Origin of the sequence: uncultured Bacteroides sp. (genome assembly GCF_937912035.1) — a bacterium.
In the GTDB taxonomy this organism is placed as follows: Bacteria; Bacteroidota; Bacteroidia; order Bacteroidales; family Bacteroidaceae; genus Phocaeicola.
In genome coordinates this window covers 57,672-115,342 of the sequence record NZ_CALDPF010000002.1, presented here as the reverse complement: position 1 = coordinate 115,342, position 57,671 = coordinate 57,672, and the positions used below count along the sequence as shown (strand labels likewise).

The following is a 57,671-nucleotide window of genomic DNA, read 5'->3' as shown; positions in this document are numbered from 1 at the left end:
ATATACAATATTCATCTCCTTCTGAAATTGTGCTTGAAGGTTATCTTTCGGAATATAGTAATGGTATCGGTAAGATATTCTTTGATACACCTAATGTCCCTGCTGGTCTTTTGAATGGCCAGACTTCGGTTACTGGTGTTTGGGTTCCTTCTGAAATCACTTCTGTTGGTGACAATGCTTTTTCTGGAACAACAAGTCTTGAAACAATAGAGTTTGGAAATGTAGAATTAACTTATGATTCTGATAATGCGGAGAAAGTGACAGCTGTTACATCTGATTCCAAGTTGGAAACATTAGGTAAAGATGTTTTCAGTGGAAGTAAAATATCAACGATTGTTTTACCTGAAACCATTAATGATATCGCAGGCTCATTTAATGGTATATCAGTAGGATATACAGTATATTGTTTGGCGACAGTTCCTCCAACAGCAGATACTCAGAGCTTTTCTGATAAATTGGAATATATTTTTGTACCGGAGAGTAGTGTGACTGATTATAGAAAGGCTTTGTCAGAATGGGGTCAGTATATATTTGCTATAGGAGGTGACACGTCAGATGAACCTAATGTTGGAACAGATTATTATATTATGTACAAGAAAGAGAATGCACTGGCTAATATACCTGAAGGATATATACATAAATTTGAGAATGGTACAGGATATATTTATTTTGATGAACCTGTTATACCTGAAAACTTTATGAGAGGTGCTCAGATTTCTGTTGATGAAATGAGTTTTGTTGGTATTGAAAGAATTGGAACACAAGCTTTTGGTAGTAATGGAAATTCAAAAAATACTATAAAGAAACTGGTTTTCGATGATAATCTGAAATATATTGAAAAGCAGGCATTTAATCAGGTCTCAGGATTGACAGGAGAACTTAGATTGCCAAATTCACTTGTAGAAATTTATGAACAGGCATTTAGAAATACAAATTATGAAAAAGTTGTATTTGGTGATACTTATATGAATGCTGATGGTACTATTACCGATAAGAATACTAACTTGAAGAAAATATGGTCTTCTTTTGAAGGTTGTAACTTTATTAAAGAACCAGTTGTAATACCTTCGTCTGTTACACAAATGTATAAGCCTTTCCCTGCTGCATTGGGAAATGTAGGTAATAAATTGGTTATGTATTGTTTACCGACAACACCTCCAGAAGGACTTTCTAAGAATGATTTTAATGCAGCTCTTAAAACACTTGAAATATATGTACCTTCAAATGCAGTTGATGATTATAAAGCAACCGAATGGAATAAGTGGGCGGATAAGATAAGTGCTATTACAGTATCAATAATATAATAAATGATTTGGGGGACTTTGATTTATGAAGTCCCCTTTGAATTAACTTTATAATAAAAATCAAGTTATTCAAACTTTTTATAGGATTAATTGTCTGTTGTGAAAAAGAGACGATTTAATAATTGAAATCCAAATGTTATGATTTAAAGTTAATTCCATAATCATGATTATTATAAGAGTATTAATACTGGGAATATACATTCATGATTATATTAAACTAAACACTTGAAGCATATAAAGTAGATTTAATATAACATGGAAATTTTTTGATGATAAATTAAATTTTCTTTGATGACTTGTGACAATTGTTAAATTATAATGAGACTTTTATGAGAAAGATTTTATTATTTTTCATGTTGCTTTTCTATATTTCTGTAAATGCTCAGGGATTCGGAACGCGTGAGTCAATAAATACAGACTGGTATTTTAATCTCGGAGACGGCAAATATTGGGGTGCAGAATATTTTGACCATTCCAAATGGCGCAAGCTTGATATCCCTCATGACTGGAGTGTAGAAATGCAAGCCAGTCCAAGTTTGGCAAGTTGTACAGGATATCTGCCTGGAGGAATAGGGTGGTACAGACGTGAACTTCATATACCGGCAGAAGCAAAAGATAAAAAGGTATATGTATATTTCGAAGGAGTATATAACAATAGCGAAGTATTCATAAACGGGAAATGGATAGGAAAACGTCCTAATGGATATGTTTCTTTTATGTATGACCTTACTCCTTATATAAACTTTGGAGGAAGGAATGTAATAGCAGTGAGAGTGGACCACTCACAGGATGCAGATTCCAGATGGTACACAGGTTCTGGCATATATAGGGATGTATATCTGGTTTATGCCAATCCTGTACATATCAATCTTTGGGGAGTAAGTTATGAAGCAAAGATAAAAAGAGATAATGCACTGCTTACTGTGAAAACAGAAATCGATAATAACGTAGATAAGAATTTTGATCTAGAGGTTGTCAATAAGGTATTTGATAAAGACGGTAAGATTGTAAAACAGGGTAACCAGACTTTTAGGGTTATGGCTGATGAGGTATCGGACTGCGTGATGCAGCTCGATATCAAATCGCCGAAACTTTGGAGTATAGATAGTCCATATTTATATACCATAGTGACAGAGGTAAAGCATAAGGGTAAGATTGTTGATAAATCAGAGATAAAAGCTGGTATAAGAAAACTGACGTTCGATTCTGACAAAGGTTTTGCTTTGAACGATGTGCCGATGAAGATAAAAGGTGTATGCATACATCATGATGCCGGTTGTCTTGGAGCGGCTGTGCCGAAATCTGTGTGGAAACGTCGGTTGGAGAGTTTGAAAGGTATTGGTTGTAATGCTATAAGAATGAGTCATAATCCACAGGCAACTTGTGTCTATGAATTGTGCGATGAGATGGGTTTTCTCGTAATGGATGAGGCATTCGATGAATGGGAGTATCCTAAAAAGAAGTGGATAAGCGGATGGAATAAAGGTAAACCCGGATTTCAAGGTTCTGCCCTGTATTTCAGAGAGTGGAGTAAACGTGATCTTGCGGATATGATCAGACGTGACCGTAATCATCCTTCCATAATAATGTGGAGCATAGGTAATGAGGTAGACTATCCTAATGATCCGTATTCACATCCTGTTCTTGATAAAGAGGGAATAAGCCAGCACCATGTGAAAGGTTATCAGCCTAACCAGCCTCGTGCCGAACGTCTGGGTGAGATTGCTAAAGAATTGGTTACAGAAGCCAAAAAATATGATACTTCACGTCCTGTTACGGCAGCACTTGCAGGAGCTGTAATGTCGAATGAGACAGAATATCCGGGAGCACTTGATATAGTAGGATATAACTATACTGAATATAGGTATAAAAAAGACCATGAGAAGTATCCTGACAGAGTGCTTTATGGTAGTGAGACAAGACACGACCTTAATGCATGGAAGGCTGTAAGGGATAATGACTTCATAATGGGACAGTTTATATGGACAGGTTTTGATTATCTTGGCGAAGCCGGACCATGGCCGTCAAGAGGATTCACTACAGGTATGATAGACCTTGCCGGATATATCAAGCCAAACGGATATTTCCGCCGTTCGTTATGGATGGAGACACCTAATATTTATATAGGGACCTATTCAATAGGTAAGAATAATAAGATTAGGACTAATGCCCCTGCAGTGTGGAACTATGAAGATGGAGAGATGATAAGAGTGGTTGCATATACCAATTGCAGTGAAGCGGAGTTGTTTCTTGATGGAGAACGGATTGGCAGCAGAAAACCGTATGATGATTCCAATGGAGTTATTTACTGGGATGTTCCTTACACTTATGGTAAGCTGACGGTCAAGGGATACAATGACGGAAAAGAAGTTACTGAATATTCAATACAAAGCAGTGGCAGACCGTTTGCAATAAAAGCTAAGGTAGATAAGGTCAAGAATCTGAAACCTGGTGATGTAGTACATGTAGAAATATCGATAGTTGATGAAAATGATATTCCTGTAGTATTGGCGGACAATCTTGTGAAGTTGGATATAACCGGACCTGCAAAACTGCTCGGTCTGGAAAGCGGAGAAGGAAATGCTGCTGACAACTTTAGAGATAACAGGCAGAGATGTGTTAACGGACGCCTTCTCGGATATTTGAAGTTGACTGAAGCAGGTGAGGTTAATCTCGTTATTGAATCAGCTTTGCTTAAGAAGTATAAAATGAAAATAACTGTTGAATAATCATGATTTTAAGGCGGGTATGAATAGTTTATACCCATTATATGAATAATTCATAACCCGCTTTTGAATATGTATATCCCTAAATTTGCATTGTTGAAAGTAATTAAAAGTTTAACTTTAATTTTTAATAATAATGAAATCCCATAGAATGAAATTTATAAACAAACTCTTTTTATTTTCCGGAGCTGCTATGGCTCTTCCTTTCGTTTCTGCAAATAAATCAGTTGCTGCAGAAAAACAATCAAGGCCGAATGTGATTTTTATTTTGGCAGACGATTTGGGTATAGGCGATTTGGGATGTTATGGTCAGGACAGAATTAAAACTCCTGCTATAGACAATCTTGCTAAGAACGGAATGAAATTTACCCAGCATTATTCAGGTTCTACGGTTAGTGCCCCGTCAAGATGTGTACTTCTTACAGGAAAACACACCGGTCATTCATATATAAGGGGAAACAAAGGATATGTGGCTGATGACGGTAGGCACTATGACCTGAATCTTAAAGATTCTGAAGTAACTCTTGGAGAGATCTTCAAGACAAAGGATTATGTTACTGCCTGTGTCGGTAAATGGGGACTTGGAGGTCCGTCAGGTGAAGGCCATCCAAACAATCAGGGATTTGATTATTTCTTTGGATATTTAGGACAAGGAAATGCACACAGCTATTATCCAAAACAATTGTTTGAGAATAATAATCCTGTAATGCTTAATCATAAAGTCTATACCCATGATTTGATAATGGAAAAGGCTATGGATTTTATCAAAGAAAACTCCGGCAAACCGTTCTTTATGTATCTTACACCGACAATACCTCATGCTGAGCTGATTGTGCCGAACAATGAGTTGTATGAATATGATGGAAAATTCCCTGAAACACCTTATAAGAAAAAAGGAAGTTATTGTTCGCAGGATAAACCGAGAGCCACATTTGCTGCTATGGTTACTCGTCTTGACAGAGATATTCAGAGAATAGTTGATTTGCTCAAAGAAAAAGGAATTTCAGAAAATACAATAATAGTCTTTTCTTCCGATAACGGGACACATAAGGAAGGTGGTCATGATCCAAGATTTTTTGACAGCAACGGACCTTTCAGAGGGACTAAGAGAGATCTTTATGAAGGTGGTATCAGAACACCGTATATAGTAAACTGGCCGGCAGTTATTAAACCGGGAAGCGTTTCATATCATGTTTCTGCATTTTGGGATTTTATGCCGACAATGTGTGAACTTATAGGTGCAGATATTCCAAATGGTACAGATGGTATATCATTTTTGCCCACATTGACAGGTAAGGGTGAGCAGAAACAGCATGATTATCTGTATTTTGAATTTCATGAGCAGGGAGGAAAACAGGCTGTGATAAAAGACAGATGGAAACTTGTACATCTTCAGGTAAATAATCCTAAGAAAGAAAAGTATGAATTATATAATCTGGATTCGGATCCTTCGGAAATAGCAGATGTGGCAAGATTATATCCTGCTAAGGTAAAAGAGTTGAAGAGTATTATGCTGAAAGCAAGAACTGCAAATGAAAATTGGAAATTTAGTTTTGAGAAATAATAAACCTTTTATTAATTTTTAGAATTTAGTAATTTATGAACAAAGAGAAATTTAGGTACTTGATTCTTATTTTTCTTTGTGCACTTGTATCCAGTTCTGGATATGCACAAAAGATAACATTGAAAGGGCAAGTGTGGGATGAAGTTTTGAATGAGCCTATAATGGGAGCGAACGTATCTGTAAAAGGAACTACAAATGGTGTTATAACAGACTTTGACGGTAACTTTACAATTAATGCTAATAAAGGAGACGTGATTGTTGTATCTTTTATCGGTTATAAGGATGTAACAATGGTTGTAAAACCTAATATGAAAATTTCAAGAATCTTGATGTCTGAGGATACTCAAATGATTGAAGAAGTAGTGGTAGTAGGTTATGGTATTCAGAAAAAAGCATCAAGTGTAGGAGCTATTTCAGTTACTAAAGGTGATGAATTGTTGTCTGTAGGTAGTGTTAACACAGTTTCCGAAGCTCTTCAAGGACAATTGCCTGGTGTTACTGCTATAAATTCATCTTCCAAACCTGGTGATGATGCAGCTGATCTTTTTATTCGTGGTAAGGAATCGTGGACTTCTGCTGCTCCTCTTGTATTGGTAGATGGTATTGAGAGAAATTTCAATGATGTAGATGTAAACGAGATTGAATCTATATCAGTTCTGAAAGACGCTTCTGCCACTGCTGTTTATGGTGTAAAAGGAGCAAATGGTGTTATATTACTTACAACCAAACGCGGTAAGAATGAAAAACCTGTAGTAAACTTTTCTGCTAATTTTGGTTTTAAACAACCTACTGTCAATCTGGAATTTGCTGATTATGTAACTTCTATGAAGATGTATAATGAAGCTGTAGCAAATGATTTGGCATGGGATAAAACTATTGCTGAATCAACTATATCTGCATGGGAAAATGCATATAGAACAGGAAATTACGGACCGTATAATGATTATTTCCCGGATATAAACTGGTGGAATGAAATGTTGAGAGACTTCGGATTCCAGCAGAACTATAATGTAAATATATCCGGTGGTACAGAAAGAATGACATACTTCGCTTCTTTGGGATATTTGAATGATGGAGATATTTATAATACTCAAAAGAATTCAGAATTTGATCCAAGATTCTATTACAAAAGATATAACTGGCGTACAAATTTCGATTTCAACATAACAAAATCAACTAAGTTATCTGTTAATATCGCCGGAAAGATGGGATACGAAAATCAGCCGGGTTATCGTGGTGCCGATACAAATGACAGTTATATTTTTGACCCGTTCTTTAAATATGAGACTAATTTGTTTCCGATAAAATATTCAGATGGAGAATGGGGTTCAAATGCAGCGGGTGAAGGTAATGTGATGATGCAGATGAATGAACAGGGACAAGTTACTTATAAAACATTTCAAGGTTTTTATGATGTATATTTGAAGCAGGATCTGGACTTTATAACTAAAGGATTGTCTGTAAAAGCATCATTGTCATATACTACTTATCAGAATAGAAAATCTAGTATATTTAAGGGACAAGTGTATGGTGAAATGGATTCTGAAGCTGTAAAACAAAGTCCGATAAGATATCTTAGAACATACGACTATTCCAATCCTATCGTGAATGAAGATGGTTCGATATCATATCCATTGTTGACACAACAGCGTTTCCCGGATGATAATACTGTAGAAGACTTACCTTTGGGTGCAAACAATGATAGCTGGACTGGTTACGGAAGAAAGTTGTATTATGAGTTTGCTGTCAATTATGCAAGAAAATTCGGAGATCATGATGTTACAGCATTGGCTCTTGTTAACAGAAAAATAAATGAGACCGGTGCAGATTTCCCTTCTTATTCAGAAGACTGGGTAGGACGTGTCACATATAACTGGAAAGAACGTTACTTAGGTGAAATCAATGCTGCTTATACAGGTTCTGAGAAATTCGCTCCGGGCAAACGCTTCGGTTTCTTCCCTTCTTTCTCTTTGGGTTGGCGTGTCACAGAGGAGCCGTTTATGCAGGAAATAAAGAAAAAGTGGTTGACAAACTTTAAAATCAGATATTCTTGGGGTAAAGTTGGTAGTGATGCGGGTGCAAATGCTACAAACTATATACAGATATTCAATTCAGGAGGTAATGTGAATTTCGGTTATGACCAGAATGTGGCATTCGGACCTACTTATTCAGAGGGTGCTTTGGCATACGAGGATGCGACATGGGAAACAGCCATTAAGCAGAATCTCGGTTTTGAGGTTGGTATTATAAATAAACTGAATCTTACTGTAGATTTGTTTAAATCCAACAGAACAGGAATATTGATGACCAGGCAGACCATTGCACCATGGATGGGAGTTGGACTTCCTTCTGTAAACCTGGGAGAAACCAAGAATCATGGTATGGAGATTGATTTGAAATGGAATGATAAAATAGGTAAGGATTTTAACTATTTTGTAAAATTCAATTATTCTGTAAGTGAAAACCGTATTGTATTCAAAGACGATCCGAGAAATCTTGATGAGTATTTGAAAAATGCTGGTAAACCTATTGGATGGACTAAGAAATATATCGCTACTGGAAATCTTTCTTCAATAGATGATATATTCAACTATTCAACAAGCCTTATAAACAATGGAACACAGAATAAATTGGTTCCAGGTGATTTGGCATATATTGATTATAACTGTGATGGTGTGATTGACGACAAAGACCAGGTTCCTATGGATGAATTGAATTATCCACTTACTACATTTGGTTTGACATTAGGTTTTACTTATAAGAATTTTGGAGTTAATGCTAATTTTTATGCAGCACAGGATGTCTATAAAGAGCAAATAGGTAGTTTGCTATGGGATTTCCCTAATTCTGTAGTTAAAGCACAACCTAATACACTTGACAGATGGACGGTAGAAGACATGTATTCTACTGAAATTGTTAGACCGTCAGTACATCTTACTAACAACTATAATAGTCAGGGTAGTACATATACGTATACAAATCATTCGTATCTTAGACTTAAGAACCTTGAAATTAATTATAGTTTGCCAAAATCTTTAATTAAGAAATTTGGTTTGACTAAATGTCAGATATATGTCAATGGTAATAATTTGTTTACTATTTCAGGTGTTGATTACAGAAGAGACCCTGAGACAAGTGGACAATCTGTTTACCCAATAGTGAAACGATATAATGTTGGTGCACGTTTATCATTTTAAATAATGAAATATGAAAAAGAATTTATTATATATATGCGGTTTGGCAATTTTATTGGGAAATAGTTCTTGTGAAGATTTTTTGGATAAGTCCCCCAATTTGGGTTTGACAACATCTGATGTATATAAGGATTATTATTCAATTAGAGGATATCTGGATAATTCTTATCAGTATCTGGAAAATTTTTATAAATATAACGGTTGTAATAATGAAAGAACACATATCGGTGCTATTTCAGATGAGTTTGCTTCTATCTATAATAGTTCGCAGGCTATAACAGTTAACAATGGTAACTGGCTTAGTAAATCTATTACGAGCTTTGAAATAGGTAATAGCAGTAGTGGAGGTGGAACTTCAATATGGAAATCATATAAAGGAATAAGAATTGTTAACCGTATAATCCGTGATATCGATTTAGTAAAAGACTTGTCGGATACACAGAAAAATGAGATATTGGGTCAGGCATATTTTTATAGAGCCTGGTGGTATTTCCAGCTTATTAAAAGATATGGTGGTATGCCTAAATTTGACAAATTATTCTCCGGAGATGGAACTGAAGATATTCCTAGAATGACTTATCATGAATCTCATGAATGGATGATGAGTGACATTGAGAATGCAATTGCAATGTTGCCGGATGCTTGGGATACAGATAATACTGGCCGCCCTAATAAGATAGCAGCTATGGCATTCAAGGCTATGGCACAACTTTATGATGCAAGTCCTTTGATGCAGAATGACTTGAAAACCATTAAGGTAATGGAATATGATAAGGAAAGGGCAAAGCTTGCTGCTCAGTCGGCTTGGGCAGTAATTAAATATGCAGAACAAGATCATTCCGAACTGGGATATAGATTAATGACTGGTGATGAATATAAGAATATTTTCTATTGGACAGCTCCTCCTTATATGCAGCCTGAATATCTGTGGTACAACAGAAGTCAGGAAGGTCAGGATTCATACAACTATTCTCGATATATTCGCTCTTTCTGGATTCCTGCTGAGTTTGCTTCCGGAACAGGAAATGATGCCGTTGTTTATAATGCCCCAACGCAAAATATGGTAGAGATGTTTGAAAAGAAAGGTGATGACGGTGTTTATTATCCAATTACTGACCCACGTTCCGGTTATAACTTACAGGAATATCAGAAAGATCGTGACCCGAGATTTTATAACAATATTCTTTGTCCAGGTGATGAATGGGGGGTAAACAAGGAAGGCGTCAAACAATATATCACTACTTATGTTGATGGTGCAACCTATAATAACACGATAAAAAGCCAACATTCAAACAAAAGACAACAGACCGGATATATCTGTAAAAAGTTTTTGTGGCCTGAATGTAATCAGTGGACACTTGGATATAATCTTTATAGAACGATAACGGTTTTTATCAGATACACACAGATGTATTTGGATTTGGCAGAAGCTTCATTTGAAGCGACAGGAGATGCAAATGCCATTGTTGAAGGTTGTGGATTATCGGCAAAACAGGCTCTTGATATCGTTAGAGCACGTGTTGGAGTTACTCCGATTCCTGAAGATATAGCTAATGACCCTACCAAATTTAGAGATGCATATAGACGTGAGCGCGCCGTTGAGTTGATGTTCGAGAATAATAGATGGTGGGATATACGCCGATGGATGATAGCTCATGAATTATTTAAAGAACAGTATCCTATTAAAGGTTTAAAAGCTACAAAGAAAAATGACGGTACTTTTTCTTATGAAGTAATCGATGTCGTTCCTGAACAGAGGGTATTTGAAATGCGTAATTATTGGTATCCGTTTGCAATGGATGATGTAGCAGCATTGTACAATCTTACACAGAATCCAGGATGGTGAAAATTAAAATAATTTAGATTATGAAAAAACATTCTATATATATTGTAAGTTTTTTATTGTTGTTAGGTTTGGGTGGAAGTATGCCTGCCAATGCACAAAAAAAGAAATCCAAAAAGCCAAAAACAACAAAAGTGAATAAAGCATCATTACTTATTGATGTGAATTTTAAAGTAGTAGATGAAGATGGTAATGCTGTTAAGAATGCAGAGGTTATAGCAGCTGAAGGTGCTATTTCAACTTATACTGATGCTAACGGTAAGGCCAATTTAAAGGCCAAGGCAAATAGTAAAGTTCTAATTGAAACTATAGGTTATGAGGATTATGTTGTTGATTTAGCTAAAGGTAACGTACCCAAAATTATAAAACTTAAAAAGACACAACCTTTTTCTGCTCCTAAATACCATTATCAGAGATATGATGGAGGTTCAACGTCACAAAGTGATATTGTGGGTGCAGTGTATTCCATATCAGGTAATGAAATAAATACACAGCCGGATTTTAATCTGTCAAATATTCTTCAGGGAAGATTGGCGGGAGTTACGGTTTGTAGCAATAATAATGGATTGGGAAATGCCACTTCTTCAATTTATGTAAGAGGACAGCATAGTAATTCTGATAATACAGCTATTGTAATAGTAGATGGAATTGAAAGAGACTGGAATGATATTATTCCGGAAGAAGTGGAAAAGATAGAAGTAATGAAAGATGCGACAGCCAAGATTTTGTACGGACCAAGAGCGGCTAATGGAGTTCTGGTTATAACAACAAGACGTGGTGAGGCAAATAAAAGGGTAATCAGAACTTCTTTTGAAGCCGGAATAATGAATACTACAAGGATTCCTCAATATCTTGACTCGTATCAATATGCTACATTATATAACGAAGCAAGATTAAATGACGGCTTTCCTGCTTATTATTCTCAGCAACAGCTTGATGGATATAAAAATTCTACAGGTCCGAACGATTTGCTTTATCCTAATGTTGATTTTTATGATTACTTTATGGGAAACAATGTAAATTACCGTAAAGCGTTATTTGACATGAATGGAGGTACTGATAAAATCAAGTATGCCTTAATAGCAAATTATGTGGGTGGTGACGGACTGGAAAAAATAGGTGAAAGACCGGATTTGCACAGACTGAATTTAAGAGGAAATCTTGATGTTAAGGCAACCAGTTTCCTATCATTGGTAGCAGATGCTGCTATGAGGTTTGAGGTGAGACATCTGAATTCACTTGGTAATGGTGAAGTTATGTCGGCAATATCTTCTACAAGACCAAATGAATATCCTCTTACTATAGACAATGAGATTCTGGGATTACAACCGAATGAGGATGGTACCCCTTATTTTGGTGCAAGTTTGAGGCATCCTTCAAATCTTTTGGCAGAGTTGGGCTATGGAGGCTATTCTGAAGAAAGGTATATCACAAGTCAGACCAATTTAGGATTGAAATTTCATCTTGATGAAGTTCTGAAGGGATTGTCTGCACAGGCTTTTATCACTTTCGATAATTATAGTTATTATAAGAAAGGTCAGACAGATGTATATCCTACATACGCAATAATCGGACAGAATGCAGACGGTACAAACCGTTTTGTGAAGATGAAGGATCTGAATCTTCAGGACAATCAGTCAAAAATGGGTGAGGATGCCGACAGAAGAACAGGATGGAGAGGAAATATCGGATATGAAAATACTTTCGGTAAACATACTGTTGAAGCCATGTTGGCTTATAATTACTACCACCAGGAAGTATTGGGAAACTCTCAGGATATTAAGAATTCCAATACTACATTAAGACTGAATTATGGATTTGATAACAAATATCTTGTTGAAGGTACATTGGCCTTGATGGGAAGTAACAAGTTTTATGGTGACAACAGGTATTTTTTGTCTCAGGCTGTTGGAGCAGCATGGGACTTGTCTAATGAAGAAATGTTTAAAAATATCAGTTGGTTAAACTATTTGAAGCTGAAAGCTAGTTGGGGTATATTGGGATACGATCGTGCTACCGACTGGTTACTTTATAAGACTGCATGGAATAATGGAGGTTCGTTCTCTTTTGGAGAGCAAAATACAACTTCTGTTAACTATACAAATCTGGTAAGACTGGCAAATCCTGACTTAAAATGGGAAAGTTCTAATGAATGGAATATAGGAATTGAAGGACTTGTACTTGGTAACAGACTGAATTTCGAATTAAACTTTTTCAACGAACTTCGCAGGAACATCATAGGTAATAATGAGGCAATTAAGCAGGATATTCTAGGACCATTTACTATACCGACCAATATTGGAACAGTTCGTAATCATGGTATTGATTTCTATGCTCAGTGGAAAGACAGAATTGATGATTTCAGTTATTCGGTAGGAGCTAATGTCGTATGGTCCAAGAATAAACTTCTGGCATGGAGTGAAGTCAATTATCCTGAAGAATATCTTAGAACTATTGGACAGTCAACGGATATTATGACAGGATATCAGGCATTGGGACTTTATGGAAAAGATGTTGATTTAAACAGAGATGTATATCAGTCTTTCGGACCATGTCAGGCTGGTGACATAGCTTATGCAGACTTGAACGGAGATAAGATAATAGACGGTAATGATAAGACAACTTTGGGTAATACTTTCCCGAGAACACAGCTGGGAATTGATTTCAATATAGGATACAAAGGCTGGAATCTTTATGTTCTTGGTACTGCACAACTGGGAATGAATACATGGAAAAACAATTCGTATTACTGGAATAAGGGTGAAGATAAATATTCTGTTGAAGTACTGGACAGATATCATCCTGAAAATAATCCGGATGGAAATTATCCGAGACTTACAACAACATCAGGTGCAAATAATTTTATTAATTCAAGCTATTGGATTCAGGACGGATCTTTCTTCAGACTGAAAAATATAGAATTGAGTTATACTTTTGATTTTAGTAAGAAAAATATTGGTATTAAAAATCTGAAATTATTTGCCAGAGGTGCCAATTTGTTTGTTATTTCAGAAGAGAAAAATTTAGATCCGGAAATGATGGGTGCCGGTATTGACAATTATCCGGTATTAAGAACATTTACAGGTGGTCTTACAATGACATTTTAATTATAATTGAATACTTATGAAATCATATAATAAACTACTACTTTTACTTGGTATTGGTTCGGTCATGGCTTCATGTAGCGATATGCTTGATGAAAAAACCAATAGCCAGTGGGAAACCAAATATGTTTGGAGTGTTCCTAAAATTGCTCAAGGTGTATTATATAACGCTTATAATGCAATAGAGAAAAGACCAGACAGTTACGGCTCGAATTTTCTTGATGCTGCAACAGACAATGCGTTGACTAGTAATTACAGCTCTGCTGTGTATTCATTGGCTACAGGACAGATGTCAGCAACAAATAATCCGCTTGGAATATGGTCATCGGTATATCAGCAATTCCAGTATATTAATCTGTTTCTGGAAAATGGTCTTACAGATGAAACAAAGTACAATCTTGTGGATCCTGAGATGGATGCTGAATATAAAAAACGTCTTGAAGGTGAAGCTTATTACCTGCGTGCATATTGGGGATTCAGAATGCTCCAGATATATGGAGGAAAAACAAATGACGGTGAAGCTTTGGGATATCCTTTGGTTGCACACTTCATGACAGAAGAAGATGCAATGGATTTCAATTCTATAAAACGCAATTCGTACGAAGAATGTGCATTGCAGATAATGGATGATTGTGATAAAGCTGCAGAAATATTGCCTTCGGAGTATTCCGGAGATGATCCTGTATGGGGAAAATCTGAGATTGGACGAGCTACACGTCTTGCTGCTTTGGCTCTTAAGTCTAAAGTCGCTCTTTATGCGGCAAGTCCTGCATATCAGCCTGATGCTATTGTTAAGTTAAATGGCATGGGTGATTATACAGTTGTTGATGAAGCTTCTTATAAAAGTAAGTGGGAGCGTGCTGCTGAAGCTGCTAATGTAGCTTTGTGCGAACCTGGTTTTGGTGAGTTTTATGCACTGCAGGCTACAGATCTTGCAAGTGCGCCAAATACAACTCCGTCAGAATTTATTATGCGAGCTTACCATAATACAAAGGAGTTGGAAAACAGACATTTCCCTCCATACTATATGGGACGTGCCAACACTATTCCTTCGCAGAATCTAGTGGATGCTTTTCCTACAATTGACGGATATCCTATTTCCGATGAAAGATCTGAGTATAATGAAAACAGTCCGTATGAAAGCAGAGACAGACGTTTTTATTTGAATATCTACTATCATGGAGCTACATTTGGAACAGATACAGAAATGCCTTTGGATATGGTGATGGGTGGAAAGGACTCTCCTTCGATAGATCCTTTTGCTTCACGTTCCGGATATTATCTTGCAAAATTCCTGTCAAAAAAACATACAATGCTTGATCCTATAACAGGTTCGAATGATAAGCATTATTACCCTATGTTCAGAAAAGCAGAGATTTTCCTTAATTATGCGGAGGCTGCCAATGAGGCTTGGGGACCAAAAGAAAATCCTAAAGGTTATAAATATACTGCTTACCAAATCATTAAAGACATCAGAGCAAAATCAGGTGGAATAACCGATACAGGATATCTTGATGAAATGGCTGCTGATAAATTTACATTTGCTGATTTGATTCAGAATGAAAGACGATTGGAACTGGCATTTGAGAATCAGCGTTATTTTGACATGAGAAGACGTTTGATGAATCTGACAGAACCGGTACGTGGTGTAGAGATTACAGAATCTGAGGACGGAACTTTAAGTTTCAATACTGAAAAGGTTCTTGAACAGAGAAGTTATAATGATGTAAAATTCTATTATTGTCCTATACCAAGGAATGAATGCATCAAGAATCCAAATATAAAGAATAACTTAGGTTGGTAGTATAAATGATAAAAAATTAAAAGTTATGAACATAAGAAATTTAAAATACAGCTTGTTGGCACTTTTATCATTGACTTGTCTTTCATCTTGTTATGATGATTATACAGATGATTACACAGAAACTAAAGTATATTTCGCTTCTCAAAAGCCGTTGAGAACTGTAATTGCTGATAGAAATATGAACATTAAAGTAGGTGTAGCTATTGGAGGAAAAAGAGAAGTTGATACAAAAGACTGGGCTGAGTTCAGAATTCTCCCTAACTTACTTGAAGGTACAGGGCTTGAATTATTGCCTGAATCATATTATAAGCTTTCTGATGAAAGCAGATTTTATGTGTCAAAACCAACATTGGCCGTTGCTGATGTACAGATTGATTTTACAGAGGATTTCTATAATGACCCTAAGGCTGTCTCAACACATTATGCCTTACCTTTTAAAGTTGTGGCAAGTTCTCATGACGGAGTTCTTGAAGGTAAGGAATATAGTATAGTTGCTATTAAATATATTAGTAAATATCATGGTACTTATTACGTTAAAGGAAAAGTATCTACTTTGGATAATGCAGGTAATGTAATACAGACTGAGGACTATGCTGTATCTGATTTGTCAAAGAACATAACAAGAAATCTGACAACAGTTGGAAGATATAGTGTGAGCAGAACCGGAGTGGCTAACAGGCCTGTCGATGCAGCAAACGAAAAGGTTAAACTGACTTTTAATGATGATAATACTGTTACTGTAGAAACTGCTGATGGAGGTATTGCAATCAGCAATGGTAGCGGAACATACAATTATGATGAATCAACATTCGATATGACGGTTAATCTTAATTATGAATACGAATTAAGTGGTACGAAATACAAAGTTGAGGAAACATTAATCAGAAGACAGGATCCTTTGAAAGATTTAAGATTTGAGGAGTGGAACTAATTTGATCCTTATTTTGATATTGAAGTAGTAACATTCTCTGAAATGAAGATTATGTTACTACTTTTTTTGTTTTGGTTTAGATATAGATATTATGGTGAGAAGAGTTTTTTTAAGTCTGGCATTACTTTGTGGATTAAAGTCGGTTGTTTATTCACAAACATTCAAGGAATGGCTTGATCCGAATATTAATGAAATAAATCGTGCGCCAATGCATGCGAATTTTTTCGCTTATGAGAGTCTGGAACTTGCGGAGAATGCCATAAAGGAAAAGTCTGCAAAATTTATGACACTTAATGGAAAATGGAAATTTTTATGGGTTGAAGATGCCTGGAAGCGTCCGCAGGATTTTTATAAATTAGAATATGATGATAGCTCATGGGATGATTTTTCCATACCGGCTGTATGGGAACTGAATGGCTATGGAAGTCCTATTTACGTAAATTCAACCTATCCATGGAGAAATCATTTCAAAAGTAATCCTCCATACGTTCCTGAAGAAAAGAATCATGTCGGTTCGTATAGAAGAATCATTGAAGTTCCTAAAGAATGGAGAGGAAAAGATATACTTGCCCATTTTGGTTCTGTTACATCAAATATGTATCTGTGGGTGAACGGAAAATTTGTGGGTTATAGCGAAGACAGTAAGCTTGAGGCTGAATTTGATATAACCAGATATCTGAAATATGGAGAAAAAAATCTTATTGCCTTTCAGGTCTTCAGATGGTGCGACGGAAGTTATCTTGAGGATCAGGATTTCTTCAGATACAGCGGAGTTGCTCGCGACTGCTATTTGTATGCAAGAAATGAGAAACGCATAGATGATATACGTGTTACTCCGGATCTGGACAGCGAATACGAAAATGGAAGCCTTGATATAAGTTTGAAATTAAAAGGTCATAACAATATCCTGCTGGAACTTTTTGATGGTGACAATACATTAATAACTTCAGCAAATATTGAAGGAAGTGGCGATGTCCATACAGTCCTGTCTGTTGAAAATCCGAATAAATGGACGGCGGAAACTCCATATCTATATACATTGAGAGCAAGTGTAAATGATGAAGGCAATTTGTCTGAAATAATACCCCTGAAGGTCGGTTTCAGAAAGATAGAGATTAAAAACGCACAGCTTCTTGTTAATGGTAAACCTGTTTTATTCAAGGGAGTAAACCGCCATGAGATAGATCCAGACAAGGGGTATGTGGTTTCGCGTGAAAGAATGAGACAGGATATTGAGATTATGAAAAAGTTCAATATAAATGCAGTGAGGACATGTCATTATCCTGATGATGCATACTGGTATGAGTTGTGCGACAAGTATGGTCTTTATGTTGTGGCAGAGGCTAATATAGAGTCTCATGGAATGGGGTACAAAGAGAAAACTTTGGCAAAAAATCCTATATATGCTAAAGCTCACATGGAACGCAACATACGTAATGTACAACGTAATTTCAATCATCCGAGTATTATATTCTGGTCATTAGGTAATGAAGCCGGATATGGACCAAATTTTGAGTCAGCATACGATTGGATAAAAAAAGAAGACTATAGTCGACCTGTACAATATGAGCAAGCTCATAAGGATGGTAAATCAGATATTTTCTGTCCTATGTATTATAGATATAAATATTGTGAGGATTACTGTAAGAATGACAAATATCAGAAACCATTGATACAGTGCGAGTATGCACATGCTATGGGTAATTCAATGGGAGGATTTAAGGAATATTGGGAACTTATACGTAAATACCCTAAATATCAGGGTGGATTTATATGGGATTTTGTGGATCAGTCATGCAGATGGATTGGTGATAAGGGAAAGATGATTTATGCATACGGAGGAGATTTTAATAATTATGATCCGAGCGACAATAATTTTTGCGACAATGGTTTGATAAATCCTGACAGAAATCCTAATCCTCATTTGTATGAAGTGGCATATTATTATCAGAATATCTGGACAACTCCTTTGGATATTGTTAATGGTGAGATAAATGTGTATAATGAAAATTTCTTTACAGATCTTTCCGGATACTATATGCAGTGGGAACTGTTGAGAAACGGAAGTGCTGTTAGAAGTGGAATGATTGATAATCTTGATATCAAGCCTCAGAGTTCCAAGAGTATTAAATTGGATATAGGAAACATAAATGACGAAGCTGAATATTTATTGAATGTGAGATATATTCAGAAGAATAAAGAGTCTTTTATTCCTGCAGGGCATATAGTTGCAAAAGACCAAATACAGGTTAAGGAGTATAAATTCCCTAATATGAATCTGGCAAATGTTACTTGTAGTAATATTGAAACTGCCGTACCGAAAGTAAAGGATTCCAATAAAGTAAGACTGATTGTTTACGGTGATAATTTTGAAATACAGTTTAACAGACATACTGGATTTTTAGATTTTTATTCTGTCAATGGTGTACAGTATATAAAACAGGGAGCTGAGCTTGCTCCTAATTTCTGGAGAGCACCTACAGATAATGACTATGGTGCGAAATTACAGAATAAATACGCTTTGTGGAGAAATCCAAATCTGAAATTAAAGTCTTTAGATTACAATGTCGATGATAATGGTATTGTTGCCGTATCTGCTGAATATTTTGCAAAAGAAGTATTGGCTGACATTTATTTGACATATAAGATAAATAATGAGGGAACCGTTATGGTGACTCAGAGAATGGTAACTGATAAGGATGCTGAAATTTCTGATATGTTCCGTTTTGGTATGCAACTTGTAATGCCTGAAGAATTTGAATATATTTCATATTATGGTAGAGGACCGGTGGAAAATTATGTTGACAGAAATAACAGTACAGAACTTGGTATATATAATCAGACAGTGTCGGAACAATTCTATCCGTATATACGTCCTCAGGAAAATGGAACAAAAACTGATATACGCTGGTGGAAACTTAGTAATATATATGGTCACGGCCTGAAGATTATTTCGGATAATCCATTCTCTGCCTCTGCACTTCATTATACTATAGATTCATTGGATGACGGTTCGGAAAAGAATCAACGACATTCTTTTGAGGTAGAAGAATCTGATTTGACAAATGTTCTTATTGACAAGGTTCAGCAAGGACTGGGATGTGAAAACAGTTGGGGAGCGATACCACGTCCTGAATACAGAGTTCCATATAGGGATTATGAATATACTTTTACAATGTATCCATTTTAAATATTGATTTATGAAGATAAATAATTTATTGTTATTGCAATTAATAATATTGTTTTTCGTTAGTTGTGGCAAAGATGTTTCTGATAACGTTGATGACGGATTTATACCGTTAATTGATGTTTCATTTCAGGTAGACGGAAACAGTAATTCAGGGGCTATTGATTATGAAAACCATACAATAATATTTGAAAATATATTTTATGGTGATTTTATTGAAAAAGTAACATTCGGACTTGCTGATGGTGTTTCTGTATATCCGGATCCTGAAAGTCTTGAAGGGATATGGAATGAAGAGAAAAGTATTGTTCTGACTGATAGTAAACAAAGAACATATACTTACGTTATAAGGCTTCAGGTAAAAAATGAGTCATCAGTTAGTGAACTTCCACTTCCTGACCCTGGAACATTAAAAGGTGTACATTGGAAAACGTATACAGTACCTCATTTTGATAATTCAGGTAAACTTACATCCGCTGAGATTTATGCAAAACCAAGAGGTATAACAGATTATCAGAAGGTAGAATATTTAGCTAATATGGGACTTAATCTTATAGCGTTAAAGCTTGAGGATGGTGGACAGATGACTGTGGAGTTTCCCGGTGGTGAGAATGATGATAAAACAATATGGAATAAATTAACTCAAAAAGAAAAAGATATATTGAATGAAGCAAGAGCTATAGGATGTGCGCGTTTTGTTAAGGCTGTCCATGATTGGAATAATGCCAATATGGATAAACCTGTATATGTTATGCTTTTTACTAGAAAATGGTTCCAGAATAATGGTAGCGACATCTCTGGAAATTTGCAGGATGGAGCGAATATTTTTGCAGATGTAATAAATATATGTAAAGATGGTGGATATGACGATGCTTTAATAGGAGTACATGCAGTGGAAAACCGTATAGATGCAATGAACTCTCTTCTGCCTTTATGTCTGGATTTTTCAAAACAGGTCAATCAGGCGACAAATGGTTGGCTAAAGAATAAAATAATGTTTTTTGCAGGTCTTTCTATGGGAATTTCTTTTAAAGGATATGCCGAAAAGGGTAGTACGGATGTTGTTGGTATAGATGAATGTGAAGGAAGTTCAACGTTCTGGTCAGATATTCAGGAGCAGTGTTCCGGTTTCTCATGGGTGCAGAAAACTTATCCTAAATGGGATGTGGAGCCTACTTTTTCCAAGTATATGGATACATATAATAATACGAGTGATAGCTATGAAGATGTTCTTGAGAATTATCTTGATACTTATGGTCATAGAAATCTTAAAAATTTTGTATCAAAAGCACCTGATAAAATGTTTGATAATGTAATGTTTTGGGGAGATGCATCTGATGGAATGAGACATTTGTCACAGAGTACTAGAGATGTGCTGAAAACTATTTGGATAAATTATGGATATTATTCAGGATGTTTTTATCATTTCTTTGACATAGATGCGGCAAACAATGCTGAAACATGGAACCAGCAAAATAATATTGCATATCTGGATAATGGTGATATAAAAGAAAATGTCGCTTTTCCGATATGGAAGATCTTTTTTGACGGACAACGCAGTAGTACTTATGGTAGCATTGATGAACTGTACAAATTCAACTGATTGAAAATTTGAATAATATATTGTTCAATTTGTTTTTCTTGAACAATTTGTATGTTGTGAATGACTAGATTTTATGACATAAGTGAGTTAGGAGCCACTTATCTTTGCAGCATGAAAATATTCATAGATTTAGTATTAAGGTATTGAGATTGGTTTCTAGGTATTGATTTGAAATTAAGGTATAGAGATTGTTTTGGGGTATAAGTCAGGTATGATAGGTTTTGATAAAGGGTATTCATACCTGACATTTTTTTAATTCTAAATTTGAAAATTAAATATCATGAGAACTAAATTATTAAGTTTTTTCTTAACGTGTATTTGTATTGCAAATGCCACAAATCTTCTTGAATACGAAGATAAATCAGTGACAGGCGTAAACCGTGAAGACGGTAGGGCTACGTTTTGGTATTATAATGATAAGGCAACAGCCATCGAAGGCGGATACTTCAACTGCCCGATGAATGTGTCGTTGAACGGTAAGTGGAAATTCTCGTTTGCAGAGAAACCGGCAGACAGAAAGGCTGATTTCTATAAGATAGATTATAATGTAAGCGACTGGGACGAAATTGACGTACCGGGAAGCTGGCCTTTGCAGGGGTATGACAAACCGCTTTATGAGAATCATCCGTATGAGTTCGCTCTGGACAGAAGTCCTTATCCTCATGTAGTGCGTAAGGACTGGAATCCGGTAGGTTCATACCGCAGGAATTTCAGTATTCCTCAGGACTGGAAGGACAAGCGCATAGTACTTCATTTCGGCGCAGTGAAATCATCGTTCTATGTATGGGTGAACGGACAGAAAGTCGGTTATTCGCAGGATTCGAAGATGCAGGCTGAATTTGATATCACTGAGTATGTGAAGCCGGGTGAGAATATGGTGGCTGTAGAGGTCTACAGATTCTCAATAGGTTCTTATCTGGAATGTCAGGATTTCTGGAGACTGGCGGGTATAAAGCGTGATGTATGGGTTTATGCCACTCCAAAGACATTTATCAAGGATTTCAGTGTTGTTGCATCGCTTGATGGTGCATATAAGGATGGTGAGTTCAGTCTTGATGTAGACATGAAGGCTTCAGGTAAGACTCAGAAAGGACAGCTGAAAGTTCAGCTTCTTGATAAGGACAACAAGCCTGTAATGGAGGAAGTAAAGACTGTAAAAGTCAGCAAGGGAAAGGTTGCGACATATTCATTCGGAAAGGAAATAGAGAATGTAAGAAAATGGACTGCCGAGACTCCTGAACTTTATACTTTGCTGATAGAGTCTGATATCGATGGTGAAAAGAGTTATGTATCGTCAAAAGTAGGATTCCGTAAGGTGGAGATAAAGAATGCTCAGTTGCTCGTAAACGGTACTTATGTATATGTAAGAGGTGTGAACAGACATGAACATCATCCAAAGTATGGTCATTATGTTCCGAAGGAAACAGTGGAAAAGGATGTGGAACTGATGAAGAAACTGAATATCAATGCAATCAGAACATGCCATTATCCTGCCGACCCTTATCTGTATGAACTTTGCGACAAGTACGGTCTTTATATCTGCGATGAGGCTAATATAGAATCTCACGGATTGGGTGCCACTCTTCAGGCTCCTTATAACCCGAAACATCATATTGCCGACGATATAACATGGCAGGATATACATCACGACAGAATTTTCCGAATGGTGGAAAGAGACAAGAATCATCCTTCCGTAATAATATGGTCTATGGGTAATGAATGTGGCGATGGTGTTGTGTTCAGAAATGCATACAAGAAACTCAAGGCTTTTGATACTACACGTCCGGTACAGTTCGAACAGGCAGGTACTCAGGCGCATACTGATATCTTCTGTCCTATGTATATGAGAATGGATAAGGTGAGAAACTATGCTTTGTCGGCTGATACTTACCGTCCGCTTATATTGTGCGAGTATGCTCATGCCATGGGTAACAGTCTTGGAAACTTCCAGGATTACTGGGATTTGTTTGAGGCATATCCTTCTCTTCAGGGCGGATTTATCTGGGACTGGGTGGACCAGGCTATGGAAGACTACAGGGACGGAGTGAGATTCCTTGACTATGGTGGTGCTTTCGGACTTCAGAACATCAAAAACAGCGGTGCATTCTGTATGAACGGACTTATCAATGCCGACAGGGGATATAATCCTCATGCTTACGAAGCCAAGAAGGTCTTCCAGGGTATAAGAGTCAAAATGATTTCTGCCGCTAAAAAGGAATTTGAGATAGCCAATAACCATAGTTTTACCAACCTGAACAAGTATGCCCAGTCATGGAAGATCGAGGCAAACGGTGAGGTAGTGGAAAAGGGTAGTCTGAATCTTGATGTAGAGCCTCTGTCGTCTGAAAGATTTGAGATTCCTTATACTACAGTTATCGGTGATGATAAGGAGTATTTCATTACATTGGAATTCAGAACCAAGAATGCTGAGAATCTTTTGCCTGCCGGATATGAAGTGGCTTACGAACAGATAGCATTGAACTGGTACAGACCTGAATTTGTTCCGGCTGAAACAGACAAGACTTTGAGCGTGGAAAAAACGGATAAGTCAATCATTGTCGGCAATGATGGCTTCAATGTGGCTTTCAGCACTGCTACAGGTCAGATGACAGCTTTGACCAAGAACGGTTATGAGTTCCTGAAGAATGATGTACATCCTGACTTCTGGCGCGTGAAGATAGACAATGACGGTTGGTTCAAGGAGAAATACTGGAAGACAGCTCATCAGAGATGCCAGCTTGACACTATTTATACTGAGGCTGTAACTGAAAAGGTGAAAAGAAAAGAGGTTATAAAAACAGTTAAGGTTTATGCCAGGATTCTGATAAAGTGTAATCCAAATCCTAAGAAAGAGGACTTCTCCGATGCATGGTTCAACACTGTATATACCATCTATCCTGATGCTACGGTGAAGATAGAGAATGATTTCCTTCCTGTTTACTATCATGCGGAACGCGAACTTTCAATGCCAAGACTCGGACAGTTGTTTGAAGTGAACGGCGGACTTGAAAAGGCATCGTGGTACGGAAGAGGACCATGGGAAAACTATGCGGACAGAAAGACTTCCGCTCTATTGGGACGTTATGAAATGCCTGTTAGAGAATTAGCATATATCTACACCAGACCGCAGGAAAATGGCTACAGGACTGACGTGAGAGAACTGACTCTTACATCTAAGGATGGTCATGCCATGAAGGTGACAGGTTTGCAGCCTATCTGCTTCAATGCACAGTATGCTCCTAAAGAAAATTATGAAGTGAACGGTAAGCCTATAAGAAACACTATCGACCTGAAAGAGGAAAAGAATCTCTTCCTGAATCTTGATTACGGTCAGATGGGTGTAGGAGGAGATAACTCTTGGGGTAATCCTGTACATGTGGACTATAGAGTATTACTGAGAAACTATAGATATGGTTTTGTCATACAATTATTTTAGTAATCTATAGTAATTTCATTTTCACATCTTTCATAATCCATATAATTCGCATCAGGGTGTCAATAGATTTTATTCTTTTTGACACCCTGATTTTTTTTGTGTTGAATAATTTGTCATCGTATTTGAATAGAAAATCCCCCTTTATACTATATTAAAGCGGTTAAATTTGCGATAGTTCTAGATAATGTTTTAATTTTACATACCATGAATATTGATAAAAAGATTGCAGGTTTAGCATTGGCGGCTTTAACAGCCGGAAGTTATGTACAGGCACAGGAAAAATTGCCTAATATCGTTTTTGTATTGGCCGATGATATGGGTATCGGTGATTTGGGATGTTACGGACAGACAAAAATCAAAACTCCTAACATTGACAAACTGGCTGAAAACGGTCTGTTATTTACTCACCATTACAGCGGCTCTACAGTCAGTGCACCTTCCAGATGTTGTCTTATGACTGGAAAACATACGGGACATTCATTCGTTAGAGGCAATAAAGGACAGAAGACTCCGGAAGGCTTTTTTGATTTGGCTCTTCCTGAAAAAGAGGTGACCGTTGCTGAGATCCTGAAGAAGAAAGGGTATAAGACAATGTGTGTCGGTAAATGGGGGCTTGGCGGTCCAGGTACAGAGGGAAGTCCGATAAACAAGGGATTCGATTATTTCTTCGGATATCTTAGCCAGTCGGCTGCTCATCGTTATTACCCTGAATATCTGTATGAGAATGAAAAGAAAGTTATGCTGAACGGTGAGGTTTACAGCCATTTCATGATAATGGAAAAAGGACTCGATTTTATCAAGAAAAATGCGGACAGTCCTTTCTTTGCATATTTTGCGGTTACACCACCTCATGCGGATTTGGATTATCCGGACTTGAGTCAGTATGAGGATGCATTCCCTGAAAAGCCATATATTAACAACAAGGGAACCGGTTTTAAAACTCAGATGAAACCAAAGGCAGCGTATGCTTCGATGGTAAGTGAAGTTGACAAGAACGTTGGTCAGATTATTGACTTGCTGAAGAAGGAAGGTGTGTGGGAAAACACAATCTTCATTTTCTCATCCGACAATGGTGTACATTGTGTAGGAGGCCACGAACCTGATTTCTTTGATTCAAACGGTCCTTTCCGCGGATACAAACGCGATTTGTATGAAGGTGGTGTAAGAGCTCCTTTTGTGGTGAACTGGCCTGCTGTTATTAAGGAAAAGAGAACAACTGACAATATTTCTACTTTTTGGGATTTTCTTCCTACAGTAGCGGAGATTGTTGGAGCTGATGTACCTGAAGGTATCGACGGTATTTCTTATCTGCCTGTACTGAAAGGTGCGGACAAGAATCCTAAGCAGCACGAATACATCTACTACGAATTTTATGAGCAGGGTGGAAAGCAGTCTATCATGAAGGATGGCTGGAAACTGGTAAGACTTAATATGAGTAAACCGGGAAAAATGGTAGAAGAGTTATATAATCTGAATACAGACCCTGATGAATCAGAAAATATAATAGCTTCTAATCCTGAAAAGGCTAAAGAACTGAGAAAACTTGCCCAGAAAGCAAGAACTGAAAGTAAAGAATTCAGTTGGAAACCTAAAAATCAGAAGAAAAAATGAGAAACAGGAAATTCTATTTGTCGGCAGGAATATTGGGACTGACAAATGTAATTATTACAGCGAATGCTGCAGAAGTAGAAAAAAAGCAGGAAAGACCTAACGTGCTTTTTATTCTGGCAGACGATTATGGCTGGAATGATTTAGGCTGTATGGGTAGTAAATATTATGAAACACCAAATTTGGACAGGATGGCTGCAAATGGTGTCTTGTTTACTAATGCTTATGCCACATGTCAGGTTTCGAGTCCTTCGCGTGCCAGCATAATGACTGGTAAATATACTCCACGACATGGGGTGACGGACTGGATAGGGGAAAAATGGGGTGAGGACTGGCGTAAGATGAACAGACACAGCAAAGTCCTTCCTGCGGAATATGCCATGGAACTCAGTAAGAATGAATATACGATAGCAGAATGTCTGAGGGATAATGGTTATACTACTTTTATTGCCGGAAAATGGCATCTGGGAGAGGAAGGTTCATGGCCGGAAGATCATGGTTTTATGATAAATAAGGGTGGATGGTCTGCCGGAAATCCCAAAGGAGGATATTTCAGTCCATATAATAATCCTAAACTTGAAGATGGACCGGCAGGTGAGAATCTTTCTATGAGACTCGGACGTGAGACAGTTGAGTTCATGAAAGAACAGAAGAAGAAAAAGAAACCGTTCTTTGCTTATTTGTCTTTCTATGCTGTTCACGGACCTATAGAAACGACTCAAGAGAATTGGGAATATTTCAGAAACAAGGCTGACAGTATGGGAATAGCCAAGAAGGGTTTTGCTGTGGACAGAACATTGCCGGTAAGGCAAACCCAGGATAATCCGGTTTATGCAGGGCTAATCAGACAAATGGATGATGCGATAGGTTATGTGCTTGACAATATGGAAGAGTTGGGACTGGACAAGAATACTCTTGTAATATTCACATCAGACAATGGTGGAGTGACGTCAGGTGATGCTTATTCAACCTCATTGTTACCATTGCGTGGTGGAAAAGGAAGACAATGGGAAGGTGGAATAAGAGAACCGTTGTTGATCCAGTATCCCGGATGCAAGAATCCCGGCAGCAAATGCGATGTGCCTGTTATCGGTACTGATTACTATCCTACGATTCTTGACTTTGCAGGATTGCCGCTGCAGAAACAGCAACATGTGGATGGAGTAAGTATTATGCCGTTACTTAACGGTGGAAATATAGCGGAAAGGTCTTTATTCTGGCATTATCCGCATTATGGAAATCAGGGTGGTGAACCGTGTTCTATAATACGTGACGGTGACTGGAAACTGATTTTCTATCACGAGGATTTAAGATGCGAACTTTATAATCTTTCCATTGATTTAAGCGAAAGTGAGCCTTTGAATATCCAGTATCCGGAAAAAGTCAAGGAACTTAAGGGCAAACTTGATGAATGGCTGAAAGATGTTGGAGCGAAGATGCCTGTGGCAGATATGGAATATAATCCAAAGGAAGAAGCCAAGGTCAAGCTGAAATGGAAAACAAAAGTCCTTGAACAGAAAGAAAAGGAAAGACTCAATATGTTGAGAAAAGACTGGAAACCTAATAAGGACTGGTGGGGAAGTATGATTACTGTAGATTAGGAGAAACAAGGTTATGTTAGGAAGGATATTTCTTGCAACCGGTGGATTAATGTTTTCATTGGGTTGTGCAGCAAAAAATGAAAAGCCGAACATCGTTTTCATAATGGCCGATGACCTTGGATGGAACGACCTTGGCTATACAGGAAGTGACTATCATGAAACTCCGTATATTGACAGCCTTGCTTCGGAAGGAATGATTTTCACGAATGCTTATGCTGCGGCTGCAAACTCTGCACCGAGCAGGGCTTGCTTTATGAGCGGAATGTATACTCCGCGCCATGGCATATTTACCGTCAGTCCTTCTGCCAGAGGGGACAAGAAGAAACGGAAACTTATACCGATAGAAAATACTGAGGATTTGAGGGCAGATTTCGTGACTTTGGGTGAGGCCCTGAAGGGAGAGGGTTATACTTGCGGTCATGTAGGTAAGTGGCATTTGGGCGATGATAATGATGGAACAGGACCTTTGTCGCAGGGTTTTGACCTGAATATTGCCGGATGCCGTGCAGGAACTCCGTATTCTTATTTTTATCCTTATTGTAATAAAAAGAAAGGTGCCTGTCATCCGGGACTTGATGAAGGTAAGGAAGGAGAGTATCTCACAGGCAGGCTTACTGATGAAGCTGTTAAGTTTATGATTGATTCTTCCAAGGGTGACAAGCCGTTTTTCCTTTATATGGCTCATCATGCTGTGCATGTTCCGCTAAAAGCTCCTGCCAGTCTGATAGAGAAATATCAGAATAAGGAAAAAGGAAAGTATCACAGGAATCCTGTGTATGCAGCAATGATGGAGAGTCTTGACAACTGTGTGGGACGTATTTGCCATACACTTGATTCTTTGGGTGTGGCAGACAATACAATCATAGTGTTTACATCAGACAATGGTGGCTCGGAACCGGTGACTGACAATTTTATGCTTCGTGGCGGAAAAGGTATGCCGTATGAAGGTGGAATAAGAGTTCCTCTCATTGTAAAATGGCCGGGACATACTGAGGCGGGAAGTAAATGTGATGTTGCTGTAAGTGGTGTTGATTTCTATCCTACTCTTGTTGACATGGCAGGAGGTAAGGCCGATAAGTCACTCGATGGTGAGGATATTTCCTGCTTACTAAACGGTTCGGAAAAGAAATTCAAGGACAGGGATTTGTTCTGGCATTTTCCTGCTTATCTGGAATCGTATAAAAAAAGTGGAATGGATTTCCGTGCTACTCCTTTCTCTATAGTACGTTCCGGCGAGTGGAAACTGATTTATTTCTATGAAACTGATACATTCGAGCTGTATGATTTGGATAAGGATATAATGGAGAAAAATAATGTGGCTTCAAAATATCCTGAGGTGGCAGACGTGATGTTGAAGAAACTAAAGAAATGGATATCTGATACTGACGCTCCAATACCTACTGAGAAAAATCCGTACTACGAAGGCGGATTATGATTTAATAAAAAGAACTTTTTAAAATAATTGCGAAATGAATACTAGATTTCCGATTTTGTCAATGGGAATATGCTTCAGTGCATTGCCATTGATGGCTGATACTAACAATAATGAAAAGCCTAACATAGTGTGGTTCCTTACTGAGGACCTTTCTACACATTATCTTGCACTTTATAATAATGGCAACGGGGCCGAAACTCCTAATGTTTCGTGGATGGCACAAAACGGAGTGACTTATACAAATGCCTATAGTAATGCTCCTGTCAGCTCTGCAGCCAGAACAACTCTTATTACGGGATGTTATGCACCGAGATTTGCCGGAAGTTTCCATCGCCGTCTGCAGAACATGACAATGCCCGAAGGACTGAGAATGTTTCCTTCGTATCTTAGAGAGGCAGGATATTATACGTGCAATGCCCAAAAGACAGATTACAATGTGAAGTTGGACAAGACCGCGTGGGATAATATTAAGGGTGAACTTGATTCATGGAAAAACAGGACAGACAAGAGTCAGCCTTTCTTTTTCCAAAGAAGCAATATGCTCACTCATGAATCTAAACTGCAGTTTGATGAAGAAACTTACAGCAACGTAAAGACTGTACATGATCCTTCTAAGGTTTATCTGCATCCGTCACTTCCGGATACAGAACTGATAAGATATACATACGCTACTTTCTATGACAGAATACATGATTCTGATGAGGAACTTGGCAAACTTATATCTATGCTCAAAGAAGAAGGTGTGCTGGACAATACTATAATATTCTATTTCGGTGACAATGGCGGTTCGCTTCCGGGAACAAAGGGATATACAGATGATATAGGAATACACGTTCCGCTAGTGGTTTATGTACCTGAAAAATGGAGAGACAAACTGGGAATAGAGAAGGGTAGTGTGGCCGATAAGCCTGTGTCTTTCATGGATTTTGCTCCTACAGTCCTTAAGCTTGCTGGTGCTGAAGTGCCTGAACAGATGGACGGACAGCCGTTCTTGGGTGAGGAAAAGAAAGAAGATTTCATTGTTGGTTATGGAGACAGGTTTGACGAACTCTATGCATTCAACAGAACTTTGAGAAAAGGCAAGTACAGATATGCAAGAAATTATCAGCCGTATCACACACAGTCTCTCTTCGCATTGTACAGATACAAGCAGTTGTCTTTCAGAGAATGGAAGGATATGTTCGTAGATGGAAAACTTAACGAAAATCAGTCTTCTTTCTTCATGCCTTTCGGACCGGAAGAACTTTATGACCTGGAAAAAGACCCTTATGAAATGAATAATCTTGCCAATGATAAAAAGTATAAAAAAGTTCTGGCAGAAATGAGGAATGAACTTAATGCTTATTTGGTAAAGAAAGCAGATTTGGGATTCTTCCCGGAAACAGTTGTTTTGGAAGAGGGTATGGCAAATCCTGCCACATGGGGTAGTAACAATAGAGGTAGAATAAAGAAATTTGCCGATATTGCCCAATTGCAAACAGAGAAATATTCAGCTAAGGTAGAGGATATGCTGAAGAAGTCATTGCAATCGGATGACGCGGTGGAACGTATGTGGGCTCTGACTACATGCTCTTATTTCGCAAAGAAAGCTTCAGCTTTGAAACAATATGCAGAGAAACTGTTGACTGACGAAAGAAGTTTTGTAAGGAGCCGTGCCATGGTTTTCTTGTCAGAATTGGGTGAATCTTTCTCAAAGGATGATGTACTGGCTGTGTTGGATAATGTAAAAACAGGAGCTGAGACAATGTACATTTTGAATGATTTGACTCACATGTTTGAGAATAATCTTATAAGTCCTTTCAAAATAAAGAAAGATGAGTTAAAGAAAAAATGTTCCGGAGTCGACTGGAGAGTAAAATATCTTAACAGTTATGCTTCGTCGGACTCATGGGAGGAAAGATGGAAATTAATTTATAAGGAAAACGGAAAACATTAAGGAGATATTATCATGAAAAACAATAATTTATTATGTTATGAAACGGCTATGATTGCAGCTCTCGCAACTACTAATATTTGCGGAGCTGCAAATCAGCCTGTTGAAATGTTATCAAAAAAGGATAATTCCAAACCTAATATAATATTCATCTTGTGTGATGATATGGGATATGGCGATTTGGCTTGTTATGGACAGAAGTATATTAAAACTCCTAATATTGACAGAATGGCCAGTGAAGGTATGCTGTTTACTCAGGCATACGCCGGAAGTCCGGTCAGTGCACCTTCGCGTTCTACCATCATGACAGGACAGCATTCCGGACACGGACACGTCAGGGGTAACAAAGAGTATTGGGGAAAATCTCCACTGATGAAGTATGGAGACAATGACGAATATACTGTTGTGGGACAGGAACCATACGATCCTAACCATATAATTCTGCCTGAGATAATGAAAAAGAACGGATATACTACAGGTATGTTCGGTAAATGGGCTGGAGGATACGAGGGCTCTTCTTCTACTCCGGACAAGAGAGGTATTGACGAGTTTTATGGTTATATATGTCAGTTCCAGGCTCATCTGTACTATCCTAATTTCCTGAACCGTTACAGTAAGTCTGCGGGGGATACTGCAACAATAAGAATTACGCTTGATGAGAATATTGATTATCCTATGTTCGGTGATGACTACAGGAAAAGGACACAGTATTCTGCTGATATGATTCATCATGAGGCTTTGAAATGGCTTGACAAACAGTCTGCCGATAAGCCTTTCTATGGATTTTTCACTTATACTCTCCCTCATGCAGAGCTTGTTCAGCCAAATGACTCTATCCTGAAATTCTATAAGAAAAAATTCTTCCATGACAAGACATGGGGAGGAAGTAAAGGAGGTCGATATAATGAAGCGGTGCACACACATGCAGAATTTGCCGGTATGATAACACGTCTGGATGCATACGTAGGTGAGATAATGGCAAAACTGAAGGAGAAAGGACTTGACGAAAACACTATCGTGATTTTCAGCAGCGATAATGGTCCTCACGAAGAGGGTGGTGCCGATCCTGAATTCTTTGGAAGAGACGGAAAGTTAAGAGGCTTGAAAAGGCAGTGCTATGAAGGTGGTATAAGAGTACCTTTTATAGTTAAATGGCCAGGAAAGGTTGAAGCTGGTACAGTGAACGACCATCAGTTGGCTTTTTATGATATCATGCCGACATTCTGTGATATAATCGGAGACAAGAAGTTTCCTAAAAAATACATCAACAAGAAACTGGAAGGAGACTGTTTCGATGGTATCTCGTTTTTGCCGACACTGACAGGTGATGATGAAAAACAGAAGGAACACGAGTTCCTTTATTGGGAGTTTCATGAAACGAACCAGATGGCTGTGCGTATGGGCGACTGGAAACTTGTTGTTAAAAAAGGTGTTCCGCATCTTTATGATTTGAAAAATGATTTACATGAGGATCATGATATTGCTGGACAACATCCTGAGATCGTCAATCGTATGGTAGATATTATTTATCAGGAACATAGGCCTAGTGAACTGTTTAAGGTTACTTTGCCAAAAAAATGACATATTAATAATTTAAAAAGTAAGAGAAGAAATGAAACCTACTTTGTTCTTATTGGCGGCAGGTATGGGTAGCCGCTATGGTGGTCTCAAACAATTGGATGGTCTGGGACCGAATGGGGAAACTATTATGGATTATTCTATTTATGATGCTATAAATGCCGGTTTCGGAAAACTGGTGTTTGTAATCCGTAAAGATTTTGAAGATGATTTTAGAGAAAAAATCATATCAAAATATGATAAGCATATAGAATGCGAAATAGTATTCCAAAGTCTGGATAAATTGCCGGAAGGGTTTAAATGTCCTGAAGAACGTACAAAACCATGGGGTACAAACCATGCTCTTATGATGGGCGCAGATGTTATTAAAGAGCCTTTTGCGGTAATCAATTGTGATGACTTCTACGGAAGAAATTCTTTTGAAGTGATGGCTGAATATCTTTCAAATCTGTCAGAAGGAACGGAAAACAGATATTCTATGGTTGGTTTCTCGATAGGAAACACTTTGAGCGAAAGCGGTACTGTTTCAAGAGGTATATGTCAGACTGATTCTGATAATAATCTTGTGTCTATAGTGGAAAGAACTAAAATCCAGAGAATGGACGGTAGCGTGAAATACCTCGACGAAAATGAAAACTGGGTTGCTATTGATGATTCAACTCCTGTTAGTATGAATTTCTGGGGATTTACACCTGATTATTTTAAATACAGCAATGAGTATTTCATAAAGTTCCTGACAGAGAATATTGACAATATCAAAAGTGAATTCTTTATTCCATTGCTGATTGATTACCTGATAAAAGAATCTAAAGCATCGGTGAAGGTACTTGAGACCAACAGTGTCTGGTTTGGAGTCACTTATCCGGAGGATAGACAGTCTGTAGTAGATAAGATTAACAAATTAATTGAATCCGGAGAATATCCGCAGAAGTTGTTCTGATAATATTAAATCTCCATATCACCTTTTCAAGGTAGATATGGAGATTTTTTTGGTTATTAACTGTTATTTTGAGTATTCCTTATGGAACTCAACCACAGCCTCAATTCCTTTTCGGAATATGTCGAGAGGGAAATTCTCATTTGGAGAATGGATGGCATTACTTTCAAGTCCGAATCCCATCAGTACTGTCTTTATTCCAAGAATCTGTTCGAAATCGCTTATGATAGGAATACTACCTCCGCGGCGTACTGCCAGAGGTTTCTTGCCGAATGCTTTTTCAAATCCTTTTTCGGCTGCCTTATATGCAGGAAGTGAAATAGGGCATACATAGCCTTCGCCACCGTGCATAGGAGTTACTTTCACCTGTACGTATTCAGGAGCTATTTCGTTGATGTAGTCAACAAACAGTTGTGAAATCTTTTCGTGGTTCTGGTGTGGCACAAGTCTGCATGATACTTTTGCGTATGCTTTCGAAGGAAGTACGGTTTTCGAGCCTTCGCCTGTGTATCCTCCCCAGATACCGCATACGTCGAACGAAGGGCGGCAGCTGTTGCGTTCAAGAGTTGAATATCCTTTTTCGCCCTTCAAAGCTTTCACTCCGATAGCATTCTTGTATTTCTCTTCATCGAAAGGTATGTTTGCAATCATCTCGCGTTCTTCTGCCGGAACATCTTCCACATCGTCGTAGAAATGAGGTATGGTGATACGTCCGTCGGCATCAGTAATCTTGTCTATCATGCTGCACAATATGTTGATTGGATTTGCCACAGCACCACCGAAATGTCCTGAATGAAGATCTCGGTTAGGACCTGTAACTTCTATCTCCCAATATGCCAGTCCGCGCAGGCCCGTAGTTAATGATGGAAGATCCTTGCCAAGCATACTTGTATCCGATACTAAGATAACATCTGCCTTAAGCAGTTCCTTGTGTTCTTTCAGGAAAGCATTAAGACTTGGTGAACCTATTTCCTCTTCTCCTTCGAAAATGAATTTTACGTTGTGTTTCAATAGTCCTTCGCGTACCATATATTCGAAAGCTTTGGCCTGAATCATTGCCTGGCCTTTGTCGTCATCGGCACCTCTGGCCCAGATGTGTCCGTCTCTTATTTCCGGTTCAAACGGATTACTTTTCCAGAGTTCAAGCGGTTCTGCAGGCATCACGTCGTAGTGGGAATATATCAATACGGTAGGCGCATCAGGATTTACTCTCTTTTCGGCATATATTAGTGGGTTTCCCTGTGAGGGCATGATAATAGCTTCGTCTGCACCGGCTTCGATGAGGAGTTGTCTCCATCTTTCGGCGCATGCCAGCATGTCTTCCTTATGCTGAGGTAGGGCACTGATGCTAGGTATGCGTATCAGACTGAAAAGTTCGTCGATGAAACGCTGTTCGTTTTCTTCAATGTATTTTTTTATTTCCATGGTTATAGAGTTGTTGTTTTGTTTAACAGATAATAATCGAGTATGGTCATGGCTGCCATAGCTTCCACAATTGGTACTGCCCTAGGGAGAACGCAAGGGTCATGGCGTCCTCTCGCCTTGAGGATTGTTTCGTTTCCGTCTTTATCTACAGTTGGCTGTTCCATGAGTACTGTTGCAACAGGCTTGAATGCAACTTTGAAGTATATGTCCTGCCCGTTGCTAATACCGCCTTGGATACCTCCGGAACGGTTCGTGCGGAATGCTATTTTTCCGTTGTCATTATAGAAAATGTCGTTCTGCTTGCTTCCTTTCATGTTCATGTTGCCGAATCCTTGTCCGTATTCGAATCCTTTGGCGGCATTGATTGTAAGCATTGCATTACCTAGTGCCGCATGTAGTTTGCCGAATGCCGGCTGGCCGAGACCGATTGGGCATCCTTTTATCACACAATCTACAGTTCCTCCTATAGTATCTCCTTCACCTTTTGTTTTCAGAATGAGTTCAGCCATAGTATGAGCCATAACAGGGTCCGGACATCTTACAGGATTTTTTTCAATCTCGTTCAAATCGTATGAAGTATAATCCTTGTCGAGTTTCAGTTCGCCCACCTGCGATGTGTAAGCTGTAATCTCAACTCCCAGCTGTTTCAAGGCTATTTTTGCAAGTGCTCCGGCAACTACGCGTGATATTGTTTCGCGTGCCGACGAACGGCCTCCTCCGCGATGGTCACGCAGTCCGTATTTTTGGGTATATGTGAAATCTGCATGCGACGGGCGGAAAACTTCCTTCATATTGTCATAGTCGCCTGAATGCTGGTTGGTGTTCCATACCACGAAACCTATGGGGCATCCTGTAGAAACTCCATCGTATATACCGGAGAGAAATTCAACCTGATCAGATTCCTTGCGTGCCGTTGTTATGGCAGACTGTCCGGGTTTTCTTCTGTCGAGTTCTTTTTGGATGAAATCCATATCTATATGTATTCCGGCAGGGAAGCCGTCAATAACTCCTCCTATGCCTTTTCCGTGCGATTCGCCGAAGCTGGTCAGACGGAATATATTTCCAAACGTGTTGTTGTACATTGTATCTTGGTTTTTAATTTATGTTTTAGGTTCTTTTTTTATTTTAAACTGAAAATGACAGTGCAGATTCTGGTGCTGACTATAGTGGGCAGTGCTGTCGACTATAGTGGGCAGTTCTGCTGACTGTAGTGAGCAGTGGTGTCGACTATAGTCAGCACCAAGAAATGTCTGTATGAATTTATAAATAAATATACTCACTGGCAGTCATCTTGTCAATTTTGTTGTTTTCAATAAACTAATAAGACACGTAAAAGTACAAAAAAAACTGAGAAACCAATTTTGTTTGAGAAATATTTCATTTTTTCTTGTTCAATATGTCAGGCACTTTTAGTGTAGAAAAGTATTTGTTCTCTTTTATATGTCTATTGAAATTTATAATTTTGTATGGAAAGTAAATAGTAAACAGAAATATGGATGAAATGGAATTGATGATTCATATGCATCGTAACAACAAAAGACAGGGACCGGGTAGTGATGAGGCTGTAAACCTTGCAATTCAACTGGCTAAAATAGATACTGACAAGTCGTATAAGATAGCTGATATAGGTTGTGGAACAGGAGGTCAGACAATTTCATTGGCTAAAAAACTTAAGGGCGAAATTGTTGCAGTTGATTTGTTTGGAGAATTTCTTGATAAACTGGAAGATAATTCTAAAGAAGAGAATATGTCTGCCCAAATCAAAACGTTGACTGCATCAATGGATAGTCTGCCTTTTGAAAAAGAGGAATTTGACGTTATTTGGTCTGAGGGTGCTGTATATAATATTGGTTTCAGGAAAGGTATAAACTATTGGAAAGATTTTATTAAGTCTGGTGGAATTTTGGCTGTTTCTGAATTATCATGGATAACTAATGTCCGTCCTAAAGAGTTGGAAGACTTTTGGAACGGAGAATATTCTGAGATGGACACCGTTGCGGGAAAAATCCGAATTCTTGAAGAAGCGGGCTATAAAGTACTTGGTCATTTTATACTTTCTGAAGATTGCTGGCTGGATAATTATTACATTCCTCTTTTGGAAAGTCATAAGGATTTTTTGGCGAAGTTTGGTAATGATGAAACCGCTAAGATGATAGTTCAAAGGGATATACAGGAAGTTGACTTTTACAAAAAGTACAAGGATTATTATAGCTATGGTTTTTATATAGCACAGAAGTTATGATATAAAATAGCCTCCAACTATTTTTAAAGTTTGGAGGCTGAACTTTGGGTGTGGTAATTATGTAATTATCGTTATTCTATAAAACGCAAAATCTCTTCTACTTCTTTTCTTGCAGGAGCTTCATGATGTTCACCCTCTTCGTAACCGTAAACAATAAGCGCTGCAACTTTTTCGTTTTCAGGCAGGCCAATCCTTTTCGCAATAGCTTCGTTGTTGATTACTCCCAATACACATGTGGCAACTCCTTTTGTGTATGCAGAAAGATAGAATTGCAGGCAAGCTATACCGGCATCAAAACATTCCTATGCAGCACTGTTACCCGGAGTGGCGTCTTCCGGCTTGACCTTTCTTTCCAAAGAACCGCTTTTACCTGTTGCATAGCTTAATACTACTACACCACTTGCTATGTTGAGTGTTTTAGTATTATAAACCAAACCTTGCATACAGTTGTTGGCTATGTCTTCTATAATAGTTTTATTATCAATTATATTATACCTTGCTATCTGATAGTTGGACCAAGAAGGGGCATACCGTCTCAGTTGGATAATTTCAGTAATGAGTTCTCTCGGAACGTCTTACTTTTTGTGTTTTCTGACACTTCTTCTGTCTTTCAGTAATTGAATTGCGTCCATAGACATAATTTAATTTGACATTAACTGCAACAAAAATAATGTAAACAATATTGTTTGCAAAATCTTATGAACCCGTTATTGCGTAAAATGTAATTTACTCATTAGAAATAGTATGAAATTATAGGTTTTTATATACTTTTATCAGTCGAAATAAAAATAAATGAATGAAATACATGAAACAGTTACATATAAAATTGGATGAAAATTCTCCTGCGATCAGATGTGCTGATGCACAGGCCGATAAGGTAGGCGCAAGAGGACACGTGAGCACTCATCTGGATTGTTATACAAAAGTTCCTGAAAAGTCAGAATACAATATCAAGGCAATGGTCCTTGATTGTCAATATGGAATGCCCCAATTGGAAGATGTTAAAAGTCTTACTACTCTTGAAGATATGGCTTTATTGCTGCATACTGCCAATCTTGAGAAAAACGAATACGGAACGGATATGTATTTCGCCACAGAAACCTTTCTGAGTGAGAAGGTCCTTTATTCTATTTTGGAGAAGAAGCCTCTTTTTATTATTATAGACTCTCATGGAATAGCAGAGAAAGGGAAGAAGTATATAGATTTTGATAAGATTTGCGAAGCTAATGGCTGCCATGTGATTGAGAATGCTGATTTTTCATGTTTAGGGGAAGAAAAAAACATTCAACTGAAAATATTGATAAATTTAGATCATCGTTCAAGTGGAAAACCTTGTGAGATATACTTAAATGGAGTTTAAACAGCAATTAAACACTGTTTAAACTCCATTTAAATATTGATTAGAATTTACTTCCGGCACCTCCACCTCCGAAGCTGCCTCCGCCGAAACTTCCGCCTCCGAAGCCACCGCCTCCAAAGCCGCTACCTCTTCCGAAGCCTCCTCCCATGAAGATACCTCCACCGAACGGTCCGCTTCGTCTGCCGTGGTGATGATTGTTCTCATCATCCACACGCTGTTCCTTGCGTACATAGTGGCCGCAGTTTGAGCAGCATGACACTATTTCTTCGATATGGTATGTAGGATATTTTGCTATCGTACGTCTGGAAATGACTTTCATAGTCTGTTTATGGCATTTGGGGCAACGTCTCTGCCTGCGGATGTTAAGCCAAAGATAGAACATTGTAAATCCTATGACTCCGAAAAGCAGCAGGAACAATATTATAGAATCTTCTCCTGAGCCGGAACTTGGCTTGTCCGGAGTTCCGCTTTCTCCGTCAAGGTATCCTCTGACTGCTTTTATCCCGGCAAGCATTCCTGCATCCCAATTCCCTTGCGAGAATGCCTTGTTCATGTATCGCACCTGTATTTTCTTGCAGATGGCATCAGGCAATACACCTTCAAGTCCGTATCCAGTGGCAAACTGGATGCAGCGTTCGCCCGTTACGAGAAGTATGACAAGACCGTTGTCTTTTTCTTTCTGTCCGACTCCGTTTTCCTGTCCGAGGCGGTATGCGAAATCAAAACAGTCGCCGCCTTCAATCTGTTCTACGGCAACTACAAGAACCTGTATTCCTGTTTTCTGCTCCAGTGAAAACAGTATGGTGTCTATGGCGGCAACAGTCGATGCGGAAAGAATATTGTCAGGATTGCTGACGTATCGGGTACGATCCGTGAGATGTACCATAGGAACATCCTTTACCTTATATTCTTTTGCGGTAGCCGTCATGCAACAGCACAATGCGAGCAGTATTGCTACGAAATGCAGTCTTCTCATAGTCGTATCAGAATTTTACTTCCGGTGCTTTTTCAGAACCTTCGGCTGCTTCGAAATAAGGACGTTTCTCGAATCCGAACATTCCGGCAATAATGTTTTTAGGGAAACGGCGGATTGTTGTGTTGTAATTCTTGGCTATTTCGTTGAATTTTCTGCGTTCCACGCTGATTCTGTTTTCTGTTCCTTCGAGCTGAGCCTGCAAAGCCTGGAAATTTTCGTTTGCTTTAAGGTCCGGATAGTTCTCTGTTATAGCAAGCAGTCTGCCGAGTGCTGCACCTATTTCACCTTGTGCCTTCTGGTATGCCTGAAGCTTTTCAGGAGTAAGATCGTCTATGCTGATAGTAGCCTGTGTAGCTTTCGATCTTGCCGATACAACAGCATCCAAAGTTTCTTTTTCGTGTGCTGCATATCCTTTCACGGTATTCACAAGGTTAGGGATAAGGTCGGCACGACGTTGGTACTGGTTTTCTACATTGCTCCATGCTGTGCTTACCGATTCGTCTTGCGAAACGAGTGAGTTGTAAGATGAAATACTGTAAATTACTAAAATTGCAATTACTGCTATAACAGTGATGATTGTCCAAGTTTTCTTCATAATTTCTTTTGGTTTATAAATATTAAATTGAAATTCAGCGCAAACATAATAAAAATAACCGTGTCATAAACAGTTGGCCTATGATAGTTTTTTGTGCTTTTTGCCGGAAAATATTTCTTTTATTCTTCTATATATCTTTACTCCTGTCATAATACCGTCGTATGCAGCCATTCCGGTGTTGAAATGGTGCATCATCAGATCCATTTTGCTTTTTGTCTCAGGTGGTGAGAAAAGGTTCTGCGTCAGTTCGTGGATCCTTTCCTTTGACGCTCTCAGCTCTGCTTTTTTGCTGTTTTTCCTGTCAGAGATGATTTGTATGCTGTATTTGGTCGTTTCGTTCATTGTATATTATGGTTTAGGGTTATTTTCTTCTTTATCCTCTAGGAATAGTCGTGCCAAAAAATTGACCATTGGCTGGAAGATTATTTTTTGTCTGAGCATGTATATCGCTATTCCAAGCAACAGAATGCATCCACCTATTATGGCGTAACTGGCTATGATGTTATTTACGAATGAATCAATAGTATAGACCAGCATGAATGAAAAATAAAACAAGGCTGTCATTCCCAAAACTATGAGAACGCAGATCAGAATAAGTGTTGATATTAGAATGGTTAGCTTCTCTACCAGATCTAGTTTGATGTATTGTCCCTGAAGCTCGATGTATTTCTTAATCTCTTTAAACAACGCTTCAAGATTATCAATACTTTTGTCGTTGGCAAACATATTATTTTTTTACTTAGCGATTAATAAAAAAGGGAAATTTAAAAGGAAGTTCCGTCAGTCGCGTTTGCGTGAGCGGCTTTTCCTTTTAAAATCCCTAGTGAACTTTTTCTCAAGTTTCTAAACTCGACAGTTTCGATGTATTTTCTGTCAGGTTAATGCTTTTATTCTGCATCTTTTACTTCTGCTGCAATCTGGTCGACCAAGTCTTCCATTTCAGCACGGTTAAGTCTGATTCCTTTCTGACGAAGGATTTCAGCTATTTTTCTACGAGTGTCTTCGCCTTTCTCCGGAGCGAATAAAATTCCGGCTGCTGCACCAAGAGCTACCCCGCCCAAGAATGCTGCTACAATGTTTAATGCTTTCATGATAATTATGTTTTATCAGTGTGTATGATAATCATACTGTGTTTAAATTTGCTTTCTACAAATCTAATAAAAAAGATTTTATTTTGTCCGCATTTATCAGATAAAAATTGACAATTTATTTACTCTACTGTATAATTAACTGATTTTAACAGCAAGAAAAGGTTTATATTGCTACTTTTGCCGAAAAATTAAGTTAGCAGATTATTATAACAAATAAATGTAAGGCAACATGAAAAAATTATTCGTCTTAGGAATGGGATTATGCCTTGTGTTGGCATTCTCTTCTTGCAAATCAAGTGAAAGTGCTTATAAGAAAGCATACGAAAAAGCTAAACAGAATGAATTGGCTGAAGCTGCAAACCAGCAGGAAGCTGTTGTGGAGACTGCACCTGTAGTAGAAGCTGCTCCAGTTGCTACAACACCAGCTCCGGTGACCCCAGCTCCTGTGCGTGAAGAGAAAGTAGAACTTGTTTCAGGCGATGGTCTTAAGGCTTTCAGTGTAGTATGTGGTAGTTTTGGTGTAAAAGCTAATGCTGATGGATTGAAGTCTACACTTGATGGTCAGGGATATAGCGCAAAAGTAGTATACAATGCTGAACGTAATATGTATCGTGTGATAGTTGCATCTTTCGATACCAGAGAAGAAGCTGCTGCTGCAAGAGATGCTTTTAAGGCAAAATATCCTAACCGTCAGGATTTCCAGGGATCATGGTTGTTGTATCGAGTGTATTGATATAGCATATTATTCTGATTTATTATTATAATTATCATATTATGAGCGATGGCATGTATGCTGTCGCTTTTTTTTATACCTTTGCAATTTGTAAAATATAATTCAGCTTTTTATGAAAAATAGGTATTATGTTGGCTTGATAGGATTTATGTTTGCGGTTCCCGTCATGGCGCAGGAAAAATTCGAACTGTTTAAATATGGTGATATGGACAGTTGGGTGACGCGTAGGATAGAAGAGTCGTCTATTATAGGTGGTAACGTTAAATATTTGTATGAACTGGGTCCTGAGATGAATTTTGACGGAAATATTCCATATAAAAACCAAGGAGGCTCGCCATGGGGAAACTCTAATGTCATGGCTAAAGTGGCAGGTATAGTAAAGACAAATACCAGTGTGTTTCCAGAAAAACTCACGCATGGTAAGTGTGCGCGTTTGGAAACTCATATTGAAAGTGTTAAGGTATTGGGACTGGTAAATATTTCTGTATTGGCATCAGGGTCTATGTTCCTTGGGGATATTAAAGAACCTATAACAGGTACCAAGGACGGCGAAGAAAAACTGAATTGTGGAGTTCCTTTCTCGAAAAGACCAAAGGCCATACGTTATGACTATAAAGTAAAAATGTCTGACCAGAAAGACAGAATTCGTATGACTGGATTTAGCAAAAAATCTGTAGTGAAAGGAAAAGATGCGGCAATAATGGTTTGTTTCCTTCAAAAAAGAACTGAAGACGCTGAAGGAAATATCATAGCAAAACGAGTAGGTACTGCTGCGGTGAAATATTCGGAGAATTCAGACTGGAAGGAAGGTGCTACATACGAGATAATGTATGGCGATATAACCGGCAACAGTAACTATGTGCCTGAACTTATGGCTTTGGGAACCGGTGGGTATCATGCCCGTAACAGCAAAGGTGAGAGTGTGATGATAAAAGAAGACGGTTGGGCTGGCAAGGATGAAACTCCGACTCATATCATCGTGCAGTTCACGTCAAGCATAGGTGGAGCGTTTGTAGGTTCTCCAGGGAATACCCTCTGGATTGACAATGTAGGTCTGGTGTATTAACCAAGCGCTAGGATTTTTTAAGTCTTATATATAAGGTGTTAATAAATTAATTTGTAAATTTGCTGCCACTTATGGGTAGAATTTTAGCTATAGATTACGGTAGAAAGCGCACAGGGCTTGCTGTTACGGATCCGATGCAGATTATTGCAAGCGGGCTTACAACCGTATCTACACACGAGCTTGCCGATTTTATTCAGAATTATGTCAGTCGTGAAAAGGTGGACCGGATAATAATAGGACATCCTAGACAGATGAATTATGAGGATTCGGAGAATATGAAGAATATTATACCTTTTATGAACAGACTGAAGAAACTGCTCCCTGACATGCCGGTAGAGCTGGTTGACGAGAGATTTACATCAGTTCTAGCTCATCAGGCTATGCTGGCCGGAGGTCTGAAGAAAAAGGACAGACAGAACAAGGCTCTTGTGGATGAAATAAGCGCTACTATAATTCTACAGTCTTATTTGGAATCGAAAAAATATTAATAAACAGAATAATTGCAATAAATATGATTTTACCGATTTATGTATATGGCCAACCTGTTTTGCGTAAGGTGGCTGAAGATATAACTCCTGATTATCCAGACTTGAAAGAACTTATTACAAATATGTTCGAGACTATGGATCGTGCAGATGGTGTAGGTTTGGCAGCTCCTCAGATTGGATTACCTATCCGTGTGGTTGTGGTAAATCTTGACGTGCTGTCTGATGATATGCCTGAATTTAAAGGTTTTCGTAGAGCATATATCAATGCACATATTGTTGAAACAGGTGAAGAACTTGTATCAATGGAAGAAGGATGCTTGAGTTTGCCAGGAGTGCATGAAAGTGTTAAACGTCCGGATAAAATCCGTGTTACTTATCTTGATGAAGATATGAATCCGCACGATGAATGGGTGGAAGGATATCTGGCAAGGGTAATGCAGCATGAGTTTGATCATTTGGACGGAACAATGTTCATAGATCATTTGTCTCCACTGAGAAAACAGATGATAAAGGGAAAACTGAACAAGATGGTAGAAGGTAAGGCTCGTTGTGCTTACAAGGTGAAGACTGTAAAATGATAAATAAGCTTCTATACATATTATATATAGGCTTGATGATGCCTGTGGCAGCCCTGTCGCAAATTAATACTGACAGGGTAATGACCATAGGTAAGAATGCTCTTTATTTTGAAGATTATGTATTGTCTATACAATATTTTAATCAGGTTATAAATGCAAAGCCATATTTGGCCGAGCCTTTTTTTTATAGAGGACTGGCAAAAATTAATTTGGATGACTTTCAGGGAGCAGAAGCCGATTGTACGGAGTCGATAGAACGTAATCCGTTTGTTGCCAATTCATATCAGATAAGAGGTATCTCAAGAATACGCCAGGAAAATTTTGACGGCGCAATTGCAGATTATCAGAAGGCATTGACTATTGAACCTGAAAATGAGGCGTTATGGCATAATCTTATACTATGCAGAATACAGAAAAAGGATTATTCACGAGCAAGAGCTGAACTTGATACACTCATCTCCATTTCCCCTAAATATACAGATGCATATCTGATGCGTACTGAAGTGTCATTGAAAATGAAGGATACACTTCAGGCTATGAGTGATGCTGACAAAGCGATAGAGATGGACAGATATAACCCTGACCCGTGGGCATCGAGGGCTGTTCTTTTTATGCAGAGAGGAAAGTATGCCGAAGCTGAAGCTGATTTTGATGAGGCGGCCAGACTTTCTTTCAAAAATTCCGGCATATATATTAATAGGGCATTGGCCAGGTATCATCAGAATAATCTGCGTGGTGCAATGGCGGATTATGATATAGCACTCGATATCGACAAAACCAATCTTATAGGACATTACAACCGCGGTTTGCTCAGAGCGCAGGTGGGCGATGATAATAGAGCTATTGAGGATTTTGATTTTGTGCTCAGTGTTGAACCGGACAATCTTATGGCTGCATTCAACCGAGGACTGCTGCGAAGCAAAACAGGCGATTATAAAGGTGCAGTAGAAGACTATACAGCTGTTCTGGATGAATATCCTAACTTCATGCCAGGTTATCAGTGCAGGGCTGAAGCTTATCGGAAAATGGGAGACCTCAAGAGGGCTGATGCAGACGAAATCGTAATGCTGAAGGCTCAGATTGATGCTCAGTCCGGTACGAAAAACAATACGGCTTCGAATGATAAAACTAGAAAGAAGTCGGATAAGAATATGAATAACTACCGTAAGATTGTTGTTGCGGACAATGATGATACGGAAAGCAAATACAAGACAAATTATCGCGGAAGAGTACAGGACAAGAATATCAACATTTTGCCTCAGCCTATGTTTGCGTTGACTTATTATGAGCGTAAGGATGAGGTAAGAAGGCAGATCAATTTCTATAACAAGATAGCTCAGATGAACGAGAAGCATCTCTTCCCTGAGAGACTTATCATTACTAATAATGAAATGGCATTGAATGAAACGCTGGTTAAACAGCATTTCAGTTCTATTGACCAGCTGTCGGCTGTTATAGCAGCTAATCCTGATAATGCGTTGAATTATTATTCGCGTGCTTTGGATTTTTATCTTGTACAGGATTTTGACAATGCCTTGAATGACTTGAATGAATGTATAAGCAGAGATTCATTGTTCTTCCCTGCATATTTCACGCGTGCATTGATACATTATAAGGAACTTGAATACAGGAAACGCGAGAAGAGTTTTGAAATAGTTGCGACAGATGAGAAGACGGCTCAAGTAAGATCTTTGGATTATGCAAAGATACGCGAGGATTTGGATAAGGTTATAGAACTGGCTCCTGATTTTGTGTATGCTTATTATAACAGAGCTAACATTCTTACAATAATGAAGGATTATCGCGGTGCGATAGCTGATTATAATAAGGTGCTTGAGATTGATCCAAATATGGCTGACGCATATTTCAATAGAGGACTTACCCACATCTTCCTGGGAAATAACAGGTTAGGAATACAGGATTTGAGTAAGGCCGGTGAGCTTGGGCTCTTCTCTGCATATAATATCATAAAACGTTTTACTGTAAAAGAAGAATAACATTTTATATCAAAAAGAAACCTATTAAAGAAACTTTTACTACTTTTGCGGATAATATTGAAATGAAATAAGATTAAAATATAAAATTATGATTAAAATAACTTTCCCGGATGGTTCGGTTCGTGAATACAACGAAGGTGTAACCGGTCTGCAGATTGCAGAAAGCATTAGCTCTCGTCTGGCACAGGATGTGCTGGCATGCAGCGTTAATGGTGAGACTATTGATTTGAGTCGTCCTATAAATGAAGATGCTGAATTCGTACTTTATAAGTGGGATGATGAACAGGGTAAACATGCCTTCTGGCATACAAGTGCACACTTGTTGGCTGAGGCTCTTCAGGAACTCTATCCTGGAATACAGTTCGGTATTGGTCCGGCTATAGAAAACGGTTTCTACTATGATGTGGATCCGGGCGAGGCTGTTATCAAGGAAGGTGACCTGCCTGCAATAGAAAAGAAAATGGCGGAACTGGCTGCCAAGAAAGAGGCTCTGGTTCGTGAAAACATATCTAAAGAAGATGCTTTGAAAATGTTCGGCGAAAGAGGAGAAACTTATAAGTGCGAACTTATCTCTGAACTTGAAGACGGACATATCACGACTTATACTCAGGGTGCGTTTACAGACTTGTGTCGTGGACCACACTTGACTTCTACTGCTCCTATCAAGGCTGTGAAACTGTTGTCAGTAGCAGGTGCATACTGGAGAGGACAGGAAGACCGCAAGCAGATGACCAGAATCTACGGTATTTCTTTCCCTAAGAAAAAAATGCTTGACGAATATTTAGCATTGCTTGAGGAAGCTAAGAAACGTGACCACCGTAAGATTGGTAAGGAAATGGACTTGTTCATGTTTTCAGATACAGTAGGTAAGGGTTTGCCTATGTGGTTGCCAAAGGGTACTGCTCTTCGTATACGTCTTCAGGACTTTTTGCGTCGTATTCAGTCAAGATATGATTATCAGGAAGTAATGTGTCCGCCAATCGGTAACAAACTTCTTTATGTCACTTCAGGACACTATGCAAAATATGGTAAGGATGCATTCCAGCCAATCCATACTCCGGAAGAAGGAGAGGAATACTTCCTGAAACCGATGAACTGTCCTCATCACTGTATGATATACAAGAATTCTCCACGTTCTTATCGTGACCTGCCTTTGCGTATCGCTGAGTTCGGTACTGTATGTCGTTACGAACAGAGTGGTGAATTGCATGGATTGACTCGTGTACGTAGCTTTACACAGGATGATGCTCACTTGTTCTGTCGCCCTGACCAGGTTAAGGATGAGTTTCTGCGTGTTATGGACATCATTTCAATCGTGTTTACTTCAATGGGACTTCAGAACTTCGAGGCTCAGATTTCATTGAGAGATAAAGTGAACCGTGAAAAATATATCGGATCAGAAGAAAATTGGGAAAAGGCTGAACAGGCTATCATTGAAGCTTGTCAGGAAAAGGGATTGCCTGCAAAAATCGAATATGGTGAAGCTGCGTTCTATGGTCCTAAACTAGACTTTATGGTGAAAGATGCCCTTGGACGCCGTTGGCAGTTGGGTACTATCCAGGTTGACTACAACTTGCCGGAAAGATTCCAGTTGGAATACATGGGATCGGACAACCAGAAGCATCGTCCTGTTATGATTCACCGTGCTCCTTTCGGATCAATGGAACGTTTCGTGGCAGTTCTTATCGAGCATACAGCTGGTAAGTTCCCATTGTGGTTGACTCCTGATCAGGTAGCAATTCTTCCTATTTCTGAAAAATTCAATGAATATGCGGACAAAGTTCGTATGGAACTCAAGAAATATGATATCCGTGCCTTGGTTGACGACAGAAACGAAAAGATTGGCCGAAAAATACGTGATAATGAAATGAAACGTATTCCTTATATGCTTATCGTAGGTGAAAAAGAGGCTGAAAATGGTGAAGTTGCTGTGAGAAAACAGGGTGAAGGCGACAAGGGAAGTATGAAAATAGAAGATTTTGCAAAAAATATTGCAGAAGAAGTTCATAATATGATAAATAAATGGTAACTTTGCAACCGTTTTCATGAATACGGATTAAATATTCATGAAAACGGTGTAAAAACTATTAAAGAATAATTTATAAAAACGTAATTCAAACTGGAATAAAAGTTATTAATGAAGAATGACAATTTAAAAGGGCAACATCGAATCAATGAACAGATTCGTGCCAAAGAAGTCCGCATAGTGGGCGATGATATTGAATCAGCAGTTTATCCGTTGGCGCAAGCTTTAAAGATGGCCGAAGAGCATGAAGCTGACTTAGTTGAAATTTCACCCAATGCTGTTCCACCGGTTTGTAGAATTATAGATTATTCTAAATTCCTTTATCAATTAAAGAAACGTGCTAAGGAACAGAAAGCAAAGCAGGTTAAGGTTAATGTTAAGGAAATTCGTTTCGGACCACAGACAGACGAACACGATTACAACTTTAAACTTAAACATGCGATTGGTTTCTTGCAGGATGGTGATAAAGTAAAAGCATACGTATTCTTCAAGGGACGTTCAATCTTGTTCAAAGAACAAGGAGAGGTTCTTTTGCTACGTTTTGCTAATGACTTGGAAGAGTATGCCAAAGTAGAGCAGATGCCATTGCTGGAAGGTAAAAGAATGATAATATCGTTGACTCCTAAGAAAGGTCCGGCTCCAAAGAAGGCTGCTCCACAAGCTAAGGCTGCTAAAACTGAAGAGGAAGAAGATTAAAAAACAAGAGCGTATAACGCGCAGGTATAGTGCGTTATTGCCTTTAGAATAATAATAATTAAAAATTTAAACAAGATGCCAAAGATCAAGACTAACTCCGGTTCTAAAAAAAGATTTGCTCTTACCGGAACAGGTAAAATCAAAAGAAAGCACGCTTTTCACAGTCACATTTTGACTAAGAAGACTAAGAAACAGAAAAGAAACCTTGTACACTCAGGTTTGGTTCACAGTTCAAACATGACTCAGGTAAAGGAACTTCTTTGCATGAAGTAATCTTAGCTTTAAAAGCGTATTTTGTATCATTTAAATTATTAACCGAATGTATTAGCTTTAAGTCCGGTTGTAAAATATCGGCGCTTTCATTCAAAAAAGAATTAAAACTATGCCAAGATCAGTAAATCACGTTGCTTCAAGAGCAAGAAGAAAGAAAATTTTAGGTTTAACCAGAGGTTACTTTGGTGCTAGAAAAAATGTATGGACAGTAGCCAAGAATACTTGGGAAAAAGGTTTGACTTATGCTTACCGTGACCGTAAGAATAAGAAACGTAACTTCCGTGCATTGTGGATTCAGCGTATCAATGCAGCTGCTCGTTTGGAAGGTATGTCATACTCTAAACTGATGGGTGCTTTGCACAAAGCTGGTATTGAAATCAACCGTAAGGTTTTAGCTGATTTAGCTATGAATCATCCAGAAGCATTCAAAGCTGTTGTTGCTAAGGCAAAAGCTGCTTAATAGCTTCTAAGGAATAAAAAGTCATTAAAAAGCTGTTCTCACAAATGAGAGCAGCTTTTTTTATATTAAAATGAAGGTGAAACTTTGTAATATTAATTTTTTGTATTATATTTGTAATACAAAAATATAGCCGCACTTGCAGAATCGGGAAACTCATCAAATTATAAGAAATACCGAGACAAGCTTCATATTCTAATGGCGGGCCACGCCTTCGGGTAGCATTTATGCCGGTGGATTACAAAGGAATTGAGCTCTCAAATCATGTCTATCGGAGTTTCGTCACGCCTCGGGTGCGGCTTTTTTATTTATTAGATGATTCTCAGTCTATTTTTTATATTAATATAAAAGTTTAAGCGATGATTAACAGTGTTAATACTGAATTAATCATCGCTTAAATTATTTTTATTTTGAGTTTTTAATCTGTAAGATTATACTAATACATTTCCCAAATATAGGAATAACATACTGATTAGGACCAAGAGCAAATCTACAGCCTTGCTTTTAAGATTTTTCTCGCGGAATACCATTGCACCGAATAGGAACGAAACGACAACACTGCTTCGTCTTACCATAGATACAATTGAAATCATGGAGTCTTCCATAGACAAAGCATAGAAATATACAAAGTCTGCAGCTGACAGAAATATTGATATCATTATAATACACCAGTCCCAGCGGAAAGGGGTACCGTGATTGCGCCTTGGCCACCATAGAAAGAGTATTACGCCACCCATTAGGAACAACTGATAGATGTTATACCAGGCCTGTACCACCATATTATTAAACTGTCCCATAAGGTATTTATCATACAGTCCACTTATTGCTCCTAAAACAGCTGCTAGAACAACAAACCATACCCAACGGTCGTGTTTGAAATCAATGCCTTCTTTTTTTCCTGAACGACTTAGGAGAAAAAATGAAAGTATGGCAAGTAGAACCCCAATCCACTGATAGACATTAAGCCGTTCGCCAAAGATGAGAAGTGCACCTACCAATGTCATAACAGGGCGAGTGGCGTTTATTGGCCCTACTATCGTAAGTGGCAAATGTTTCATTCCGAAATATCCCAACATCCATGAACTTAGGACTATGAAAGATTTCAGAATAATGAATTTGTGAACTTCCCAGCCTGCTTCAGGTACATAAAATAATGAACCTTCAATCATTTCCGGTCTGAAATATGAAATCAGTATAAATGGAATGAAAATGAGACTTGAGAATAAAGTGTTAAGTCCTAAAACGGGAAGAACGGCATTGTTTGCCAGTGATTTCTTTTTGAATACATCATAGAATCCCAGCAGTGCAGCTGAGCAAAAAGCTAATAGTAACCACATTTTTAGAGTCTTTTAGTTATAGTAAGTATTTAGTCTTTAAAATATTATCCAACTGCTCTAATGTTGAAAGAGTTATATATCTTTATAAGAACAAATCTTCAGGATAACCTATATCTACGAGGAACAGAGCATTGGCTGGTACAGAAGTACCGGCACTGCAACGGTTTTTGTCTTCTATCACTTTGCGGAAACCGTCGACAGTGAGCTTCCCGCGTCCGACTTCCACCAATGTACCAACTACGGCACGTACCATGTTACGAAGAAATCTGTCTGCCTTAATAGTAAAAACCCATTCATATTCTCCGCATTGTGTCCAGCGGGCTTGCATTATCTTACAGTTGTTGGTCTTAACGTCTGTGTGTAGTTTGCTGAAACTTGTGAAATCTGTGTAATCAAACAACGTGGCTGCTGCAGCATTCATCTTCTCTATATCCGGCTTTTGAAATAATCTCCAGGAATAGTGACGGGCAAACGGATCTTTGCGTACAGTGATATAGTACTTATATGTACGATAAGTGGCATCAAAGCGTGCGTGTGCGTCTTCTTTAACCTGTTTAACATCGTATACAGATATATCTTGCGGTAGCAGGCGGTTCAGTTTGTCGACTACCATATTACAATCCAGGCATCGGTCTATATCAAAATGTGCAACCATAAGTTTTGCATGTACGCCGGCATCTGTACGCCCGGCTCCAACCACTTCAATGCGTTCGTCTCTGAGGAAAACTTTCAAAGCCTTATTAAGAGTTTCCTGTACACTGTCACCGTTGGGCTGAATCTGCCATCCATGGTAGTTTGTGCCGTCGTAGGCAAGGTAGATAAAATATCTGTTCATCCTGTTATTTTCTTGCTGTTATATGGAAACATCCTTGTTTCAGTTCATATTTGACATAACATCTTTCTTCTTTTTTAAGATCACGAAGAACCTCAGCCAAAACCAGTTTTAGTGTGTCTGCACGCACATCCTGCATTGGACGTCCGTCAGGGTCCTCGACTTTTGTAAATCTTTTCCAGCTTATATCAAAAGTTGTTCCGTAAAAATGGCATGAGTTCATAGATGCATTTACATTAGTACGTCTAAGACGTTTTACATCCTCTTTAGTGCGGGTAACCGAAGTTACAATAATCTTATTTGGATTAAGTCCTTTGCTTTCGAGTGAATCAAGAAAATTTTCGCCTATATTTTCAAGTAAAACACTGGCTGTAGGAACAAGATAGGGGATAGAGTGGGTTAATGAGTCCATGTCATAATATTCGCAAGGTTCTATTTCTACAAGTTTGTTTTTAAGACTCTTTGCTTCCTCGCGTGATGCTACAGGTGATATACCGATAGCTTTAGCCGATTTTAACTGTACGGCGTTCAGATCACCGAACGAACGTTTATAACTTACCACCCCTTTTATATTACGTGGATTATTCATTTTCATGCTTTTGTCTTTGCATGATGAAAATGTTGCTACAATGATAGCTAAAGCACAAAAAATACCAATTAGATTCTTCATTTTGTCATATTTATATTTCGCATGCAAAATTAACAATAATGCCCGACATAGGAAAAGCAGCTAGCAGTATTTATTCGTCATTTTAGCTATTACTAAAAGTTATAAGCTATAAAATAAGATGAAAAACAACGTATTGTCAAATGCACTATCTTTGCAGCCGAAAACAAGAAACTATAACATTAAACTATAACGATATGTTTACAAAAGAAAATCGCGCCAATACCATACATGGTATTTTACTTATCGCATTATTCTCTTTCGCTGCTTTTTACATTTCAGAAATTCCTTTTGTAAAAAGTCTGTCATTCAGTCCGCTGATAGTAGGTATAATTTTAGGTATGCTTTATGCTAATAGCCTTAGAAATAAATTGCCTGAGACATGGGTACCGGGTATTAAATTCTGTACCAAGCAGATTCTTCGTGCCGGAATTGTGCTATATGGTTTCCGATTAACTCTTACACAAGTGGCTGCAGTGGGAATTCCGGCTGTAGTGATTGATACAATAATTGTGGCAGGAACTATATTTCTAGGAGTGTGGTTAGGTAAATTACTGAAAATGGATGCTGATACATCATTGATGACTGCTACAGGTAGTGCTATTTGTGGTGCTGCTGCTGTGCTTGGAGCTGAGCCTGTAGTAAAATGTGAAGGTCATAAAACAGCCATTGCTGTTTCAACAGTGGTCATATTCGGAACAATATCAATGTTTCTTTATCCGATAATGTATCGTTCAGGAATGCTGGATGCTTTGGGAGATACAGGTGTGGCAATATATACAGGAAGTACATTACATGAAGTTGCACATGTGGCTGGAGCTGGTAATGCAATGGATCCGACTGATTCATTGGGAATTGCTGGTACAGCTACAATCACTAAAATGATTCGTGTTATGATGCTTGCCCCTGTTCTTGTGATAATGGGTATAGCATTGTCAGGACGTAAGTCAAAAGATGTAAACGGTAAAGCGCAGAAAAGTAAAATCACTATTCCATGGTTTGCTTTCGGTTTTATAGGTATAATATGTGTTAACTCATTGCTTCAATATCTCCTTGGTGTGGATAGCGTAAAAGAAATTCCTCTGAACGGAGCAATCGAGTATATAGATACCTTTATGCTTACAATGGCCATGACGGCTTTGGGAACTGATACAAGTATAGACAAGTTCAAACAGGCAGGCGCTAAACCATTTGTTTTGGCAGGAATCCTTTATATATGGCTTGTAGGTGGTGGCTATCTTATTACGAAATATCTGGTTCCTGTTTTAGGATAATATGTCGTAGTATATCATAAACTAGAAATAAAGGGCAATTCCAATCAAAATGTTGAAAGGTGTTGCCCTTTGTTATTTATGAAATTTTTAGAGGTTATTTTATTTTGTATCTGAAATCAGATATTCTTATTCGGATCAAGATGTATAATGCCATTGTTTATTGCTTTTAATACAAGTTCTACAGCATTTCTAACTTCAAATTTTGAGAATAGACTTTTCCTATGTGATTCAACTGTATTTACTGATACATGTAGTGATTCTGCAATCTCTTTTGTCTGCATACCTAAAGATATGGCTCTCAGTACATCCATTTCTCGGTTGGTTAATAATGATTGATAATCCGGAGTGTCCCCTTTAAGTCTTAATCTTCTTTTTATTCTATTGAATTCATCACAAAAATAGTTTTCCCCTTTTAGTACGCATTCCAAGGCCGATTTAATTTCTTCTGTGTCTGCAGACTTAAGAATAACACCATTAACTCCCATTTGTATCACTTTTTTTACGATCCATGTTTCTTCATGCATAGTGTTGATGATTATGCGCGATTCAGGATATTTATTTCTGATAATTTCTAAAAGATCGAAACCACTCAAGTCTGGTAATTCTATATCAAGCAGGAATACATCAAATTTTTTATTTTTCATTAATGCTATGGCTTCAGAGCCAGAAGATGCTGTGCACACTTCTCCTATTCCTTGAATTTCATCTACTATAAATTTAATTCCTTGAAGAATTAATGCATGGTCATCTACCAGCAAAACTGACGGATTAGTGTTTTTCATTTCATCCATATCCAAAATCATAACATTTAAATTACGTTCATTTGCAACATAACAATTGTTTTTCAATGCAAAGAAACATAAATATAAAGAAACAAAATTCACTGAAAACCGTGATTTTTTACGCTTCTCCTAACATTTATGGCAGTTTTACGTTTATATTAATAGATACATAATTGTCCTTTTTAACAGAATAAGATCCGCCTATTGTCTTCAGTCTGTCATCAATAGTGCGCATTCCTATACCGTCTCCCTCGTGGTATTTATCATTCCATTTACCGTCATAAAAAACATTTAGACTTAGAATTCCACCTTTATGAGCCATTTTTATCTGAATGTTTTTGACATTGTCATGTCTTACTATATTACTTAATATTTCTTGCATTATACGGTATACCTCGTAACCGACCTTATGGGGAAGATGTTTCCAGTCTGTATCGGAAACAGAATTATATTCAATGTGTATTCCTGTCTGTTCTTCAGTCTTTATAAAGTAATTATATAACATTTCATCTAAATCAGTGAATTGGAAACTTGGCGGCATGAGTTCGTGAGAAATTGATCTTACTCCAATTCTGATATTCTCAAGTAGATTTATAATATTATTTTTTTCTTCTTCTGATACTTCTTTTCTTTTAACCTGCATTATTACGCCAAGCAAGTCACTGCATACTCCATCATGTAAATCTTTTGCAAGTCTTTTGCGCTCATTTTCAAGTCCTTCTATATATCGTTTTGCAGAAACCAGTTCTGATTCTTTTTGTTGAATCTTACGTTTATGTTGTAGCATTAATATTATTATAGACAATAGTATAATGACTGCACCCAGATAAATTCCTAATCTAACGTTAGCTGCCTTCTGACGAGCATGTTCATTCTCAAGTCTTGAAATTTCAAGTTCTTTTGCATTTATGTTAAGTTTGGCATTAAGTTCTGACATTTCGCTGTTTATGCGTGTTTTCATCAAAGAGTCACTGTAAGCATAAGCATCCTGAATTTTTTTGAATGCATTTTTATAGTCACCCAATCCCTCATAATTATGCGCCAATAATCTGTTATAAGCCTCATACGAGACTTGAGAAAGAATTTGCGGATTATTTAGCAGTAAATCAAGACTCTTCCTATATTCTCCCATCCAGTTATAAAGGCTTGCACGTACTGCTGTCATTTCTAAAGCTGTAGGACTACCTGAAGGAATGTCATTTATATACTTTTCATATTTCTGAAGGTAAATTCTTGCAGAATCCTTTTTTCCCCATAGCTGATAGTTACTGAGTAATGGACTGAAAGAACTCATGGCCAATAATGTAAAATTATTTTTGATAGCTTTCTCAATATTATCTTTCAGAATCTCAGCTCCTTCACTATATTTCTTCATTCTAGAATAAGCGGAAGCCAGCAGAATTCTGGCATACATGTACATATTGACATCATTTATCTCTTCTGCATATTTTGCGGCAATTTCTGCATTAGACAGTGCATCATCATATCTCTCGCTAGCGAAATACATAGCTCCAATATTATAATAAATCGATGATAGAGTGCTCTTGTCGCCGGCAATCTTTCCATAATCAATAGCTATATTATAATAGTAAAGTGTTGAATCTGGAAGGCCTAGTTTTCTGTAAGTGACACCAGTCGACATCGAAACGGTAGCTTCAAAATCATATAAGCGTTCTTTCATTTTAGATGCATGGTACAGTAAATCCAGATACAATGATTTTGCTTTTTTAAATTCACCTACAGAGTAATAATATGTGGCTTTTGAATTAAGTAGTCTAAGGTATGTCCAACTGCTATAGTCTGGTTTATTGTATAACTCTAATCCTTTATCTGTAAAATAATTTGATGAATCTGAATTTGCAGACTCATATTCCTCACTTAACAGGAGATTAATTTCGGCAAGACGTTCTACTTGAGAGTCATTATTAATTTCTGACAATTCTTTTCTCAAACTGTCTATTCTTGGTGAACTGGCAATGGTATATTCTGAACATACAAACCCAATAATACAAAAAAACAAGATTTTCTTTACCATAATCATAAAATATTTTTATATCTGTAAATATAATAATATTATTTATACTTTCTTACAAAAAAACTATTATTCTTGAGTTTATAGCAATAATTTTATTACTCATCTTTATTGATAGTATAGTAGGTCTAACCGACAATGTTACATGACAGAATTGCAGCTATAATACTTTTTTTTGATATACATCAATAAAAAGCTGTAAAAATAGAAAAATATGTCGTATAACATATTTTGTAAAGAAAAAGGCCTTATCTTTGCAGTGTAATTAAAGACCGAAAGGTCCTAAACTTAACTAAACACATAAATAATTTTAAGGTTAATAGGTAAAATGATTAAGGTAAAAATCGAAGGCCGGCCGTGAGGCTCGCCCGAGAAAAAAGAAAAGTTATTATTAACTTAAAGAAGAAAGGATAACATTATGAAAAAGGTAAAAAGTATTTTTAACAAGATTGCCAATGCTAACCCAATGATTTGGGGTTATGTAATGTTGAATGAAAACATGGCAAACAGAAAGTAAAAAACGGGTCATAATGACCCTTGTAGTTTGAAGATTATGACCGTGAGGCCTGAAAATAAAGAAAGGCGTCTGTATTACTTTACAGGCGCTTTTTTCATACCAATAAATGATGTGTATAATAATCCTAACTTTAAAATTTAATTGCTATATTCGCATGCAGAACAAAAATATATAAAAAGAAATTTACTGTCCACATAATGACTGTATCAGGTATAGACATAAGCAATCAAGAGTTCCAGAACGCATTAAATTTAATTCAATATACACATCAGTCCGTTTTTCTTACTGGAAAAGCAGGTACTGGAAAATCAACTTTTCTGAGGTATATATGTCAGAACACTAAGAAGAAATATGTTGTTTTGGCGCCTACAGGTATTGCGGCTATTAATGCAGGAGGAAGTACGATGCACAGTTTTTTTAAACTTCCGTTTCATCCTTT

43 protein-coding genes and 1 pseudogene (2 of these 44 cut by a window edge) are annotated in these 57,671 nt (G+C 37.9%); 30 read left to right on the top strand and 14 right to left on the bottom strand.

Features of this window, described 5'->3' with window-relative positions; all coding sequences use genetic code 11:
* From Q0486_RS00425 to Q0486_RS00345, 17 genes are all read left to right on the top strand, one after another.
* Positions 1 to 1,304 carry the 3' portion of a leucine-rich repeat protein gene (locus Q0486_RS00425; protein WP_299229112.1) on the top strand. It extends 844 nt beyond the left edge of the window, so 1,304 of the gene's 2,148 nt are visible here — the last part of the coding sequence; the start codon falls outside the window, past its left edge; the stop codon is at positions 1,302 to 1,304.
* A gap of 329 nt (positions 1,305 to 1,633) precedes the next feature.
* Positions 1,634 to 4,033 carry a sugar-binding domain-containing protein gene (locus Q0486_RS00420; RefSeq protein ID WP_299229109.1) on the top strand — a complete coding sequence of 800 codons (2,400 nt, stop codon included), beginning with the start codon at positions 1,634 to 1,636 and terminating at the stop codon, positions 4,031 to 4,033.
* Between the two features lie 190 nt (positions 4,034 to 4,223).
* Positions 4,224 to 5,594, top strand: coding sequence for an arylsulfatase (locus tag Q0486_RS00415; RefSeq protein ID WP_299229196.1), 1,371 nt, complete (start codon positions 4,224 to 4,226; stop codon positions 5,592 to 5,594).
* Between the two features lie 35 nt (positions 5,595 to 5,629).
* Entirely contained in the window at positions 5,630 to 8,791 is a 3,162-nt protein-coding gene (locus Q0486_RS00410) for a TonB-dependent receptor (protein ID WP_299229106.1), read from the top strand.
* 10 nt (positions 8,792 to 8,801) lie between these two features.
* On the top strand, positions 8,802 to 10,634 hold the full coding sequence (locus Q0486_RS00405; protein ID WP_299229102.1) for a RagB/SusD family nutrient uptake outer membrane protein: 1,833 nt from the start codon (positions 8,802 to 8,804) through the stop codon (positions 10,632 to 10,634).
* A gap of 20 nt (positions 10,635 to 10,654) precedes the next feature.
* Complete coding sequence (locus tag Q0486_RS00400) at positions 10,655 to 13,738, top strand: SusC/RagA family TonB-linked outer membrane protein (protein ID WP_299229100.1); 3,084 nt, start codon at positions 10,655 to 10,657, stop codon at positions 13,736 to 13,738.
* 16 nt (positions 13,739 to 13,754) lie between these two features.
* Positions 13,755 to 15,539 (top strand): RagB/SusD family nutrient uptake outer membrane protein, encoded by a 1,785-nt coding sequence (locus tag Q0486_RS00395; RefSeq protein ID WP_299229097.1) that lies wholly within the window; start codon positions 13,755 to 13,757, stop codon positions 15,537 to 15,539.
* Between the two features lie 25 nt (positions 15,540 to 15,564).
* Positions 15,565 to 16,470, top strand: coding sequence for a DUF1735 domain-containing protein (locus Q0486_RS00390; protein ID WP_299229094.1), 906 nt, complete (start codon positions 15,565 to 15,567; stop codon positions 16,468 to 16,470).
* Positions 16,471 to 16,561: 91 nt separating this feature from the next.
* The gene (locus tag Q0486_RS00385) at positions 16,562 to 19,660 is read left to right on the top strand and encodes a glycoside hydrolase family 2 TIM barrel-domain containing protein (RefSeq protein ID WP_299229091.1); all 3,099 of its coding nucleotides are present in this window, start codon (positions 16,562 to 16,564) and stop codon (positions 19,658 to 19,660) included.
* Positions 19,661 to 19,670: 10 nt separating this feature from the next.
* Positions 19,671 to 21,260 (top strand): DUF4971 domain-containing protein, encoded by a 1,590-nt coding sequence (locus tag Q0486_RS00380; protein WP_299229087.1) that lies wholly within the window; start codon positions 19,671 to 19,673, stop codon positions 21,258 to 21,260.
* Positions 21,261 to 21,540: 280 nt separating this feature from the next.
* Positions 21,541 to 24,696, top strand: coding sequence for a glycoside hydrolase family 2 TIM barrel-domain containing protein (locus tag Q0486_RS00375; protein ID WP_299229084.1), 3,156 nt, complete (start codon positions 21,541 to 21,543; stop codon positions 24,694 to 24,696).
* 204 nt (positions 24,697 to 24,900) lie between these two features.
* Entirely contained in the window at positions 24,901 to 26,307 is a 1,407-nt protein-coding gene (locus tag Q0486_RS00370) for an arylsulfatase (RefSeq protein ID WP_299229081.1), read from the top strand.
* The gene (locus Q0486_RS00365) at positions 26,304 to 27,905 is read left to right on the top strand and encodes a sulfatase (RefSeq protein WP_299229079.1); all 1,602 of its coding nucleotides are present in this window, start codon (positions 26,304 to 26,306) and stop codon (positions 27,903 to 27,905) included. The genes Q0486_RS00370 and Q0486_RS00365 overlap by 4 nt, the downstream gene beginning before the upstream one ends.
* Before the next feature lie 13 nt (positions 27,906 to 27,918).
* Positions 27,919 to 29,340 carry a sulfatase gene (locus Q0486_RS00360; RefSeq protein WP_299229076.1) on the top strand — a complete coding sequence of 474 codons (1,422 nt, stop codon included), beginning with the start codon at positions 27,919 to 27,921 and terminating at the stop codon, positions 29,338 to 29,340.
* Positions 29,341 to 29,374: 34 nt separating this feature from the next.
* Complete coding sequence (locus Q0486_RS00355; RefSeq protein ID WP_299229073.1) at positions 29,375 to 31,276, top strand: sulfatase-like hydrolase/transferase; 1,902 nt, start codon at positions 29,375 to 29,377, stop codon at positions 31,274 to 31,276.
* Positions 31,277 to 31,381: 105 nt separating this feature from the next.
* Positions 31,382 to 32,854 carry an arylsulfatase gene (locus Q0486_RS00350; protein ID WP_299229194.1) on the top strand — a complete coding sequence of 491 codons (1,473 nt, stop codon included), beginning with the start codon at positions 31,382 to 31,384 and terminating at the stop codon, positions 32,852 to 32,854.
* A gap of 31 nt (positions 32,855 to 32,885) precedes the next feature.
* Positions 32,886 to 33,791 (top strand): sugar phosphate nucleotidyltransferase, encoded by a 906-nt coding sequence (locus Q0486_RS00345; protein ID WP_299229071.1) that lies wholly within the window; start codon positions 32,886 to 32,888, stop codon positions 33,789 to 33,791.
* Positions 33,792 to 33,854: 63 nt separating this feature from the next.
* Here the strand turns inward: Q0486_RS00345 and Q0486_RS00340 are convergent, their stop codons facing one another.
* Together Q0486_RS00340 and aroC are read right to left on the bottom strand one after the other, a co-directional pair.
* Entirely contained in the window at positions 33,855 to 35,213 is a 1,359-nt protein-coding gene (locus tag Q0486_RS00340; protein ID WP_299229068.1) for a dipeptidase, read from the bottom strand.
* 2 nt (positions 35,214 to 35,215) lie between these two features.
* Complete coding sequence (aroC, locus tag Q0486_RS00335; protein ID WP_299229065.1) at positions 35,216 to 36,295, bottom strand: chorismate synthase; 1,080 nt, start codon at positions 36,293 to 36,295, stop codon at positions 35,216 to 35,218.
* Between the two features lie 410 nt (positions 36,296 to 36,705).
* On the opposite strand from aroC, the gene Q0486_RS00330 reads away from it, so the two are divergent.
* Positions 36,706 to 37,455, top strand: a complete 750-nt coding sequence (locus Q0486_RS00330) for a class I SAM-dependent methyltransferase (RefSeq protein ID WP_299229063.1) — start codon at positions 36,706 to 36,708, stop codon at positions 37,453 to 37,455.
* A gap of 71 nt (positions 37,456 to 37,526) precedes the next feature.
* Here the strand turns inward: Q0486_RS00330 and Q0486_RS00325 are convergent.
* Positions 37,527 to 37,742 (bottom strand): annotated as a pseudogene (locus Q0486_RS00325) (nitroreductase family protein); the annotation flags it as partial.
* Positions 37,743 to 37,757: 15 nt separating this feature from the next.
* A complete protein-coding gene (locus tag Q0486_RS00320) occupies positions 37,758 to 37,898 on the bottom strand; it encodes a hypothetical protein (RefSeq protein ID WP_299229061.1) in 141 nt (46 codons plus the stop codon).
* A gap of 362 nt (positions 37,899 to 38,260) precedes the next feature.
* Here Q0486_RS00320 and Q0486_RS00315 point away from each other — a divergent pair, with 362 nt between their 5' ends.
* Complete coding sequence (locus Q0486_RS00315) at positions 38,261 to 38,815, top strand: hypothetical protein (RefSeq protein WP_299229058.1); 555 nt, start codon at positions 38,261 to 38,263, stop codon at positions 38,813 to 38,815.
* 40 nt (positions 38,816 to 38,855) lie between these two features.
* Here the strand turns inward: Q0486_RS00315 and Q0486_RS00310 are convergent, their stop codons facing one another.
* The 5 genes from Q0486_RS00310 to Q0486_RS00290 form a co-directional block, all read right to left on the bottom strand.
* Positions 38,856 to 39,791 (bottom strand): TPM domain-containing protein, encoded by a 936-nt coding sequence (locus tag Q0486_RS00310; protein ID WP_299229055.1) that lies wholly within the window; start codon positions 39,789 to 39,791, stop codon positions 38,856 to 38,858.
* 7 nt (positions 39,792 to 39,798) lie between these two features.
* Positions 39,799 to 40,386: a LemA family protein gene (locus tag Q0486_RS00305; RefSeq protein ID WP_299229052.1), complete on the bottom strand. Its 588-nt coding sequence runs from the start codon at positions 40,384 to 40,386 to the stop codon at positions 39,799 to 39,801.
* A gap of 78 nt (positions 40,387 to 40,464) precedes the next feature.
* Positions 40,465 to 40,728: a hypothetical protein gene (locus Q0486_RS00300; protein WP_154043888.1), complete on the bottom strand. Its 264-nt coding sequence runs from the start codon at positions 40,726 to 40,728 to the stop codon at positions 40,465 to 40,467.
* A gap of 6 nt (positions 40,729 to 40,734) precedes the next feature.
* Entirely contained in the window at positions 40,735 to 41,112 is a 378-nt protein-coding gene (locus Q0486_RS00295; RefSeq protein ID WP_299229048.1) for a phage holin family protein, read from the bottom strand.
* A gap of 161 nt (positions 41,113 to 41,273) precedes the next feature.
* Entirely contained in the window at positions 41,274 to 41,477 is a 204-nt protein-coding gene (locus Q0486_RS00290; protein ID WP_154043886.1) for a YtxH domain-containing protein, read from the bottom strand.
* A 229-nt stretch (positions 41,478 to 41,706) separates the two neighbouring features.
* On the opposite strand from Q0486_RS00290, the gene Q0486_RS00285 reads away from it, so the two are divergent.
* The 9 genes from Q0486_RS00285 (at position 41,707) to rplT (ending at position 49,794) form a co-directional block, all read left to right on the top strand.
* Positions 41,707 to 42,210, top strand: coding sequence for an SPOR domain-containing protein (locus Q0486_RS00285; protein ID WP_299229043.1), 504 nt, complete (start codon positions 41,707 to 41,709; stop codon positions 42,208 to 42,210).
* Between the two features lie 112 nt (positions 42,211 to 42,322).
* Positions 42,323 to 43,276: a PCMD domain-containing protein gene (locus Q0486_RS00280; RefSeq protein WP_299229040.1), complete on the top strand. Its 954-nt coding sequence runs from the start codon at positions 42,323 to 42,325 to the stop codon at positions 43,274 to 43,276.
* A gap of 71 nt (positions 43,277 to 43,347) precedes the next feature.
* Positions 43,348 to 43,764 (top strand): Holliday junction resolvase RuvX, encoded by a 417-nt coding sequence (gene ruvX / locus Q0486_RS00275; protein ID WP_299229037.1) that lies wholly within the window; start codon positions 43,348 to 43,350, stop codon positions 43,762 to 43,764.
* 23 nt (positions 43,765 to 43,787) lie between these two features.
* Positions 43,788 to 44,342, top strand: coding sequence for a peptide deformylase (gene def / locus Q0486_RS00270; protein ID WP_299229034.1), 555 nt, complete (start codon positions 43,788 to 43,790; stop codon positions 44,340 to 44,342).
* Positions 44,339 to 46,339, top strand: a complete 2,001-nt coding sequence (locus tag Q0486_RS00265) for a tetratricopeptide repeat protein (protein WP_299229031.1) — start codon at positions 44,339 to 44,341, stop codon at positions 46,337 to 46,339. Before def ends, Q0486_RS00265 begins: the two co-directional genes overlap by 4 nt.
* 88 nt (positions 46,340 to 46,427) lie before the next feature.
* The gene (gene thrS, locus Q0486_RS00260) at positions 46,428 to 48,368 is read left to right on the top strand and encodes a threonine--tRNA ligase (RefSeq protein WP_299229028.1); all 1,941 of its coding nucleotides are present in this window, start codon (positions 46,428 to 46,430) and stop codon (positions 48,366 to 48,368) included.
* 108 nt (positions 48,369 to 48,476) lie between these two features.
* Positions 48,477 to 49,061 (top strand): translation initiation factor IF-3, encoded by a 585-nt coding sequence (gene infC, locus Q0486_RS00255; RefSeq protein ID WP_154043879.1) that lies wholly within the window; start codon positions 48,477 to 48,479, stop codon positions 49,059 to 49,061.
* 75 nt (positions 49,062 to 49,136) lie between these two features.
* Positions 49,137 to 49,334 carry a 50S ribosomal protein L35 gene (gene rpmI / locus Q0486_RS00250; RefSeq protein WP_294455257.1) on the top strand — a complete coding sequence of 66 codons (198 nt, stop codon included), beginning with the start codon at positions 49,137 to 49,139 and terminating at the stop codon, positions 49,332 to 49,334.
* A gap of 109 nt (positions 49,335 to 49,443) precedes the next feature.
* Positions 49,444 to 49,794 carry a 50S ribosomal protein L20 gene (gene rplT, locus Q0486_RS00245; protein ID WP_007560377.1) on the top strand — a complete coding sequence of 117 codons (351 nt, stop codon included), beginning with the start codon at positions 49,444 to 49,446 and terminating at the stop codon, positions 49,792 to 49,794.
* A 428-nt stretch (positions 49,795 to 50,222) separates the two neighbouring features.
* Here rplT and Q0486_RS00240 read toward each other — a convergent pair whose 3' ends face one another.
* The 3 genes from Q0486_RS00240 to Q0486_RS00230 form a co-directional block, all read right to left on the bottom strand.
* The gene (locus Q0486_RS00240) at positions 50,223 to 51,128 is read right to left on the bottom strand and encodes a DMT family transporter (RefSeq protein ID WP_299229019.1); all 906 of its coding nucleotides are present in this window, start codon (positions 51,126 to 51,128) and stop codon (positions 50,223 to 50,225) included.
* A gap of 82 nt (positions 51,129 to 51,210) precedes the next feature.
* Positions 51,211 to 51,963, bottom strand: coding sequence for a tRNA pseudouridine(38-40) synthase TruA (truA, locus tag Q0486_RS00235; protein ID WP_299229017.1), 753 nt, complete (start codon positions 51,961 to 51,963; stop codon positions 51,211 to 51,213).
* Between the two features lie 4 nt (positions 51,964 to 51,967).
* Positions 51,968 to 52,555 (bottom strand): DUF5715 family protein, encoded by a 588-nt coding sequence (locus tag Q0486_RS00230; RefSeq protein WP_299229191.1) that lies wholly within the window; start codon positions 52,553 to 52,555, stop codon positions 51,968 to 51,970.
* A 269-nt stretch (positions 52,556 to 52,824) separates the two neighbouring features.
* Between Q0486_RS00230 and Q0486_RS00225 the strand changes: the two genes are divergently transcribed.
* Complete coding sequence (locus tag Q0486_RS00225; RefSeq protein WP_299229014.1) at positions 52,825 to 53,901, top strand: YeiH family protein; 1,077 nt, start codon at positions 52,825 to 52,827, stop codon at positions 53,899 to 53,901.
* A gap of 116 nt (positions 53,902 to 54,017) precedes the next feature.
* Here the strand turns inward: Q0486_RS00225 and Q0486_RS00220 are convergent, their stop codons facing one another.
* Positions 54,018 to 54,692, bottom strand: coding sequence for a response regulator transcription factor (locus Q0486_RS00220; RefSeq protein WP_299229188.1), 675 nt, complete (start codon positions 54,690 to 54,692; stop codon positions 54,018 to 54,020).
* A gap of 127 nt (positions 54,693 to 54,819) precedes the next feature.
* A complete protein-coding gene (locus tag Q0486_RS00215; RefSeq protein WP_299229010.1) occupies positions 54,820 to 56,718 on the bottom strand; it encodes a tetratricopeptide repeat-containing sensor histidine kinase in 1,899 nt (632 codons plus the stop codon).
* Positions 56,719 to 57,429: 711 nt separating this feature from the next.
* Between Q0486_RS00215 and Q0486_RS00210 the strand changes: the two genes are divergently transcribed.
* A protein-coding gene (locus Q0486_RS00210; RefSeq protein ID WP_299229007.1) for an AAA family ATPase crosses the window boundary here: on the top strand, positions 57,430 to 57,671 show its beginning. 1,756 nt of this gene lie beyond the right edge of the window; the window shows 242 of its 1,998 coding nt (coding positions 1-242); it begins with the start codon at positions 57,430 to 57,432; its stop codon lies off the right edge, out of view.

Bases quoted from the DNA above. Each gene is read 5' to 3' on its own strand.
- Q0486_RS00280 (WP_299229040.1), top strand. From the start codon at position 42,323: ATGAAAAATAGGTATTATGTTGGCTTGATAGGATTTATGTTTGCGGTT.
- Q0486_RS00265 (WP_299229031.1), top strand. From the start codon at position 44,339: ATGATAAATAAGCTTCTATACATATTATATATAGGCTTGATGATGCCT.
- Q0486_RS00290 (WP_154043886.1), bottom strand. From the start codon at position 41,477: ATGAAAGCATTAAACATTGTAGCAGCATTCTTGGGCGGGGTAGCTCTT.
- Q0486_RS00410 (WP_299229106.1), top strand. From the start codon at position 5,630: ATGAACAAAGAGAAATTTAGGTACTTGATTCTTATTTTTCTTTGTGCA.
- Q0486_RS00215 (WP_299229010.1), bottom strand. From the start codon at position 56,718: ATGGTAAAGAAAATCTTGTTTTTTTGTATTATTGGGTTTGTATGTTCA.
- Q0486_RS00315 (WP_299229058.1), top strand. From the start codon at position 38,261: ATGAAACAGTTACATATAAAATTGGATGAAAATTCTCCTGCGATCAGA.
- Q0486_RS00400 (WP_299229100.1), top strand. From the start codon at position 10,655: ATGAAAAAACATTCTATATATATTGTAAGTTTTTTATTGTTGTTAGGT.
- Q0486_RS00295 (WP_299229048.1), bottom strand. From the start codon at position 41,112: ATGTTTGCCAACGACAAAAGTATTGATAATCTTGAAGCGTTGTTTAAA.
- rplT (WP_007560377.1), top strand. From the start codon at position 49,444: ATGCCAAGATCAGTAAATCACGTTGCTTCAAGAGCAAGAAGAAAGAAA.
- Q0486_RS00395 (WP_299229097.1), top strand. From the start codon at position 13,755: ATGAAATCATATAATAAACTACTACTTTTACTTGGTATTGGTTCGGTC.
- Q0486_RS00240 (WP_299229019.1), bottom strand. From the start codon at position 51,128: ATGTGGTTACTATTAGCTTTTTGCTCAGCTGCACTGCTGGGATTCTAT.
- Q0486_RS00380 (WP_299229087.1), top strand. From the start codon at position 19,671: ATGAAGATAAATAATTTATTGTTATTGCAATTAATAATATTGTTTTTC.
- Q0486_RS00300 (WP_154043888.1), bottom strand. From the start codon at position 40,728: ATGAACGAAACGACCAAATACAGCATACAAATCATCTCTGACAGGAAA.
- Q0486_RS00360 (WP_299229076.1), top strand. From the start codon at position 27,919: ATGTTAGGAAGGATATTTCTTGCAACCGGTGGATTAATGTTTTCATTG.
- Q0486_RS00355 (WP_299229073.1), top strand. From the start codon at position 29,375: ATGAATACTAGATTTCCGATTTTGTCAATGGGAATATGCTTCAGTGCA.
- def (WP_299229034.1), top strand. From the start codon at position 43,788: ATGATTTTACCGATTTATGTATATGGCCAACCTGTTTTGCGTAAGGTG.
- Q0486_RS00305 (WP_299229052.1), bottom strand. From the start codon at position 40,386: ATGAAGAAAACTTGGACAATCATCACTGTTATAGCAGTAATTGCAATT.
- infC (WP_154043879.1), top strand. From the start codon at position 48,477: ATGAAGAATGACAATTTAAAAGGGCAACATCGAATCAATGAACAGATT.
- Q0486_RS00340 (WP_299229068.1), bottom strand. From the start codon at position 35,213: ATGGAAATAAAAAAATACATTGAAGAAAACGAACAGCGTTTCATCGAC.
- Q0486_RS00365 (WP_299229079.1), top strand. From the start codon at position 26,304: ATGAGAAACAGGAAATTCTATTTGTCGGCAGGAATATTGGGACTGACA.
- Q0486_RS00390 (WP_299229094.1), top strand. From the start codon at position 15,565: ATGAACATAAGAAATTTAAAATACAGCTTGTTGGCACTTTTATCATTG.
- Q0486_RS00370 (WP_299229081.1), top strand. From the start codon at position 24,901: ATGAATATTGATAAAAAGATTGCAGGTTTAGCATTGGCGGCTTTAACA.
- aroC (WP_299229065.1), bottom strand. From the start codon at position 36,295: ATGTACAACAACACGTTTGGAAATATATTCCGTCTGACCAGCTTCGGC.
- Q0486_RS00420 (WP_299229109.1), top strand. From the start codon at position 1,634: ATGAGAAAGATTTTATTATTTTTCATGTTGCTTTTCTATATTTCTGTA.
- Q0486_RS00225 (WP_299229014.1), top strand. From the start codon at position 52,825: ATGTTTACAAAAGAAAATCGCGCCAATACCATACATGGTATTTTACTT.
- Q0486_RS00350 (WP_299229194.1), top strand. From the start codon at position 31,382: ATGTTATCAAAAAAGGATAATTCCAAACCTAATATAATATTCATCTTG.
- Q0486_RS00385 (WP_299229091.1), top strand. From the start codon at position 16,562: ATGGTGAGAAGAGTTTTTTTAAGTCTGGCATTACTTTGTGGATTAAAG.
- rpmI (WP_294455257.1), top strand. From the start codon at position 49,137: ATGCCAAAGATCAAGACTAACTCCGGTTCTAAAAAAAGATTTGCTCTT.
- Q0486_RS00375 (WP_299229084.1), top strand. From the start codon at position 21,541: ATGAGAACTAAATTATTAAGTTTTTTCTTAACGTGTATTTGTATTGCA.
- Q0486_RS00285 (WP_299229043.1), top strand. From the start codon at position 41,707: ATGAAAAAATTATTCGTCTTAGGAATGGGATTATGCCTTGTGTTGGCA.
- Q0486_RS00320 (WP_299229061.1), bottom strand. From the start codon at position 37,898: ATGCAAGGTTTGGTTTATAATACTAAAACACTCAACATAGCAAGTGGT.
- Q0486_RS00330 (WP_299229063.1), top strand. From the start codon at position 36,706: ATGGATGAAATGGAATTGATGATTCATATGCATCGTAACAACAAAAGA.
- Q0486_RS00310 (WP_299229055.1), bottom strand. From the start codon at position 39,791: ATGAGAAGACTGCATTTCGTAGCAATACTGCTCGCATTGTGCTGTTGC.
- truA (WP_299229017.1), bottom strand. From the start codon at position 51,963: ATGAACAGATATTTTATCTACCTTGCCTACGACGGCACAAACTACCAT.
- Q0486_RS00230 (WP_299229191.1), bottom strand. From the start codon at position 52,555: ATGAAAATGAATAATCCACGTAATATAAAAGGGGTGGTAAGTTATAAA.
- Q0486_RS00220 (WP_299229188.1), bottom strand. From the start codon at position 54,692: ATGGATGAAATGAAAAACACTAATCCGTCAGTTTTGCTGGTAGATGAC.
- Q0486_RS00415 (WP_299229196.1), top strand. From the start codon at position 4,224: ATGGCTCTTCCTTTCGTTTCTGCAAATAAATCAGTTGCTGCAGAAAAA.
- ruvX (WP_299229037.1), top strand. From the start codon at position 43,348: ATGGGTAGAATTTTAGCTATAGATTACGGTAGAAAGCGCACAGGGCTT.
- Q0486_RS00345 (WP_299229071.1), top strand. From the start codon at position 32,886: ATGAAACCTACTTTGTTCTTATTGGCGGCAGGTATGGGTAGCCGCTAT.
- thrS (WP_299229028.1), top strand. From the start codon at position 46,428: ATGATTAAAATAACTTTCCCGGATGGTTCGGTTCGTGAATACAACGAA.
- Q0486_RS00405 (WP_299229102.1), top strand. From the start codon at position 8,802: ATGAAAAAGAATTTATTATATATATGCGGTTTGGCAATTTTATTGGGA.